A 57,671-nucleotide genomic window follows, 5' to 3' on the forward strand; every position below is an offset into this window, starting at 1 on the left:
CACAGCCGCTCTTCCTGGAACTGCTGCATCTGGTAGATAAAACCCTGCCTTCGGCGCCTATCAGATTGCGCTGGGGCGCGCGCACCTCGTCAAAGTAGATGAGGCCGGTGTCGCTGGAATGCATGCCGATCTTGCGGATCTTTTTGGCCTTCTCGATACCCTTGGTATCCATTGGCACCATCACCAGCGTCTTGTTCTTGTGCGGCGCGCCGTCGCCGGTGTTGACCAGCATACACATCCAGTCGGCCTGCAGGCTGTTGGTGATCCACATCTTCTGGCCGCTGATCACGTAGTCATCGCCGTCCTTGCGCGCATGGCTTTTGATCGACGCCACATCGCTGCCGGCGCCCGGCTCGCTGACACCGATGCAGCCCACCGTGTCGCCAGCAATTGCCGGCGCCAGGAACTCGCGCTTGAGCTCCTCGCTGCCAAAACGTGCCAGCGCCGGCGTGCACATGTCGGTCTGCACACCAATGGCCATCGGCACACCGCCGCAGTCAATGTGGCCCAGCGCCTCGGCCATTGCCACGCCGTAGGAATAGTCGAGGCCCGCGCCACCGTATTCCTCGGGCTTGGTCAGACCCAGCAGACCCAGATTGCCAAGCTTCTTGAAAACCTGGTGCGCGGGAAATATTTCAGCCGCTTCCCACTCGTCCACATGCGGGTTGATCTCGGCGTCGATGAAACGCTTGAGGGTTTTCTGGATTTCGAGGTGTTCGTGGGTGTATTGCATTTTGGGCTCCTTTGCTCTCTTTGTTTTGTCATTGCGGGCTTGATCCGCCATACAGGGTGGCGCGCGCATGGATGCCGGATCAAGTCCGGCATGACAGTCACTTCACATTCGCGCAACTCCAAACTGCATCGGCCGCAGTTGCCGCGTGTCGGCCTCGGCACACATGGCCAGACATTGCGCGAGTACCGCGCGTGTGTCGCGCGGGTCAATCACGCCGTCGTCGAGCAACAGGCCCGAGGTGTAAAACGCGTCGGCCTGGGCCTCGAACAGGGCCACAATCTTGTCGAACTGCGCCTGCGACTGCGCCGCATCCACGGCGATGCCCTTGCGCACCATCGCCGCCTCGGTGACGATCTGCATGGTGCGCGCCGCCTGCTCGCCGCCCATGACGGCGGTTCTGGCGTTGGGCCAGCTGAACAGAAAGCGCGGCGCATAACCGCGCCCGCACATGCCGTAGTTCCCCGCGCCAAACGAGGCGCCGCACTGGATGGTGATCTGCGGCACGGTGGCGCTGGTGACCGCCTGGATCATCTTGGAGCCGTGTTTGATCATGCCGGCCTGTTCACTGTCCTTGCCGACCATGTAACCGGTGGTGTTTTGCAGGTAAACGATGGGATGGCCCAACTGGCACAACATCTGGATGAAATGGGTCGCCTTGTTGGCACCTACGACATCAATCGGGCCGTTGTTGCTGATGATGCCGACCGCATGACCGTCGATGGACGCCTGCACGCAGACCGTGGCTGCGCCATACAGCGCCTTGAAGGGCAGGACGTCAGAGCCGTCCACCAGGCGCGCGATCACCTCGTGCATGTCCACCGGCTGGCGCAGGTCGGTACTCATCAGCCCAAGCAGGTCGGACGCCGGGTACAGCGGTTCGTTTGCTACTGAATTGATAGCTGCTTGCGCTTTCCCGATATGGGCTGAAGGTCTGTTTGACCATGAAGAGCGGGCCAGCACCTGGCGCGCAAGCCCGAGTGCCTGCCGGTCATCTTCAGCCAACTGCTCGCCCAGGCCGGAGACACTGGCGTGCATCTCGGCGCCACCCAGTTCCTCTTCGGTCGCCACTTCGCCGGTCGCGGCCATCAGCAGCGGGGGCCCGGCCAGAAAGGCACGCGAACGGTTTCGCACCAGAATCACCACATCCGACAGGCCCGGCATGTAGGCGCCGCCGGCCGTGCCCGAGCCGTGCTGCACCGTGATCACCGGTATACCCGCGCTTGAGAGCCGCGCCAAATTGCGAAACAGCGCGCCACCGTGGACAAAACCCTCAACGCGGTAACGCATCAGGTTGGCGCCGGCACTTTCGACCAAGTGAATGAAGGGCAGCTTGTTTTGCAGCGCGATCTCCTGCACCCGCAATATCTTGTCCAGCCCCATGGCCTGGATCGCGCCAGCCTCGATACCCGAATCACTGGCGACGACCATGCAGCGCACACCTTCGACGAAGCCGATGCCGGCGACAACGCCACCTCCCGGAACCGACAGCGCAGCCTCCCTGTTGTCCTGCATGAAACCTGCCAGCGAACACAAAGGCACGTAGGGTGCGCCGGGATCCAGCAGCAAGGCCACCCGTTCGCGTGGCAACAACTGGCCGCGCTTGTCGAACACCGGTTTTGAGTTGGCCGAGGCCTGCGCCGCTCGCTCTTCCAGCGCCCGCAGTGCCGCGATGCGCGCCAGCATGGCCTCGCGGCGCTGCACGGCCTCGCTGGCTTCTGCATTCCAGGCGGACTGGAAAACAGTCATTTCTGAAAAACCTTGGGCACCGTCGCCAGATGAAACCCGTCGAAGGGCTTGACCGCGTCGCGCTGTTGCGCCTCGGCATCCGGCAGGCGCATCGGCCAGCCCAAACGCACCTGCGGTCGCGCACCGTCCACACGCAGCACCGTGCCACTGATGAAACTGGCCGCCGGGCTGAGCAAAAACACGATTGCTGCCGAGGTTTCCGCCTCGGTACCGAAACGACCCGCCGGCACAGTGTTGCGCATCTCACGCAGCATGGCGCCGGCCTCAGGTGGGTAGTGGTCCATGCCGCTGGAAGCGATGTAACCCGGCGCCACCGCATTGACCCGCACACCGCTGTGCGCCCACTCGGCGGCTGCAGTTTCGGTGAAGCTGACCATGCCGGCCCGCGCCGCCCCGCTGTGACCCATGGATGGCATGGAGCCCCAGATGTCGGCCACGATGTTGACGATGGCGCCGCCCCGCGCAGCCATGGACTGCAGGTAACACTCGCGCGCCATCAAAAAACCACCGGTCAGGTTGGTGTTGATCACGGCCTCCCAGCCCTTGGCCGAGATGCTTTCGAGCGGGGTGATGTACTGACCGCCCGCGTTGTTGACCAGACCGTCGATTCGGCCGTGCGCGAGCACGATGGCCGCCACCGTTGCCTGCACCGCAGCTTCCTGCCGGATGTCGCAGGGGTGGAAACTCACGCGGCCGCCGGCAGCAACGATCTCCCCGGCCACGTCATGTAATTTTTCAATCTTGCGGCCGATCAGCACCACATGGGCGCCGAGTGCGGCCAGTTCATGCGCGGTGCAGCGGCCAATACCTGATCCGCCGCCGGTGACCACCACCACCTTGCCGGCAAACAGGCCGGCAATAAACACGGAGCGGTAACTCATGATCGGGTTCTCCTTGGAGGGGCGGCCTTTGCTTCGCCGATGAACAGCGCCATCGCCGCATCGGCCAGTTCATCGAGCGACGCGCCTTTTTTGGCGTCAAACCACTGCACCGACCAGTTCAGCGCACCGAACATCAGCAGGCGCGCGAGTTTGACCGGGCAGCGCAGCCGCCCTTGACGGTGCAGCGCCTCCAGCACCGGCGCCCAGACGGCCTCGTAGTCACCTTGCAGTTTGGCCAGCAGGCTGCGCTGTTTGGCCGTGACGGAACGCGATTCATACAGCATCACCGGAATGAAGTCGCTGCCAGGGCCCAGCAGCACATCGAAGTGGTTTCTCACCAGGATGCGCAGCAAGGCCGCGGCGTCGGGCGCCGCATGCTCTGCAGCCTGGAGCGCAGCGGTCTGCCGCGTGATGGCCGACTGCATGCCCTCGGCCATCACCGCATGCAGCAGCGCGCCCTTGCTCTTGAAGTGATAAAACGGCGATCCGCTGTGCATGCCGACCGCCGTCGCGATGTCGCGCGTGCTGGTGCCGTCAAAACCCTTGCGGCGAAACAGGCGCGCTGCCGCGTGAACCAGCTCGACGCGGCGGTTGCCGTCGTCGCGCTCAGCCACGGTTTTACGCGGTCGACCGCGCGGGCGCTTGTCGGTTAAACCTGCTGCCCCTTCCAGGCCAGCGGGCAGGCTTTCCGCGGAGCGTTTGCGTGCGTGGGGGGCGTCCATGGAAATCGACCATACCAAAAGTCGATATTTTTAGCAAGCAGGTGCTTTGTATAAATAAAAGCCCTGCGCCAGCCGCCGATCTGGCGGGCTGCTGGGCAGGGCAGTTCTGAGGTCCGGATTGGCAACTGCTACGAAATAGATAGCTGTCGAGACCCATTTTTTATGGGCTCCGAGCCAGTTTACTGCTCAAAGTTTGGAAAAATCGGGTTTGCGTTTTGCCATGAAGGCGCCAAAAGCTTCCTTCGCGGCGGGCTCGCCCAACATTCGGCTGAAACTTGCGCCCTCCTCATCCATCTGCTGTTGAACCAGTTGCTGCTGGCCCTTCTTCATCAGGCGTTTGGTTTCGACCAGCGACGTCAGTGGTTTGGCCGCAAGTTTGCGTGCGACAGCCTGTGCCAGGCCACTGGCTTCGGTAGGTGGCACGACGCGGTTGACCAGGCCCACCTCCAGCGCCGCCTCGGCCATGAAGGGCTCGCCCAGCAGCAAGGCCTCGGCCGCACGGTGGTAGCCCAGCATCTGCGGTACCAGCAGGCTCGAAGCCGCCTCAGGGCACAGACCCAGATTCACGAAGGGCATGGAGAAGGCGGCGTTGTCGCCGGCATACACCAGATCGCAGTGCAGCAGCAGGGTGGTGCCCACGCCAACGGCCGGACCGCAAACCGCCGCCAGCAGCGGCTTGGGAAAAGCGGCGATGCTGCGCAGGAAACGGAATACCGGCGAATCCATGCCGGCAGGCGGCTTGTTCAGAAAGTCACCGATGTCATTGCCCGCGCTGAAAATGGTTTCGTGGCCCTGCAGCACCACCACACGCACACCGGGATCTTCCACCGCCGTGGCCAGCGCGTCGGCCATGGCGCCGTACATGGCGGCGGTGATCGAGTTCTTGCGCTCCAGCCGGTTCAGGGTGATGGTCATCACCCCAGCTTCTGTATGGGTGAGGATGTCATTGCTCATGTTGCTGCTTTCAGTGCTTGTTGTACGAAGTCGAGCCGGTCCTGCCCCCAGAACATCTGACCATCGACGAAAAAGGTGGGCGCGCCGAACACGCCACGTTCGACCGCCTCCTGGGTGATGGCCTTCAGGCGGTCTTTCACCGCCTGCTCGCCCGTCAGACTCAGAAGGGCCATCGGATCAAAACCCGCTGCCTGCAAAACGGCGCCGACAACGACGGGATCGTTCATGTTCTTGGCTTCCGCCCAGATCGCGTTATACACAGCATCCAGGTAAGGTACAAAACGCGCGGGATCGTGTACCTGGAGTCCGACAGCGCCACGCATCAGCATCAGGGTGTTGATCGGGAAATGCGGGTTCTCCTGAAAGGCCACGCTGTAACGCGCTGCGAAGCGGCCCAGATCGTCCATCATGTAGCGGCCTTTTGCCGGCACGGTGGTGGGCGAATGATTGCCCGTGGCCTGGAACACACCGCCGAGCAACATCGGTTTGTAGTCGATGGCCGCGCCGGTTTCACAACACACCTGGGGCAACTGTTTCCAGGCGATGTAGGCGGCCGGGCTGCCCACATCAAAAAAGAACTCGACGGTTTTTGGCATCAGAACTTCTCCATGTAGGGTCGCAGATCCAGCTCGTGGGTCCAGGCATCGCGCGGCTGGCGGTGCAGCATCCAGTAGGTGTCGGCAATGTGGTCGGGATTCACAACCCCGCCCTGGTCTTTCATTGCGTATCGGTCGGGGAAGTTGTCGCGGATGAAAGCCGTATCGATGGCGCCATCCACCACGACGTGCGCCACATGGATGCCGCGCGGCCCGAGTTCACGTGCCATGCTTTGCGCCAGCGCGCGCAGGGCATGTTTGGCGCCGGCGAAGGCCGCGAAATTGGCGCCGCCGCGCAGCGAGGCGGTCGCGCCGGTGAAGATGATGGTGCCCTTGTGGCCATCGCCGTCGCGTTGCACCATGCGTTTGGCCACTTCACGGCCATTGAGGAAACCGCCGAAGCAGGCCATTTCCCAGATCTTGAAATACTTGCGCGCCGTCTCATCAAGAATACTGCTGGGGGCATTAGCGCCAATGTTGAAGACCAACACCTCGATGGGGCCAACGGTGGACTCGATCTGCTCGACCAGCGCAACCACTTCTTCTTCCTTGCGCGCGTCCGATGCAAAGCCGTGGGCCTGACCGCCGTCACTGCGAATCTGTGCGAGCAGCGGCTGCAGCTTGTCGAGGCTGCGGCGCGTCACGCAGGCGGTGTAGCCTTCGCGCGCAAAACGGCGCGCAATCGCGCCACCAGTGGCATCCCCGGCACCAATGATGAGGGCGACCGTGTTTTTCAAAGTCATTCCTTGTAATAAACCACTTGGTGGGTCGTCACGAGCAAGTCGCCGGACTCGTTCCACAACTGCGCCGTCTGGTCAAAATAACCGTTGCGAAAGGCTTGGGCCTGGGTCTGGCCCAGCAGGTAGCCACTACCGGTGGACTGCAGCAACGCGGCGTCGGCGTGGTAATACACCGTCATCGACACCGTGCCTATGGGCACCAGCAAAGGGCGGCGGCGCCAGACACGGGGAAAAAATACGTCTGACAGCGCGGTCAGCGAGGCGAAGTCCAGCAGTCGCGGCGGGTCGTCGCGCAACCACAGGCGGGTGCGGCTGATGCCTTGGTCGGTGCCATCCCAGTCGGCAGGAAGCGCGCCTTCGGCAAAACGCATCTCATACCGCTTGACCCATTCGACCCGCGCCGGGCCCGTGCCACGCACCACGTCGGCTGGTGGCGGAACTTCGGGCATCGTGTGTTCATCCGCGCCCCAGGTGTCGCGCCGCAGCCCGAAAAACGCCGTGGCCGTCAATACCGTCTCGCCGTATTGCTGCATCTCGATGACCCAGTGCTGGGTAGAACGGTTGGTCCGTGCCGGCCGTGCGCTCACGGTAAACGGCCCGTCAGCCAGTGCTGCGGCGAAGTTGACAGTCAGCGAAATCGGATCACCCAGGCGCTGCGGATGCTGCAGCACGGCGCTCAGAGCCTGCGCTGCGGTGACGCCGCCGAATGGCCCGACCATGTTGGCATAGGCTGCGCTGGTGCGACCGAGAAAGCTGCCATCGGCCTGTGCCTGCAGGGCCACGGCCAAATCAAAAGGATGAGAGCTCATGGTGCGAGTATGCCGCCCTTGACGGGCTCAGGCAGTCGTGCCGGCGACGCCAGCCTGCGCGGGCAGCGGCTGCATGCGTTCGAGCATCTGCACCGTGCGCGGCCACAGGGAATCGCTGAACTGCTGACGAAAAAACCCGAAGTGCCCGATGCGTTTGACGCCCAGATCCGCCGGTGTGATGCGTTCAAAACTGCGCGGTGCATCGGTGTACAGTTTGATCAGGTTTTGTGTGCCGCGCCATGTCATCAGTTCGTCGTCGGTGATGGACAGCGCCAGCACCGGGAAACGGGCCCGCGCATAACTCCGACGTGCGCCCTCCCCTTCGGCGCCCACGCTGTACTCCGGGTTCAGACACCATTTGCGCCACTGCAGCATCACGCCGGCGGGCAGGTCGCCCACTTTCTTGAGTTTGCGTCCTGGAAAATAGCCGTACAGGCGCGTGGCCAGCGGCACCAGCACGTACCAGAAATACAGCACCATGCGCTTGAGCTGCGGTGCGTTGTCGCGCCAGTAGCCGCTGCCGGCAGCAATACTGACCAAGCCGTCGATCTTGCTTTGGTTGTTCAGCAAACCTGGCAGTTGCGCGCCCAGGCTGTGGCCCAACAGGTACAGGGGTGCATCCGGCATGGCCGCTTTGGCGCCGTCCACCACGGCCTCATAGTCGCTGGCCCAGTCAAAAAGATCGGCCTTGAAGCCACGCAAGCCGCCATGGGCCGTGTCTGGCAAAGACTCGCCGGAGCCCCGGTAGTCAAAGGTCGTGACACGAAAGCCCTGGCCAGCGAGCCACTCGGCAAACGGCGCGTAGTAGTCCTGCCGCACACCCATCGCCCCGCCGATCACCACGCTGGCGCGTTCAGGACTGGCTGACTCGTAAACGCGAAGTGCGATCATCGCGCCTCCGCTGCTGGCAATCGTCACGCTCTTCATTGCACTCTCCCGATTCTCGGCTGCAAATTTCAAGGCCGTCGTGGAGCCGGCTTTGCCGGGCCACCAACGGCGTCCCCCCGCGCTCGAGGGGAAGACGCCGAAGGCGGCTCAGGGGGGGAGGGTCGTCAGACCCTTTCAAATATTCCGGCGGCGCCTTGCCCCATCCCCACACACATCGTCACCATCCCGTACTTCAGCTGGTGCCTGTGCAGCGCATGGATCACGGTGGCGGCACGGATGGCCCCGGTTGCGCCCAGCGGATGGCCCAGCGCAATCGCCCCGCCCATCGGGTTGACTTTCGCGGCATTCAGGCCCAGGGTGTTGATCACCGCCAGCGACTGTGCCGCAAAAGCTTCATTCAGTTCATACCAGTCAATGTCGTCCTGCTTGAGACCCGCGTAACGCAGCGCAGCCGGAATCGCCTCAATCGGTCCAATACCCATGATGTGCGGTGGCACACCCTTGGCCGCGTAACTGACAAAACGCGCGAGTGGTTTCAGGCCGTGTTCCTCCACCGCCTTTTCACTGGCCAGGATCAGCGCGCCGGCGCCGTCCGAGGTCTGCGAGCTGTTGCCGGCCGTGACCGAGCCGCGCGCGGCAAACACCGTCTTGAGTTTGGCCAGGCCTTCGAGCGAGGTGTCAGGGCGCGGACCTTCATCAAGGCTGACTGTGCGGGTTTTGGCCATCACTTCGCCGCTTTCGAGGTCTGGCGAACGGTCGGTCACTTCCACTGGCGTGATCTCGGCCGTGAACTCACCGTCCTTCTGCGCCTTCATCGCCTTCTGGTGTGACTCCAGGGCAAACTGGTCCTGCGCGTCACGCGAGACCTTCCACTGCTGCGCGACCTTTTCAGCGGTCAGGCCCATGCCGTAAGCGATGCCGATGTTTTCATCGTTGCCAAACATGGCGGGCGACAGCGAGGGCGAGTTGCCCGACATCGGCACCATGCTCATGCTTTCGGTGCCGGCGGCAATCATCACATCGGCTTCACCGACACGGATGCGGTCGGCCGCCATCTGAATGGCGGACAGGCCAGAGGCACAGAAACGGTTCACGGTGATGCCGCCCACACTGGTCGGCAGACCGGCCAGTACCGCACCTATACGTGCGATGTTCAGGCCCTGCGGTCCCTCGGGAATGGCGCAACCGCAAATGATGTCCTCGATCGCTTTCGGGTCCAGTGTCGGCACCTGCGCTAAAGCGGCCTGCAAGGCACGCACCAGCAGGTCGTCGGGTCGGGTGTTGCGAAAAAAGCCGCGGTGCGAGCGCCCGATGGGTGTGCGCGTGGCGGCAACGATGTAGGCTTCCTGGACTTGTTTGGCCATGATAGTTTCTTTCAATTCCTGTTAACTTTTTCGCGGACCGGAAGGTATCCAGGCCCACACGAATTCACATTCGACCGGGTTCACGCCGGTCTCGTCGGTCACGGTGACCGCCACGGTGACTTCACCCTTGTCACTGGCCTGCATCAAGGCGCGCTGCTCATCAGTCAACGTGGCGACGGCACGCAGCGACCCGGTCGCGCGTTTCCTGAAAGCCATCTTCAATTCCTTGGCGAGTGGGATGCAGTCGTCGCGCACATTCATGCCCACCACCATGCCGGTCGCGGTTTCGGCCAGCAGGTTCATTGCCGAGGCATGGATGCCGCCGATGTGGTTCTGCACCTTCTTCTCGTTTTTGACACCGACCTCGACCCGACGGGTCGTCATCTCCACAAAGTCCAGCCCCGCCGTCCCGGTGAAAGGCACGGCACGGTGCATCACGACACCCCGAAAAAACGTGCGCGCAAACACCGGCAGGTCCAACAGCCGGTTCAGCTGGCGTTCGAGGCGGTTGGGATTGTTGTGTGGCGTGTTCATACAGTGCGATTCGTGATTGAGAAAGCGTAGCGAGGAGGCATCAGGCTAGGCGCGGGTGCCCGGAAGCAACCGGAACGTACTCCAGTACGTGAGGATTGGTTCTGGGCTGCAACGACGCATGATGGCTCCGCAGTAGCTTTATCAATTACGAAGAGGTTTGCCCGTGCTCATCATTCCCATGATCCGCTCCTGGGTCTTGGGGTGTTCCAGCAAGGAGCAGAAGGCCTTGCGCTCCAGCGTCATCAAATACTCTTCCGTCACCAGCGAACCGGCATCAACATCGCCGCCGCAGACCACGTTGGCGATCAGACTGGCAATGTGGAAGTCGTGTGCGCTGATGAAACCGCCGTCGCGCATGTTGACGAGTTGTCCCTGGATGGTCGCCAGGCCGCTGCGGCCCACGACGGGAAAGGGCCGCTTGTGTGGCGCGCGGTAGCCCGAATTGAACAGCGCGCGCGCTTCGTTCAGCGCCACATACAACAACTCGTCCTTGTTCGGCACGATCACGTCGCTGTCGAGCAGATACCCAATCTTGCGGCTCTCGATCGCGCTGGTGCCGACCTTGGCCATGGCCGCAGCGGTGAAACCTTCGGTCAGGAAAGGCAGTACGTCCTTGTTGGTCGACGCGGCAGCATTCTCGGCAGCGCGGCGTGCGATGTAGGTCAGGCCACCGGCGCCGGGCACCAGGCCGACACCAACTTCCACCAGCCCGATATAACTTTCCATCGCCGCCACCCGTTTGGCGGAATACACCGCCAGCTCGCAGCCGCCGCCCAGGGCGAGCCCGCGAACGGCGGAGACCACCGGCACAGCCGCATACCGCAGCTTGAGCATGACGTTTTGCATCTCGGCCTCCGCGCCTTCCACGGCCGACACCCCGGCCATCATGAAGGCGGGCAGCATGGCTTGCAGATCGGCACCGGCCGAGAACATCTCGTCGTTGGACCAGATCACCAGGCCCTTGTAGCTCTTCTCGGCAATATCCACCGCCATCGCCAGGCCTTCGACCACGTCGGGCCCAATCGCATGCATCTTGGTCTTGATGCTGGCGATCACCACGTCGCCCTGTTCGCCGTCCAGCGTCCACAGGCGGATCGAATCATCCTCATGCAAGGTGGTGCCGGCGGTGGTGAAGGAAGGCGCCCTGGCGCCGAGCACATCTTCGGGAAAGAACTGGCGCTGATACACCGGCAACTGACGGCGCGGAATAAACTTCTTCGCCGAAGCGCTCCAGGACCCCTCCGGCGTATGCACCCCGCCGGTATCGGCCACCGGGCCTTTGAACACCCAGTCGGGCAGCGGCGCGCTGCTGATGGCCTTGCCCGCATCAATATCTTCCCTGATCCAGTGGGCTACCTGGAGCCAGCCGGCTTCCTGCCAGAGCTCGAATGGGCCCTGCTTGGCGCCAAACCCCCAGCGCATCGCAAAGTCGATGTCGCGCGCGGTTTCGGCAATGGTCGCCAGATGCACGGCAGCGTAATGAAACTGGTCGCGCAAAATGGCCCACAGGAAACGCGGCTCGGCGCCCTCGGCGTTGCGCAACAGCTTCAGGCGTTCACCTGCCGGCTTTTTGAGCATGCGTCCGACCACCTCATTGGCCTTGGCGCCGCCGGGCACGTACTCCATGCTTTCGGGGTCCAGTCGCAGAATGTCGCGACCGACTTTTTTGTAGAAACCGGCGCCGGTTTTCTGGCCCAGGCTTTTGCTCTCCAGCAATTTCGCCAGCACAGGCGGCGTGCCGTAGATATCGGAGAAAGGATCTGCCGCCTTGCCGGGGCCCAGGTTGTCCTGCAGCGTTTTGATCACATGGGCCATGGTGTCCAGGCCCACCACGTCGGCGGTGCGGAAGGTGCCGGAACTCGCGCGGCCCAATTTCTTGCCGGTCAGGTCATCGACCACGTCATAGCTCAATCCGAAGGTCTCGGCTTCCTTGATGGTGGCCAGCATGCCGGCGATGCCAACGCGATTCGCCACAAAGTTGGGGGTGTCATGCGCGCGGATCACACCCTTGCCCAGGCCGCTGGTCACAAAAGCTTCAAGGTCGTCCAGCACCTTAGGCTCGGTCGTCGGTGTGTTGATCAACTCGACCAACGCCATGTAACGCGGCGGGTTGAAGAAGTGGATGCCGCAGAAACGCGGTTTGATGGATGCGGGCAAGGCTTCGCTGAGCGTGGTGATCGACAGGCCGGAGGTGTTGCTGGCGACAATCGCGCCTTCACCAATGAACGGCGCGATCTTGTGGTACAGATCGGTCTTCCAGTCCATGCGCTCGGCAATCGCCTCGATGATCAGGTCGCATTCCTTCAGAACATCCATGTGTTCTTCGTAGTTGGCCTGCTGGATCAGCGCAGCGTCTTCAGGCACACCGAGCGGCGCGGGCTTGAGCTTCTTTAGGCCTTCGACCGCCTTGATGACGATGCCATTTTTCGGGCCTTCTTTGGCGGGAAGGTCGAACAGCACAACCGGCACCTTGAGGTTGACCAGATGCGCGGCAATCTGCGCACCCATCACACCGGCGCCGAGCACGGCGACTTTTTTGACTTGAAAACGTGACATGGTTTTTCCAGAAAATTATTGGATACGGACCCAGGTCTGGGTGCGGCCGATGAACGCCATGCCGACATAGGCATGCACGTCCAGTTTTTTGCCACTGTCGGCGGGAGTCAGCTTCAGGGAATAAATCGTTCCGCCCTCGGGGTCCACGATCTTTCCGCCCTCCCAGACGTTTTTGCCTTCGGCCTTCTTCGCGCCGCGCATCAGCTCCAGGCCAATCAGCGGCTTGTCCTTGCGGTCGTCAGGGCACTTGTCGCAAACGGCGTTCTGGTCAGCCCCCTTGCTCAGCAATTTCGAGATCCGGCCACGGAGCACGCCCGAGCTCTCCGTGATGACGACCTCGGACTTGGCTTCGCCCGTGGCATCGTCGATAGTTCGCCATGTGCCCACCGGCGTCATCTGGGCAAAGCCGGAGACACAACTTGCTCCCAAAATAATAGCTGTCAACGCACGGTACATATGGGCTCCAGGCCTAAAAAACTTAAGGTTTTGGGCCATCACGCCAGTGCGGCGTCGGTGTCCATCAGTACCTTGCTGCCGCTGCGCGCAGTGCGCATCAATGTCGCCGTCTCGGGGAACAACTTGGCGAAATAAAACCGTGCGGTCTGCAGCTTGGCGACATAGAAGGCATCGGTATTTCCAGCCGCAATTTCCCGCAGCGCCACTTGCGCCATGCGGGCCCAGAAGTAGCCAAACACCAAGTGACCCGCGACGCGCAGGTAGTCCACGGCGGCGGCACCTACCTCGTCAGGGTTCTGAAAACCCTTGAAGCCGAGTTCGGTCGTGAACTTGGTCATCTGGTCAGCCAGATAGGCCAGCGGGTTGATGAACTCGGCCATCTTCTCGTTGACGCCTTCTTCAGCCACCAGCGCGCCTATCAGCTTGCCGAATTTTTTCAGCGTGGCGCCGTTGTTGCCGAGGATCTTGCGGCCCAGCAGGTCCAGCGACTGGATGGTGTTGGTGCCCTCATAAATCATGTTGATGCGGTTGTCGCGCACAAACTGCTCCATGCCCCATTCCTTGATGAAGCCATGACCGCCGAAAACCTGCATGCAGGCATTGGTGGAGATATGGCCGTTGTCGGTCAGGAAGGCCTTGACGATGGGTGTCAGCAGCGAGAGGATTTCACCGCTGTCCTTGCGGACTTTTTCGTCGGGGTGGTAATGCTCCTTGTCGAGCAGCACCGTGCAGTAGATCGCCAGCGCGCGGCCGCCTTCGGCATAGGCCTTGGCGGTCAGCAGCATCTTGCGCACATCCGGGTGAACGATGATCGGGTCGGCTGGTTTGTCCTTGGCCTTGACACCCGACAGCGAACGCATCTGGAGGCGGTCCTTGGCATAAGCCAGCGCGTTCTGGTAGGCCACTTCCGTCAGGCCCAGCGACTGGTTGCCGACGCCGAGGCGGGCAGCATTCATCATCACAAACATGCCCTGCATGCCCTTGTTGGGCTGGCCGACCATGGTGCCGATCGCGCCGTCGATGACAATTTGCGCCGTGGCGTTGCCGTGGATACCCATTTTGTGTTCCAGGCCGCCGCAGTAGATGCCATTGCGCGCACCCAGCGAGCCATCGGCGTTGACCAGAAACTTGGGAACGATAAACAGGCTGACGCCCTTGATGCCGGGAGGCGCGTCGGTCACGCGGGCCAACACCAAATGGATGATGTTGCCAGCCATATCGTGTTCACCGGCGCTGATGAAAATCTTGTTGCCGGTGATTTTGTAGCTGCCGTCAGGCTGCGGCTCGGCCTTGGTGCGCATCAGACCCAGGTCGGTGCCGCAATGCGGCTCGGTCAGGCACATGGTGCCCGTCCATTCGCCGCTGGTCATTTTGTGCAGATAGGTTTTTTTCTGCTCGTCGGTCCCGTGGCTGTGCAGCGCGGCATGGGCGCCGTGCGTCAGGCCGGGGTACATGGTCCAGGCCTGGTTGGCGCTGTTGAGCATTTCATAAAAACACTGGTTGACCACCAGTGGCAGACCCTGGCCGCCGAACTCCGGGTCACCGCTCAGGGCGGGCCAGCCACCTTCAACGTACTTTTTATAGGCTTCCTTGAAACCCTTGGGCGTGGTCACCGCGTGGGTCACCGGGTCCAGCTTGCAGCCCTCCTCGTCACCGCTGACGTTGAGTGGAAGAAGCACTTCGCTGGCGAACTTGCCGCCTTCTTCCAGAATGGCGTTGATGGTGTCCACATCGGCATCGGCGTATTTGGCGATCGGCTTGAGTTCGTCGGTGACCTTGAGCACTTCGTGCATCACAAATTGCATGTCACGCAGCGGCGGGGAATATTGGGGCATGGCTATGTCCTTTGAAAGGGAAAATTAAATGGGAAAAGTAAAAGGCTAGGCGGGCCTGGCCAGCGGCGACGTCAGCGCATCGCCATTGCCGTAACGCGCCAGAATGCTCTGAAAAGCCTGCTGGGTCCGCTCGATGGAACCCGGCGTTTTGAGAAACCGTGCCTCGTAATGCAGCGCCAGAATCAGGCCGTGGATTTCGAAAGCGATCTGGCGTTCGTCGGCGTCGGGGCGCAAATGACCGGCCTCCTTGGCCAGCACAACAGCGCGGTACATGGCGGCCAGCCAGGTCTGCACCGAGGTCGCCAGTGCGTCGCGCACCGGGCCGGGGCGATCGTCAAATTCGACCGCGCCGCTGATGAAGATACAGCCCGATTGCAGCTCGACTGCCACACGTTTCATCCAGTTGCCAAACAGCGCCTGCACACGCGGCAGACCTTTCGCTTCCTTGAGGGCGGGGTAAAACACCTCTTCCTCAAAACGCGCGAAATATTCGCGAATCACGGAAATTTGCAGCTCTTCGCGCGAGCCGAAGTGGGCAAACACCCCGGATTTGCTCATGCGCATGACCTCTGCCAGCGCGCCTATGCTCAAGCCTTCGAGGCCAATTTGGGTGGCCAGGCCCAGGGCGGCATCCACAATCGCGGCTTTGGTTTGCTGGCCTTTTTGCATGCCAACCGGCGCCGCACGGGCGGCCTCTCGCGTTGCGGAACGGGCAGACCTGACAGGTAGTTCAGTAACAGACATGGCGGCCAGACAAAAAAGAACGACCGTTCTATTTTGCAGCAAAAGCACTGCTGAACAGGACTACCCATCAAAAAATCGGGGTTTATAGAGACCGACGTCTAGGCGAACCGAGGGTAAACCCGGAAACCCTAGCGACTTCCCTCGGAGATGACGGCCGACAGTTGCAGCGGGTCGAAAGGTTTGGTCAGGTGCAGATCAAAGCCCGCAGCCAGTGCTTTTTGCCGGTCATCCTCCTGGCCCCATCCGGTCGCCGCGATGAGCAGCGGACGGCTGCCCCAGGGCTGGGCGCGGACATGACGGGCCACCTCATACCCGTTCATACCCGGCATGCCGATGTCCAGCACCAGCACATCGGGCTGCAGTTGCGCGGCCAGCTTGACGGCTTGCAGCCCGTCGTTGGCGGTGTGAACAAGGTGGCCGTCCAGCCGCAGCAGTTCTGCCAGCACATCGACCGCATCGCGGTTATCGTCCGCCAGAAGTACCGTTCGGGTGCTGCCCGGCTGCGCGACCGGCATATCGATTGTCGGCGCCGCGGCCAGCGCCGCCGCCGCTCCGGGCAGCGTCACGACAAATCGGCTGCCGAGGTTGGCGCCCTCGCTGTGCGCCGAGACACTGCCACCATGCAGCTCCACCAAGCCCTTGACCAGGGCCAGGCCAATGCCCAAGCCGCCCTCCGAGCGATCCAGCGCCGACTGCTCCTGCGCAAACATGGCAAAAACATGGCCGATGGCCGCCTCGCTCATGCCGATACCGCTGTCCGTCACGCTGAAGCGCAAGCTCTGCCCCTCAAGCGCCACCTCCAGCGAGATACGCCCCCCCACGTCGGTGTATTTCGACGCGTTGTTCAGGAGGTTGGACAGAATCTGCGCCACCCGGACCGGGTCGGCGACCAGGTGCAGACCGGGGCTGGCAACGCTGGCACGCAAGGTCTGTTTTTTGTCGTGCGCCAGCGGCCGCGCGGTCTCCAGCGCGGTTTCAACCAGTTCATCGACCGACACCCACTCTTTCTTGAGGACAAGCCGCCGTCTGGTGATGCGCGCAATGTCAATCAGGTCGTCGAGAAGGTGCGCCATGTGCCCCACCTGGCGCCCGATAACAGCGGTGGCGCGTTCGCGCACCTGCGTCGTCGAAGCGGGGGTAGTCAATAGCTGCACCGCCGTTCGGATCGGCGCCAGCGGATTGCGCAACTCATGCGCCAGCGTGGCGAGAAACTCGTCTTTTTGCCGGTCGGCATGCTGCAGCATTTGCGCCGCGGCTCGTGCGTCTTCGATGTCGGTGGTGGTGCCGAACCAGCGCAACACGCGGCCAGCCGCATCAAGCTGAGGCACGGCATGGGCACGGAACCAGCGGTAAGCGCCATCCGCGCCGCGCAAGCGGTATTCGACCTGCCAGGCCTTATTGTCGGCGCGGACACTCTCCCAGGTCTGCCGGGCCACGGGATGGTCATCCGGGTGCAGCGCAGCCGTCCAGCCGTGGCCCAGGGCACTTTGCTCCGTCTGGCCGGTATAGGCTTGCCACTGCGAATTGAAGCGCTCCAGCCGGCCATCGGCTGCAGCCACCCACGCAATGGCAGGAATGCTGTTGGAAAAAGCCAGCAGCGCCTGCTGCGTGCGCTGCAACTCGGTGACCTCGTGGCCTTGCACAAACACGCCGTTGACTGCGCCGGTCGCGTCCCGCAGCGGCTGGTATACAAAGTCCACCCAGGCTTCGGTGGGCGGCGCATCGCGTTCACGGTTGAGCATCAGGCGCACGGACCGGCCCACATAGGGCTCCCCGGTGCTGTACACCTGGTCCAGCAGTTTGACAAAACCCTGCTCGACCACCTCGGGCAGCGCCAGGGCCAGGGGCTTGCCGATCACGTCACGAAAGCCGGTCAGTTGCACATAAGCCTGGTTGGCGATTTCAAACACGTGGGCTGGCCCGCGCATGATGGCGACAAAGCCGGGCGCCTGGCTGAACAGCGACTGCAGCCGCTCCTGCTCCGCACGCTGATGGCGTTCAGCCAGCACCATGCCGGTGGTTTCGGTACACGCGCAGAAGAACCCCGCAACGGCTCCGGTCTCGTCGCAGACCGGCGAATAGGAAAACGTGAACCAAGTGTCTTCGTCGAAACCCCGCCTATGCATGCGCAAATGCAGGTTCTCGACAAAAAGGGATTCACCACCCAGCGCGCGCGCAACCAGTGGCTCGATGTCGGCGCGAATGTCATACCAGACATCAAAAAAGGGTTGCCCCAGGGAGCGCGGATGTTTGGCCCCGAGGATGTCGGCGTAAGCCTCGTTGTACAACATGTGCAACGACGGCCCCCACGCCACAAACATCGGAAAAGCCGAACCCGCCATCAGGCTCACGACCGAGCGCAGGGACTGCGGCCATTGCTGTGGCGGGCCCAGACCCGAACCGGACCAGTCCTTCTCACGCATCAAACGGGATGTGGCGGTAGCGCCCGACAGAAAAGGCAGATCGGGTGCGGCGCTCATAAGCTGAAGTTTACCTGCCGAAGTGCCGCCAGGGCGGCGAGGCTCAGAGCTTGAACGGGACCACCAGCTGGCGCTGCTCGCCCAGGCCCTCGATACCGAGCGTCATCACGTCGCCCTTTTTCAGGTACATCGGCGGTTTCATGCCCAGGCCGACGCCGGGCGGCGTGCCGGTGGTGATCACGTCGCCGGGCAGCAAGGTCATGAACTGGCTGCAGTAGCTGACGATTTTCGCCACGCTGAAAATCATGGTTTTGGTGTTGCCGGTCTGCATGCGCTTGCCGTTGAGGTCCAGCCTCATGGCGAGTTTTTGCGGATTCGGCACATCGTCGCGCGTCACCAGCCAGGGACCGAGCGGGCCGAAAGTGTCGCAGCCTTTGCCCTTGTCCCAGGTGCCGCCGCGTTCGATCTGGAACTCGCGTTCGCTGACATCGTTGATGGTGCAGTAGCCGGCGACAAAATTGAGCGCGTCCTTTTGCGAGACATAACGGGCGCGCGTTCCAATCACCACACCGAGCTCGATTTCCCAGTCGGTCTTGACCGAACCCTTGGGCAGCATGACCGGGTCATTGGGACCCTGGATACAGCTGGTGGCCTTCATGAATACCACCGGCTCGGGCGGGATCGGCAGGCCCGACTCAGCGGCATGGTCGGCGTAGTTCAGGCCGATGGCGATGAACTTGCCGACACCCGCCACCGGACTGCCCAGGCGCGGCGAACCCTTGACCAGCGGAAGATTGGCGGTCTTGAGCTTGCGCAGTTTGGCCAGCGCAGCATCACCGAGTTGCTCGGGGCCGATGTCCTTGACCACCGCGCTGAGGTCGCGCAGCTTGCCGTCGGCATCGATGAGACCGGGCTTTTCCTTGCCGGGGTTGCCGTAACGAACGAGTTTCATGGTTTTCCTTCTGGTTAAACGAATCAGTATGTAGAACGGCCGCCGGACAAGTCAAACACGGCGCCGGTTGAGAACGAACACTCTTCGGTGCAGAGCCAGCCGACCATGGCAGCGACTTCTTCCGGCGTGCCGAAGCGGCCCATCGGGATTTTCGACAGCATGAAGGCGATGTGTTCAGGGCTCATCTGCTCGAAGATCGCGGTCTTGACGGCGGCGGGCGTCACGCAGTTGACCCGCACACCGGTGTCGGCGAGCTCCTTGCCCAGCGACTTGGTCAGCGCGATCACGGCGGCTTTGCTGGCGCTGTAAGCGCTGGCGTTCGGGTTGCCGTCCTTGCCGGCGACCGAGGCGATGTTGACGATGCGGCCGTAGTTGCGGGCCCGCATCAGCGGAACAATCTCGCGGCAGCAATAAAACAGGCCGTTGAGGTTGACCTGCATGACCTGCTGCCAGGCCTCGGGCGGGTAGTCCCAGACCTTGACGTTCGGGCCGGTCACGCCGGCGCTGTTGACCAGCACGTCGACGGCGGGCGTGTGCGCCACCGTCTGCAACACGGCGCGCACCACGCTGGCATGGTCGCCCACGTCCACCACAACAATACGCACACCGGCGCCGAGCTGAGCGGCCGCACGTGCCAACGCCTGGCTGTCCAGGTCCCACAGCGTGACACTGGCGCCCGAGGCCAGCAGGCGCTGCGCAATCGCCAAACCCAGTCCCGCCGCGCCGCCGGTGACCACCGCATGGCGATCCGCCAGGTCAAGCTGGTTCATATCGTCATGCCGCCGTCGATGTTGTAGGACTGCCCGGTCACAAAAGCAGACTCGTCGCTGGCCAGAAAGGTCACCAGCGGTGCGATCTCATGCGCTTGCGCCAGCCGCCCCATGGGCTGGCGCGCCACGAAATTCTTGCGCGCCTCCACCGGGTCCTCAAACACATTGATGCGGTCCTGCAGCGACGGCGTATCGACCGTGCCAGGGCAGATGGCATTGCAGCGAACGCCCTGCATCACGAAGTCAGCCGCCACGCTTTTGGTCAGACCGATCACCGCGGCCTTGGACGCGCCATAGATGAAGCGGTTCGGCAGCCCCTTGATGCTGCAGACACTGGCCATGTTGATGATGCTGCCGCCGCCCTTGCCGCCATGGTTGGCCAGCATTTTGGGCAGTGCGGCCTGAATGGTCCAGTACTGCGAACGCACGTTGAGGTTGAAGGCGAAGTCCCACTCTTCGTCGCTGGCCTGCAGGATGGAGCCGGCATGCACAAAGCCGGCGCAGTTGAACAGAACGTGTAGCGCCGGCATATCCGCAATCACTTTGGCGATCGCCGCCTTGTCGAGCACATTGAGCGCGACCGCATGGATGTTGGGCACACCGGCATAGGCGGTCAGCAGCTGCTCATTGACGTCGGTAGCCCAGACTTGCGCACCTTCTGCGGCCATGGCCAGCGCGCTGGCCTTGCCGATGCCCTGCCCGGCGGCCGTGACCAGCGCGGTTTTTCCTTGAAGTCTCATGGCTGCTTTTCCTTGTTGTTGCAGGTGCGGCATCGGCAGCTCACCCCGCACAGGGTTTTGCCGGATATGGGTACCGGGGAATTCGTGGGATTATGAATTGGCCTTACCACTTGTCCAATTCTGGCTAACCCTTAATTTTCGAACTCTTTCTGCCGTGCCGCTGCAAACCGTCGAACCCCAACGCCTGTATCGCCAGATCGCGGGGCAATTGCGTGCGCTGATCAGCGCCGGGGAATTTGCCGTCAACACCCGGCTGCCGGCTGAACGTGACCTTGCCAAGCAGCTCGGCGTGAGCCGGCCCTCGGTGCGTGAAGCGCTGATTGCCATGGAAGTCGAGGGCTGGGTCGAGGTGCGCACCGGCTCCGGCGTGTATGTGCTGGACCGCAGCAGCCACGCCGCTGCCGCCGCCGCCAGTCGTCCGCAGATCGCACCCGACGAATGGGGGCCGCTGGAGCTGATACGCGCACGCCGGGTGATTGAAGGCGAAATCGCCTCGATCGCAGCGCTGCAGGCCAAACGCAAACACGTCACAGCCATGTGCAAGGCGCTGGACGTCATGAAAAAAGACGCCAACCGTGGCGTGTTGCCGCTGGAAGGCGACCGGGCCTTCCACACAGCGATTGTCGAATCGTCGGACAACGTCGTGCTGATCGAAACCGTGCAGCGCTTCTGGGACTCGCGACGCGGTCCGCTGTTCGAGCGACTGGGCGGGTACTTTGAAAACATGGAATCCTGGACCGCCGCCATCAGTGAACACGAGGCGATCCTGCACGCGGTGCGCGACCACGATGCTGCGGCCGCCCGGCTGGCCATGCATGCCCACATGGACAACTCGCACACCCGCTTCAGTGTGAGCTGGCGCCAGGCGCGGCAACTCAAGGAGCCCTTCGCCAGCCTGGCGAACGCCAGATAAGCCCTGAAATGCGGTGCACGGCTGGCGTGTGCATCGTTTCCCTTTGAAGCCAGTAACCACCCCAAGAGGAGACACCATGAAAGCGCTGACAAGAAAACAATTTGCTCTCAAAACAATAGCTGCTTGCGCAGTGCTGGCAGGGGCTATCGCCCCTTTTGGCATCGCAAATGCGCAAACCAAGCTGAAATGGGCCCACGTGTATGAGACCTCCGAGCCATACCACAAATGGTCGGTCTGGGCCGGCGAAGAGTTCAAGAAACGCACCAACGGCAAGTACGAGATCCAGGTCTTTCCCGCTTCCAGCCTCGGCAAGGAAAGCGACATCAACCAGGGCCTGCAACTGGGCACGGTCGACATCATCCTGACCGGCGCCTCGTTTGCGTCCAACTCCTACCCACGGCTGGCGGTCAGCTACTACCCCTTCACCTTCCGCGACGCCGACCACGTGATCAAGTACGGCAAGAGTGATGTCTTCAAGGAACTGACCGAGGGTTACAAGAAGGCTACCGGCAACACCGTGACGGCACTGACCTACTACGGCGCGCGCCACGCCACCAGCAACAAGCTGTTCAAGAACTGCGACGAGATGAAGGGCATCAAGATGCGCGTGCCGGACTCCCCGGCTTACACCGCGCTGCCGCGTGCCTGCGGCGCCAACCCGACGCCGATTGCCTTTGCCGAGGTTTACCTGGCGCTGCAGAACGGCACCGTCGACGCGCAGGAAAATCCGCTGCCCACCATCGAAGCCAAGAAGTTCTTTGAGGTACAGAAGAACATCATCCTGACCGGCCACATTGCGGACGCCCTGCTCACCGTCGTTTCGCCCGGCCTCATGGGCAAGCTGACGCCAGCCGAGCAGAAGCTGCTGGCCGACATCACGCAGGAAGCCGCCGAGAAGGCCACCAACGACATCAGGAAGCGTGAAGGCGAGCTGGTCGAGGAGTTCAAGAAGAAAGGCAACAACGTCGTGACCGTGGACCGCGCCGACTTCCAGCAGCGTGTACTCAAGGCCATCACCTTCGAGTCCATGAAGCTGGACAAGAAGGACTGGGACCGCATCATCGCAATCAAATAACCCCCCGAAGCGGCTCACTGGCGTGCGCCGCCTCCCCCCAGGGGGCGACACAGCGGCCCGGCAAAGCCGGTTCCGCGGTGTCCCTGAAAAAAAACAAGGCACTATTTCCATGACCCCATCCATTGACGACATGCCCAAGGTGATGGGCGACGACGGCGAGTTCCACGCGCAGGACGAAGCCGTGGACCTCGCGGGCACCACGCTGGAAGGCTGGGTGGCGCTGGGCTTCTTCTGGATCCTGGGCGCCACCGTCTTCTACCAATTCTTCACCCGCTACGTGTTGAACGATTCGGCCGCCTGGACCGAGGAGATTGCGCGTTACCTGCTGATTGCCGTGGTGTTCACCGGTGCCACCATCGGCGTGATCAAGAACAACCATATCCAGGTGGATTTTTTCTACAAGTTCATGCCCAGGCTGATGGGTCGTGTGATGTCGACGGTGGTGGACCTGATGCGCATCGGCTTCTTCGCGGCCGCTACTGTTCTGACCGGGATGATGATGCTCAAGCTCGGCAGCAACTCGCGCATGACCATGGTTGACTTGCCGATGAACTGGGTCTACGGCGTCTGCCTGCTCGGCTTTGCTGCGATGACCTTCCGCTCGGTGCAGATTGCGCTGTTTCACCGCCGGCGCGGCTACAGCGTTCTGGAGCGCCCCGAATCCTCGATGGACGACAAGTAACACCCACCCACCATGCTCAAAATCATTTTTCTGTTGCTCATGAGCGGCGGCATCCCGGTCGCCATCGCGATGGCCGGCTCCTCGCTGATCTACATCTGGTCGACCGGCAACCTGCCAAGTTTTGTGGTGATCCACCGCATGGTCAGCGGCATTGACAGCTTTCCGCTGCTGGCCGTGCCCTTCTTTATCCTGGCCGGCAACCTGATGAACAACGCCGGCATCACCAACCGCATCTACAACTATGCACTGGCGCTGGTGGGCTGGATGAAGGGCGGGCTGGGCCATGTCAACGTGGTCGGTTCGGTGGTGTTTGCCGGCATGAGCGGCACCGCGATCGCCGACGCGGCGGGTCTGGGCACCATCGAGATCAAGGCCATGACGGAGCACGGCTACAGCAAGGAGTTCGCGGTCGGCGTGACGGCGGCTTCGGCCACGCTGGGGCCCATCATTCCGCCCAGCCTGCCCTTCGTGATCTACGGCATGATGGCCAACGTCAGCGTGGGCGCACTGTTTCTGGCCGGCATTTTGCCGGGCCTGCTGATGGCGCTGATGATGATGCTCACCGTGGCTTATTTCGCCCACAAAAACGGCTGGGGGGCTGACGTCAAGTTCGAATGGCCACGTGTGATCAAGGCGCTGTCGGAGACGCTGGTGGTTGCCGGCTGGCCGCTGATCCTGTGGTTGTTGATCGTCAAGGCCGGGTTTCCGGCGCAAATCACGGTATTCGCCGGACTGATCGTCCTGTTCGCGGCAGACAAATTCTTCAAGTTCCAGGCCGTGTTGCCCATCATGACGCCGGTGCTGCTGATAGGCGGCATGACCACCGGCATCTTCACGCCCACCGAGGGCGCCATCGCAGCCTGCCTGTGGGCCATGGTGCTGGGTTTTGCCTGGTACCGCACGCTGAACTGGAAGATGTTTGTCAAGGTCTCGCTCGACACGGTGGAAACCACCGCCACGGTGCTGTTCATTGTTGCGGCTGCGAGCATCTTCGGCTGGATGCTGACCGCCACCGGCGTGACGGCAGCGATCTCGGAGTGGGTGCTGGGTTTTACCAAGGAGCCCTGGGTCTTCCTGCTGCTGGCCAACCTCTTGATGCTGTTTGTCGGCTGCTTTCTGGAGCCCACAGCAGCCATCACGATCCTGGTCCCTATCCTGATGCCCATCGTGCTGCAGTTGGGCATTGACCCGGTTCACTTCGGGCTGGTGATGGTGCTGAACCTGATGATAGGGCTGCTGCACCCACCGATGGGCATGGTGCTGTTTGTGCTGGCGCGTGTCGCCAAGCTGTCGGTGGAGCGCACCACCATGGCCATCCTGCCCTGGCTGGTACCCCTGCTGGGCTCGCTGGCCCTGATCACCTACTTTCCGAAGATGGTGCTCTGGCTGCCGAAGATGTTTTATTGAAAGATTAATGGCTATGTCAGCCCCGCACAGCGATAAAGCCGGCGCGTGTCTCAGCTACGCGGCTGTCCCCCGGCCTGCGGCCTCCTCCTTGATGCCGCTGCGCCGAACGCCGCACCGGCATGACCGTTGTCCAACTGCGTACGCCAAACCTGCGGCCAGCCTGGGAAGCTGGGGTGGGTAGCGAAGCGAAATCAAGGAGGAGCAGCGGCCTTAGGCCGCGCGGGGGACATTCGCGGAGCTGCTCACCCCGGCCTCCCGGGCCAGCACTGCACACAATCACACCACGAATTAAACAACTCGCAACACAAGCAACACCGAAACCATGACCCCCTTCATCAGACTCCACTCCGCAGACGATGTACTCATCGCCAGATCGCAACTGGTGGGCGGCACGCAAGCCGAAAACGTCACCATCAAGGGCCTGATTCCACCAGGCCACAAAGTGGCCACACGCGCCATCGCGGCCGGCGAGCCGGTGCGGCGCTACAACCAGATCATCGGTTTTGCCAGCAAGGCCATCGCGCCGGGTGACCATGTGCACACGCACAACCTCGACATGGGCCCCGACAAGGGCGACTTTGCGCGCGACTATGCCTTTGGCGCCGACGTCAAACCCGCGCCGACCAAACGCGAAGCGACCTTCATGGGCATCAAACGCGCCGACGGCCGCGTCGCCACGCGCAACTACATCGGTGTGCTGACCAGCGTGAACTGCTCGGCCACCGCCGCGCGTGCGATCGCCGACCACTTCTCGCGCCAGACCAACCCGGCAGCGCTGGCAGCCTTTCCGAATGTCGACGGTGTGGTCGCACTGACCCACGGCACCGGCTGCGGCATGGACGACAAAGGCATGGGCATGCAGATCCTGGAGCGCACGCTGACCGGCTACGCCACCCATGCCAACTTTGCCGCTGTGCTGGTGGTTGGCCTGGGCTGCGAGGCGAACCAGATCAACGCCTGGCTGGCGCACAGCGCGCTGCGGGAGGGCGACAACTTCCGCGTCTTCAACATCCAGGACACCGGCGGGACGCGCAAGACGGTGGACAAGGGCATCAGCCTGATCAACGAGATGCTGCCGCGCGCCAATGCGGTAAAGCGCGAGCCCTGCAGCGCGGCCCACATCACCATCGGCCTGCAGTGCGGCGGCTCCGATGGCTACTCCGGCATCAGCGCGAACCCGGCACTGGGCGCGGCGGTGGACCTGCTGGTGGCCCATGGCGGCACCGCCATCCTGTCAGAGACCCCCGAGGTCTACGGCGCAGAACATTTGCTGACACGCCGCGCCGTCAAACGCGACGTTGGTGAAAAACTGGTCGAACGTATCAAGTGGTGGGAGCACTACACCGCCATCAACGGCGGCGAGATGAACAACAACCCCTCGCCGGGCAACAAGGCCGGCGGCCTGACCACGATTCTTGAAAAATCGCTGGGCGCGGTGGCCAAGGGCGGCACCAGCAACCTTGAAGCGGTTTACGAATACGCCGAACCGGTGGGCGCGCACGGTTTTGTCTACATGGACACGCCGGGTTACGACCCGGTCAGCGCCACCGGCCAGGTCGCTGGCGGCGCCAACCTGATCTGCTTTACCACCGGACGCGGCTCGGCTTATGGCTGCGCGCCTTCGCCTTCGCTGAAGCTGGCGACCAATTCGGCGCTGTGGCGCAAGCAGGAAGAAGACATGGACATCAACTGCGGCGAAATCATCGACGGCGCCAGCACGGTGGCCGAAATGGGCCAGCGCATCTTCGAACTGGTGCTGGCGACGGCCTCCGGCGACAAAAGCAAAAGCGAGGCACACGGCTACGGGCAAAACGAGTTTGTGCCCTGGCAGGTCGGCGCGGTGATGTAGCTTGGTTCCACGCTCCCGCTTGTCATTGCGGGCCTGACCCGCCATCCATGCAGCACACGCCCGCGCTGGTAGTTCCTGAGGCATGGATCCCGGATCAAGTCCGGGATGACAGATGAATGCAGCATCACGGTAAAAACACACTTTTTCTTATGCAAAAAACCCTTCAAGCCCATGATTTGCAAGCGCAAGTAGCTACTGTTTTGATAGCAGCAGGCAGTACCCAAGAAGAAGCTGACACCGTCGCCGCCAATCTGGTGTTTGCCAACCTGAGCGGCCACGACTCACACGGCGTTGGCATGTTGCCGCGGTATGTGGACGCGGTGCTCGAAGGTGGCCTGATTCCCAACAACAAGCTGCGCGTGCTGCTGGACACCGGTTCGCTCTTGAGCCTGGACGGTCAGCGCGGTTACGGCCAGGTGGTCGGCCAGCAGGCCATGGCGTTGGGCATGGAACGCGCCAAAACCCACGGCAGCTGCATCATGACGCTGGCCAATTCGCACCACTTGGGGCGCATCGGCCACTTTGCCGAGATGGCGGTGGCACAAGGCCTGGTCTCCCTGCATTTCGTCAACGTGTTGTCGCGGCCGGTGGTCGCGCCATTCGGCGGCGCCGATGGGCGTTACGGCACCAACCCCTGCTGCATTGGCATTCCGCTCAAAGGGCGGGAACCTTTCATATTGGACTTTGCGACCAGCCGCGTGGCGCAGGGCAAGATGCGTGTGGCCCACAACGAGGGCAAGCAGGTCGAGGCCGGCATGTTGATCGACGAGTTCGGCCGCGCCACCACCAACCCTGGCGTCGTCGTGGTGCCGCAAAGCAATGGCCTGTTCGGCGCGCTGATGGCGTTTGGGGAACACAAGGGTTACGGCATGGCGGTGGCCTGCGAACTGCTCGGTGGCGCGCTGACCGGCAGCGGCACGGCGCACAAACCCGCCGACCCGGCGGTCCGCGCCGTCATCAACGGCATGCTGACCATTCTGATCGACCCAGCCAAACTCGGCACCCAGGCCAGCTTCGAGCAGGAGGCGCTGGCTTTTGCCGACTGGCTGAAAGCCGCGCCGGCCGCACCCGGCACCGATGCGGTACTGATCGCCGGCGACCCGGAACGCGCCAAACGCCTGGCGCGCCAGCAAAGCGGCATAGAGGTCGACGGTCAGACCTGGCTGGAGATCGTGGCAGCCGGCCGCAAGGTCGGGGTGTCGCTGCCGGACTGATCCCGCCAAGCGCTGGACACTCTGAAATTGATAGCTGCTTGCGCTTTCCGGCTATGGGCTGGAGGCATCAAAGACCATCCATCCTGCTGACAGAACACCTGCGGCCAGACGGCACTGGGAATTTTTGCCGGATTTATGAATAAATCGGCCTCTAGCCCATATCAGGTGGGCGTCACCAGCTCCTGTTTGGATAGCGCAACAGCACTCCTCGATGCTTCGACAAACGCAGGACAGGCCAGGCTCAGGGGGAACGACTCAGTCAATCAGCCCAGCAGCATGCCCAGGCTGGCGTCCAGATGTTCGGACGGCAGGCGCTTGAAGCCGGAACGCGAAAAGCGCTGCAGGCGGCCCATCATGAAAGCCACGATGACCGAGGCCTGAACCTGGGCCTGCACCGTCGGCATGGCGGCGCCATCCGAGGCTGCACCCTCACGAAGGTTTTGCTTGAGGCTGGCTTCGAGCTTGTCGAAAAACTGGTTCATGCGTTCCTGCAGGCGTTCGTTTTCAAACACCAGCGCGTCGCCAGCCATGACGCGGGTCATGCCGGGGTTTTTCTCGGCGAACTGCAGCAGCATGACGACCAGCTTGCGGGTGCGCACGGCCGGATCGGTTTCGCGTTCAGCAATCTGGTTGACCAGCGTGAACACGGTCTGCTCGATGAACTCGATCAGGCCCTCGAACATCTGCGCCTTGCTGGCAAAGTGGCGATACAGCGCCGCTTCGCTGACATCCAGCCGCGAGGCCAGCGCCGAGGTGGTGATGCGCTCCGCGCCGGGCTGCTCCAGCATGGTCGCCAGCGCCTGCAGGATCTGCACACGACGCTCGCCCGGCTTGGGCCGCTTGCGCGGTGCGGCTGCTGCGGGGAGGTCAGGACTCACTTCGGACTCGAACTCAGACATAGGCAGCGTTGTAAGAGATGTTTCAAAAGCTAAAAGACTGACTGGATTCTCTCACAGCTTATAGGGTTTTCCGGACGCTGCCGAGAGGGGGTTGACCCCCGAGGTGGGCTGGAAAAACCGTCACTTTCAGGGCGTCAGCGGCATCCGCAGGCGCACGCGCAGGCCGCCACCCGCCGCGCTGGCAGGCTCAAGCATGAGCTGGGCCCCGTGCAGGCGCGCAATCTCGTCGGCGATCGCCAGGCCCAGGCCATTGCCCTCGCCAGCGGTGCCGGGCACACGGTAAAAGCGTTCGACCGCGCGCGTGTATTGAGCGGCAGGGATGCCGGGGCCGTCGTCTTCCACCTCCACAAACACCTGCGCCCGCCCCGTCGCCGGGTGATCCTGCTGCCCGCAGCGCAGGGTCACGGTGCCGCCGGCCGGGGTGTACTTCACGGCGTTGTCGACCAGGTTGCTCACCAGCTCGCGCAGCATCCATTCATGGCCGGCCACCTGGGCAAAACCGGCGTCGAGCCCGAGATCAATGTTTTTGGCACTGGCCGCGTCCAGGTGCAGGGCCAGCACCGATTCGCACAGGTCCTTGAGGTCCACCCGCTGCTGCGGCTGGCTCGCCATGCTGGAGGCATCGGCGCGCGACAGCGCCAGCAACTGGTTGGCCAGTTGCGAGGTGCGCCGGGTGGCGCTGCGCATGGCAGTGATTTTTTCCGCAGACAGCGTCAGTTGCCCGCCCGCCGCCGGCGCGCCCGCCGCCTGGGCCCAGGCTTCCACCTGGGCCTGCAGCCCGGCCAGCGTCGTGCGCAACTGGTGCGCGGCATCGGCCACAAAGCGGCGCTGGCCTTCAGCCTGGGCGTTGACCAGCGCAAACAGCCGGTTCAGCGAGGCCACCAGCGGCTGCACCTCCGCCGGCGTGCTGCCGGGATCAATGGCGCTGAGGTCGCGCGGCGAGCGGCGCTCGACCGCGTCCTTGAGCGCCAGCAAGGGCCGCAGCGCGCGGGTGACCGCCCAGTTGACCGCAATCCCGGCCGCCAGCACCAGCACGAGGTTAGGCAGCAGCACCTTGAACATCACCGAGCGCACCCACTGCTGGCGCGCATCCGAACCGTCGGCCAGTTGCAGAATCAGTTCGCCGGCGGCGGTCCGGGCGCGCTGCACCGCAATCCGGTAGGTCACGCCGTTTTCCTCCATGCTGTGCAGCTCGGGCTCGCGGGTGGCGGGCACCACCACGCTGATCCAGCTCTCGCCCGCCAGAAAATTTCCGGCTTCGTCGGAGATGCGAAAACCGGCAAAACCACTGTGCGCCTTGATGAATTCTTCCAGCGGCGGCGCCAGCAGCATCACCGGCGCGCCGCCCGGCGCGCCGGGGGCCAGCACCGAATCAGCGAGCAGCGGAATCAGCCGGGTCAGTTGCTGATCCTGTTGCAGGGCGGCATTGCCAGCGGTACGGTAATCGAAATAAACGCTGACCAGCGCAAACAGGCTCAGCGGCAGCAGCAGCAGCAGCAGCAGCCGGCGCTGCAGGCCGGACTTCATCGCTGCTGGCAGGCTCCCGGCGGCGGGCGGGGTGGCCGGGCTGTCGACAAAAGCGCCGGGGGGCGGGCTCATGCGTTTTTTCGCCAGGTCTCAGGCGCCAGAGGGCGGCGCATCGACCAACTCCAGCCGGTAGCCAAACCCACGGATGGAACGCAGGGCCACGCCATGCGGCTCCAGCTTGCCGCGCAGGCGCGAGATGTAGACCTCGATGGCATTGGGCGTGATTTCCTTGTCCCAGCCGGTCAGCGCGGCCAGCAGCTTTTCCTTGCTGGCCGGTTTGGGCGCATGCACCAGCAGGTATTCCATCACCGTCCACTCGCGCGGGCCCAGCTCGATCAACTGCCCATTGGCGCGCGCCTGGCGGTTCGCAGAATCGAGCTCCAGGCTGCCGAAACTCAGGACGGCGCTGGTGGCCGCCTGGGATCGGCGCAGCAAGGCGCGCAGGCGGGCCAGCAGCTCGGGCAACTCAAAGGGTTTGACCATGTAGTCGTCGGCACCGAGGTCCAGCCCCTGCACCCGGTCTTCCAGCGCATCACGCGCGGTCAGGATCAGTACCGGCATCGCCAGGCCGCGCCCGCGCAGGCGGCGCGTGAGCTCCAGGCCATCGGTACGCGGCAGGCCGATGTCAATGATGGCGGCATCAAAACTCTCAGCCAGCAGCACCTCCTCGGCACGCTCGGCGCTGCCGACCCAGTCCACCGCATAACCAGCGTCACTGAGCCCCAGCTTGATGCCACTGGCCAGCATCACGTCGTCTTCAACAAGGAGCAATCTCATAAAGCCTCAACAACGTAGGGAAACGCGTCCAGGAAGCCTAGCGAGCGGCTGTCAGGCTAGGCGCACGGAGCGCAGCAACCGGAATGTGCTTGACGCACATGAGGATTGCGAGCACCGCGCAACGACGCATGGCAGACGCGCAGTAGCTTCATGGGCGCGTTTTCAATGACTCCGGATCATGGTGCCGTACGCCTGATCGGTCAGAATTTCCAGCAGCATGGCGTGCGGGACCCGGCCGTCAATGATGTGCACGGAGTTGACGCCGCTTTTGGCGGCGTCCAACGCACCTTCGATCTTGGGCAACATGCCGCCAGAAATCGTGCCGTCGGCAAACAACTCATCAATCTCGCGCGCGCTCAAGTCGGTCAGCAACTCGCCGGCCTTGTTGAGCACGCCGGGGGTGTTGGTCAGCAACACCAGCTTTTCGGCCTTGAGCACAATCGCCAGCTTGCCGGCCACCACGTCGGCATTGATGTTGTAGCTCTCATTGTGTTCACCAAAACCAATCGGGCTGATCACAGGGATAAACGCATCGTCCTGCAGCGCCTTGACCACGCTGGGGTCTATGCTGACGATGTCGCCGACGTAGCCGATGTCGTGCTCCCTGGCCGGGTCGTCCTTGTCCAGCATCTTGAGCTTTTGCGCGCGGATCAGCCCGCCGTCGCGCCCGGTCAGGCCCACCGCCTTGCCACCGGCCTGGTTGATCAGGCCCACGATGTCCTGCTGCACCTGGCCGGCCAACACCCATTCGACGACCTCCATGGTTTCCTCGTCGGTGACACGCATGCCCTGGATGAACTGGCCCTTCTTGCCAAGCCGATTCAGAGCCGTCTCGATCTGCGGCCCGCCGCCATGCACCACCACCGGGTTCATGCCGACCAGCTTGAGCAACACCACGTCCTCGGCAAAGTCTGCCTGCAGCGCCGGGTCCGTCATGGCGTTGCCGCCGTACTTGATGACCAGCGTCTTGCCATGGAACTTGCGGATGTAAGGCAGCGCCTGCGCAAGGATCTCGGCCTTGTCGCGGGGACCGACGTGGGAGAGATCGGGGTCGGTGGGGGAGGTGATGGTCATGGCCAGGGTGTGAAAGTGGGGAATATGTGAATTGTGCCGCATGCATCCCGAAGCGCACCCAACCTCTAACTCGGCTGGTATCCCTGCACGTGGCGTTTAAGCATAGCCTTGATGGCATGAACGTCGTTGACTTGCGCAGCGATCCGGAATGCTTGCAATTCAGGGGCCAGCTCTGCCCAGGACAAGAAAGGCTCATGGGCTTTCATGATCCGAGGGTGAGCCGTGGTTTCAGGGCTGTCGCCGATCAGCAGCTCCTCAAAGAGTTTTTCTCCGGGTCGTAATCCTGTGACCTTGATCTCAATATCACCAGTATCCGCACCTTCTTCCCGCACAGTTAACCCTGACAGCTCAACCATGCGGCGCGCCAGATCCATTATTTTCACAGGTTCGCCCATGTCCAGCACAAAGACATCACCACCCACAGCCATGGCGCCGGCCTGAAGAACCAACTGCGCCGCTTCGGGAATGGTCATGAAATACCGGGTGACCTCGGCATGAGTCACCGTCAGCGGACCGCCATCGTTGAGCTGCCGGCGAAACAGCGGCACAACGCTGCCGCTTGAGCCAAGCACATTGCCAAATCGAACCATGGTGAAGCAGGTATTGTTCGCATGAGCGATGCCAAAGCCAGGACGGGAGTCGATGAAGATGGGGGTTCTTTCGTCCGCCAGCGCTTGCAGCACCAGCTCGGCCATTCGTTTGCTGGCCCCCATTACATTCGTGGGGCGCACCGCCTTGTCGGTCGAAATCAGTACGAAACGGTCGACCGAGTTCTCAAGTGCGGCGCGAGCCATGTTAAGCGTGCCGAACACGTTATTTGCAATACCTTCACCGGCATTGCCCTCCACCATGGGCACATGTTTGTAAGCGGCTGCATGGTAAACGATGGCTGGCTGGTACAGCTTGCACAAGGCCGACATCCGGTCGTAGCTGACCACGCTTCCGAGCAAAGGCACAAGCTCAACCCGCAGTTCAGCCCCGGACTCCCCGGCGGAGCACAGTGCCTGAAGCTCCTGGTGGATTGCGTACAGTCCGTACTCGCTGTGGTCCACCAGCAACAATTGGCGTGGTCCTTGCAGAAGAATCTGGCGACACAGCTCGCTGCCGATGCTGCCGCCCGCACCGGTCACTAGCACGACCTTGCCAGTGATATCCCGCGCGAGTAGTTGCCTGTCAGGCGGAATGGGGATGCGCCCCAACAGATCTTCCACATCCAACTCACGAAAATCCCTCACCGTCACCCGACCGCTGGCCAAGTCGGCCCAGGCTGGCAATGTACGGATATGAACAGGCAACCCACGCAAGCTTTCGATAATGCTATTTCGGCGTTCCCTCGATGCACGGGGCAATGCCAGCAAGATATCAGTCACCTGATGCCGGTCCACAACCTGCGGTACGTTGATGAGGCCAAAGACTGGAACACCATTGATGCTGCGCCGCATCTTCGAGGCATCATCATCAATAAAGCCCATCAGCTTGTACTGGCCCGTGATGCCAATCGCTGTGGCCGTCTGTACGCCGGCATTGCCTGCACCGTAAATCAGCAAACGCCCTTCCACATGACGAGCCATGCGGCCGGGGTCCGACAACCAGAACCGAGCCAGCGCGCGGCTGGTGCCCACCAGCACCAGAAAAATCACCGGCTGCAACAACCCAATGGTTCGCGGTATGCCGGGCCACTGCTGCCACAACAACAGGGTGAAAAGCAGCGCCCCATAAACAGCTACGGCCTGCGCGGTCGCCACCAAAGCGGCCAGTCCGGTGTACCTGAAAATAGCGCGATAAAGCCCGAATTTGACAAAAATTGGAATGGCCAGGACTGGCGCCATGGCATATGCCAGCCACTGCACACCAGCCGGCCAATGCAGCATGTCCAGCCGCAGAGAAAAAGCCAACCACATGGAAACAACGGCCATGACCGTATCCAGCGCCATGACCAGCAGCCATTTGGTCCAGCGCGACCAGCCGAGAACATGGCTACGCATGGGTTATGGCCAACGAAGGTAGACGGCAAGGGTTTTCCACACTGCTCCCAATCTGCGAATCAATGGCTCGCTTCCCTGTCTTCATATTTCTACCCACCCGTCTTCACATTTGTTGATGGTTCTAGACCGCCGCTATTTTGCCGCTCGTCCTCTTCCCGACTATAAAAACCATAAGCTAACAAGACCCCCAGCGAAACACAGAAAAAATCACCGATGTAGGCATCGTACAGGGAGGAATTAGACAGACACGAAACAACCAGCGCAAGCAACACCGACTGACACGCCCAGATCACAGAACGGTCCATCTTCCGCAAGTCAAGCAATACCGCACCCAAAAAGGCAAACAACAGCAATATTCCGCCCACTCCAAGCTGCACACCCCACAGCAGAAACTCCTGGTGCGGGTTGCCATGTGATTTGGGGCCAAAGTCCTGGTGCCCGGGATTTTTCAATCGCTCAATCCTGTTGTATTCCGTGAGCCAACTGCCGGCGCCGAACCCAATCAATGGTTTCTGGGCGATGGCTTCGACTGATGTTTTCCACAAGCTCAGCCGCACCCCGCTTGAAGTCCGGAACTCAGGCTTCACGGAGTATTCCGAGACCTCTATTTTGATAGCAGACAACCTCTGCGCGACCTTCTCGGAACTGGAAAAGACGATCAAAAACAGCAGTGGCGGCACCAGCAGCGACGCCAGGCGATAGCGGCGGGGCAAAGCCCAGAAAATGGCCAGCGATACCACAGCCACACCCACCAGATAGCCGGTACGTCCCATGAAGACAATAAACACGTTGCCCAATGCCAGGAGCGAGAGCGCGATGGCAGCGTAAAACCAGCGCCGATCGGGTACCAGCCGTCTCAAATGCCAGAAAACGGCAGCAAGCACCGCGCTCATGATGCCTTGATCCAGGTAACTGGAAAACACCGCAAAATAATCCCTCGCCATCTTTGACGTAGCCCACGGAATCGGTACCTGGAAATAGAGCAACCAAGAACTGATCACCAAAAAAGCCTGCGCGCCCAGAAAAAACACCAAGGCATGGAAGGCCTCCTGGCGCGTTCGAATTAACACCAGAAGCGCAGGAATGACCAAAAATTTCCCGTACTTGCCGAGCGCCCCCAGCGCCTGGTCCAAAGGAGCGGAAGTCCAGAGAAGACTGAGCGCGAAAACAAACACCGCAAGCGTGGCAAACAGCGGTGCCCACATCTTGCGCAGGGCCGCTCCGTCTGCGGGAAGCCTTCTGCAAAAAAGAAGGACTGGCAGCACCGCCAGAACAAGCAAAACCTTGCTGATGCTGATGATGGCCATCGAGAGGCCGACCGATGCCGCAGCCAGGCAAACCAGCCCCAAGCGCAGACCAGGAATTCGAAACGTCACCGGCCAGCCTTCAATGCGATACACCGTCCCGGCCCAGCACTTTCACAAAAGTGAGCCAGAGAATATGCATGTCGAGCCTCGGCGACTGGCGCTGCAGGTACTCGACATCCAGCTTGACCTTGTCAGGTATCGGCAACTCATCCCGCCCGTTGACCTGCGCCCACCCCGTCAATCCGGGCACCAACTCATGCACGCCAAATCGTGTGCGCAGGTCGATCAGGTCATGCTGGTTAAAGAGTGCAGGGCGGGGGCCAACAAAACTCATGTCGCCCGCCAGAATGCTCCACAACTGCGGCAGTTCGTCCAGGCTGCTCTTGCGCAAAAAACTTCCAATCGGCGTAAGGTGTGCTTTGGGGTCGGCCAGCAAGTGTGTCGCAACCGCAGGGGTACCCACCCGCATGCTGCGGAACTTGGGCATTTTGAAAATTTTGTTGCGGCAGCCGACCCGGTCCGACCAGTACAAGGCTGGCCCCGGAGAAGTCAGGCGCACCAGCGCAGCCACCAGCAGTATCGGCGCGGCCAAAATCACAGTCGCCACCGCGGCCAGCGATAAATCGATCATTCGCTTTAGATGCATGTCTTTTAGTTTACCTCCGCGATTCATCTGGCTGGACTTGCTTGGAATGCAAAACGAACCCGCCAAAAGGGCGTGCGCTTCCCTGTGCACCTTGGCATGGATTTGCTACCCCTGCCAAGGCCACACACTCTTCGCACGCCAGCTGTGCACACCACCTGGCTGGCATCACGTGTCTTCTGCATGCCAGCGGCTCTTCGAATTTGACCTGGATGGCGGCGGTCTACGCGTTCGACACCTGCATCACCAAATGGTGTCTGTCGGTGTTCGACTGGATACCATTTCGCGCCAAAACCCGCACCCATGGATCGGCAAAAGTGCTCGACGAACTTGAACGCAATATGATTTGCGCGGAATTCCATGACGTGCCGCTGCGCGCTGCACCGGCTGGTCTGCGGTACGGGCGGGTGCATGGTGCGCTCACAGTAACAGACGAAAAGTCTGCAAGTCGGATCCGTTTGCCACTTTGGATCGGCATCACTCAGGAACAGCAAAGCTTCATAGCGGCCACGCTCAGATCTGCGATTGATCTGACCCAGAACTCCTGACGGGTCCCAGTAAGCAATCCACGACGGCAGCGTTGCCCAAAAGCCCCTCGTTTGAAGTCTCTTCAGATGGATTCAGCGGCCCATGGAGACATAGGCTCGGGTGCAGGTGCAGGTTAAATTGACAAAAACTTTTTCAGTACTTCATTCCTGGACAACTTCGAAGTAAGCCAATTTATACCGTCCAAAGTAAGGTGCTCTCTGTCAAATATTATTGGTCGCGACATGGCGCCATCCAGAAATAAAGGGCACTTTGTGCTGTCGCAGCGAATTTTGTAAAAGTCGACGACAGGCACTGCATCCAAGCTTGCCCGCAAGCGCGACGCTATCTGATCTTGTCCAGATCTGTACATAGAAAAATCGTCGACCTCCACTTCAGCTGGAATGCGTTTATTAGCGTTATATTTTTTTACAATGAAGTTATCGATGCTGTCGAGGAAGGAAGGCATGCCTGCCATCACAATCAACGGAACGTCCAATGACTCAATTTTCTTTATTCCCGCAATATATTCTGGAATTTGCTCCGGGAACACCCGGGCTGCCAAAATAATCCCGCCCAGTTTTTTCTGCTTTGTCAACGGTTCAATTAAGGCAAGCAAATCCTTAAAGCATGATTTTCCCGCAATGTTTTTGAATTCAACAGCCATGCAGCTGGACTGATGCAGCATTGAAAACTGTATGGATGGAAATGCTTGCCTTAGCGCGAAAAGCGTGTCTCTGCCAATGCTGTCTCCAATGATTAAATATGAGGAGTCTGCGACAGAACTTTGAAGACAGGTATTTAATCTTGCAAGAGAATTATCGTCGTCATAACTGCAAGGAAGTTGCCTATGCAACACGCCCGAGTAAGCGCCGCTATCACCATTAAACGATCGATCCACCTGCTTCATATATCGCTGACGTTCGTGGTGAATTCCGCTCAACACCACGCCCGTTTCTCCGTATAAAAAACTTGCACGCGAATAATTGGCGCTTGGGATTTTCGCCGAAAGCACTACGAGTCCGACGAGCAAGCAAAAAATTGAATAGGCCTGAAGGAGTTGTAGGGTCTCCGAAAATATTCTTCGCTGTCGTATTGGCTGTTCAAAAAAATGAAAAGTTATGACCGAAAGAACGACCGTGATGGCCATAGCCCAATACACCCAATCATCCGATCTAGGCATAGCTGACTGTACCCCAATAAATATCGGCCAGTGCCACAAATAAAGGCCGTAGGATAATCTCCCAATATATCGGATGGGTTGCAATGAAAAAATTCTACCAATTACGGATGAGGGGCCGGAAATGAGGAGAAGTATCGTACCAACAACAGCTGGAACAGCATTCCAGCCAGGAAATACGGTTTGCTTGGTATAGGTAAAAGCTGGATACAGAACGAGGAGAATGCCGATCAAAGCAATCGAATTGGCTTTAACTTGAGTTTGATATGCAGATAATTTCCTGCCCTCAACATTCATTGACTGAGCGATACCCAAGCAGCAGCCTGCCAAAATCTCCCAAAATCTTGCCCACGAATTATAAAATAGCGATTGAGTGCTACCCTGTAATGCCAAGTAATATGAATAAAGAAAGGAAGCAGCAGCAAGTGCAGCTATGACAAATAATACTTGCTTATTGCTTAGTCTTCTCCATAAAACCACAAGCAATATTGGAAATAGTAAATAAAACTGTTCCTCAATACCAAGTGACCAGGTATGGAGCAGCGGCACATCAGAGGCAGGGCTGAAGTAGTTTACATCATACAGAAAAAACCAATTCGAACTGAGGGCCAGGAATGCGATGAGGCTCCGCCCGAAGTCTTCATACTCTTGAACATAAAATCGGGATGAAAACCAAAATGAGGTAGTCAGAGCAACAATGAATGCCGCAGGAGCCAGCCGCCGGATTCTGCGTAAATAAAATTCTGAATAACTGAATTTTTCTGCACGAATTTGAGTAATTATTAAATTACTTATCAAATAACCCGAGATGACGAAGAAGACGTCAACACCAATATATCCACCCGAAACAAATGCAAAGTTTGCGTGATATAAAATGACTAAGACAACGGCAATTGCCCGCAACCCATCTATATCGGACCGGTATCGCAAAGATGCAGATGGCGTTTTCTTGGCATTTGTAATCATGTCGCTGCGTGCATTCAGGTTGAGATCCGACAGAAGAGCTATTTATTACGCAGCAGGCTGCTGAAATATAAAGTCGATGAATTATGAGGTCACCAGACGGCTCTGGTGAGATATGTCGCCCAGCCGGAACGACGCCCGCAACGTATGGAGCGCTTCAGTTCAGTTGTCAATATAAAAACCTGACGAAGCTCGGAGCCGTGAAGGTCAGCAGCAAATCTGACGCCTTGCCCGCGTCAACCAGGTGCATGCTGCACTCCAAAGCGTGCTCTACTATTTCTTGCTGCATCCTGAAGAGTGAGGAGTTCGGACGCCCATCCCTCACAGGAGTAATAGCTTCTGAGCGCATCCGAGACGGCTACGTAAGGCTGTTCAAGAAACTCGGTCGGAATCTCTGGGCTAACTCTGCTGATCACATGGACCCGCGACGGGTGGTAAAGATTGCTGATCAAAATTTGCTTGTTGGTTGTTACAAGCTTCTTGCCCGCCAGTAGAGTTTCAATAGTGCGCATGGTGAAACCGCGCTGACGTGGATGCTCCACGTCCAATACAGCCCTGGAGCAGGCGACCTTCTGCGCAACTTCAGCAGCAGGCATGGGCTTTACTGAGAGAGAGCCTTTCGGCGCAAACCACAAGGTCCAGTCACCCAGCCGGCGCATGAAAAGTATCAGCGGACTCTGAAAATAGGCGAACACGAAGCTTCGTCCTTGCATGCCATCACGCTGGCGCAAACGATGAATCACACGGTGGCGATCAGAGTGAACAGTTCCGATAAAACACCAATCAAACAGTGGTGCACTCGGCATTTCGCTCCCAAGTGAGGCACTCCGCCAGAACAAGGGGCGGTAGGCCCAGCCGAAGCTCTTCGCATCCACGGGATCGAAAGTTGCCACTGAGTCAAAGGCCGACAGAATATTGGACACACCTTTGACGTTCTCGACGCCATCCCACAGATAAAGCCCCATGCTCGCCTGTGGCAAAGCGTCCCGAATCTCAAGTGCCATCCGCTTTGACAGCCCCTCTCCCTTGATCACCAAAACATGCGAGATTGACGCCAGATCCAGTTGACTCAATCGCTCCATAAACACGCGCTCTGACCAGCGAACTGTCAGCGCGGGAACCAACCGAAGTGCGAGCTTGTACCAGGTGGCACTACTGGCGCGCTCATCCCACCAGGATACGGTATATCCCATCGAGCGCAGGGTCTCCGAGATCGAGATGTGGTAGGAGAACGTCCGTGGTGAAACCAGGAGAACATGGCCACGACTAGCCGCTTGCGTACCTGTTTCCTTTTCACTGTGCGTCATGCTCGGTCTGTTTCCTATCTACAGTTTTGGCCGGGATGCCCACCGCAACCAACCCCGGTGCGACATCCGATAGCACCACAGCGTTCGCACCAATACGCGACCCAGAACCCAAAGTTAGCCCACCCAAAACCTTGGCACCAGAACCAATCGTCACCCCATCGCCCACTGTGGGGCGTGAGGCCTCCAGATAGGAAAAATCGAGTTCGCGTGCGCCCAGTGTGACGCCTTGAAAAATCGTGGCATTTTCACCAATGCTCCAGGCGCCAATAACCGTTCCCTGGGTATGCGGGAAAAACAAACCTTTGCCAATAGGGCACCTCACCGCTATTTCAATGCCAAACAAGAAGAAGTTAAGCAAGGAAACGAGCTTGGCAACTGGCCCAATCTTCATGCGATAAAACCAGTACGCCAACCTGCACAGCAGTACCGGAACAAATCTTGGCGACAGAACGCCCAACCAGAGCCTCAGGCCGGAAACCCGATCGGCCGTACCGTGCATCACGACCTGCGCCCTCCGCAAATCAGCCGCCAAATAGGGCAGCAGTCTGAAGTCTTCAGCCGGACTGATCTTGGCAGCATCACTCATGTGGCGGCCGCGCTTCCCATCAGGCCCCTTGCCGCCAGTTCGTTGACAGAGCGCAAATAGGCCGCCTTGTCCTCCGGCGCTTGCTCCGCAGCCCAACCCAAGAAGTTAGCAAGCCCCTGCGTGAAAGGCATCTTCGGCACAAAGCCCAATACCTGCTCAATCTGTGTCACATCTGCAATGTTGTGTCGAATGTCTCCCATGCGGAATGCGCCAGTCACGCCTATGACGCTCTCGCTATTGAAGAAGGCTTTGATCTCTTGGGCCACTGTCATCACGCTTACGGCCTCGCCGGAACCCACGTTCAAGGCGCCGACGAATTGCCCGGGGTAGTTGATGCTTCGTACCGTGGCTTCTACCACATCATCGATATAGACAAAATCCCGCGATTCCAAACCATCTTCATAAATCTCAATAGGCTGGTTTTGACGCGCAAGATTCGAAAAAACGGCCAAGATACCTGTGTAGGGATTCTTGAGAGACTGCCCTGGCCCGTATACATTCTGGTAGCGAAGGCCAAACCCGTTGATACCCCTGGTTTGGGCAAACAACAAAACAGCCTGCTCCTGCACCTGCTTGGTCAACCCATACATCGACATGGGTCTGAAAGGTGCTGATTCCGGTGTTGGCAACAACTTTACCGCCGATCCACAAACAGGGCACAAAGGCTCGAACTGCCCCTGCGACATGAGCGTCCGACCCCTCTGATCCGGAAACACCATGCCGTCTGTATCGCACAGGTAAGCTCCTTCGCCATAAACTGCACGACTGGAAGCAACCACAACTGAGCGGATCGACTTGGCGCAGTCTTCGTTATGCAGCAGGTCAAGCATAGTGGCGGTGCCTTGGACGTTGACGCTGAAATAACGATCAATCTCATACATTGACTGCCCGGTACCCGTCTCAGCGGCCAAATGCACCACGGTGTCTACTCCCGTCAATGCCCGCCGCATTGTGTCCCGATCACGAACATCCGCCTTGATCAAATTGACATGTCCATCGAGATCGACAGGAAGAGCTTCTGTGGAGTGAATCTGTGGACTGAAGTTATCCAGAAGTCGAACTGAGCAACCCTGCTTCAACAAAGATCTCGCCAAGCGCTGGCCAATGAAGCCTGCGCCGCCAGTGATAAGTATTAAATTGGGCATTAATATTTTTCTATCTAATCTGAATTGGTTGTATCACTACTGCTAAATCAATATCTACAAAATAACAAGATGATGGCAGTTGGTTTGAAGTGAAATACGCTTGGAGCCACGCCTGCATCGTCTCTAGCTATTCAATTTAAGAGAGCGAGTCGGGTATGCCTGCTGCACAGCGATGTCGTTCCAGCGCTGCCTGTACAGAGCACAAGCATAAATCAATGAAAATAACGGAGCGGATATATAAAATTGACTCAAAAATATCAACGGAACTGCAATCAAAATTATTTGCCCCAACAGATTTCGAGGTTGGTTAACAAATAACCGATGTATGAACATGAACAGAAATGGCAGGACCAGGATTCCCCCTTGAAATAGCAACAACCCAAAACCAGATGGTGGCCCCGTCAGACTGAGGTCGAGAAGCCAGTCATATGTTTTCAGTATCTCGGTTCTGGCTTGTAGCCACGTATCATGTGAAAGACCGTGGGGTTGCAAACCAGATCGAATAGAGTCGCTCAATACCGCCCATAACCCACCAAGCCGCATGTTTACGCTGTGATCTATCACCAGAAAAGTGGCTGGGTCTTCGATCGCTTCTTTCATCAGGCTGATCAAACGGCTATCCGTATCTCCCATAAGCTGTAACAGGGACGACAGCACTGCCAAGAAACTCAAACCAATAAGGACCAGCGCGATGCCCCATAAGGTTTTGTATCTCATTAACCAAATTAATGTGGACGCCAGCAATATCAATGCAGCACTACTGGACGCCGCTAAAACAACTGCCGAACCTATGCAGCCGAAGACCAAAAAGCGGCTGATTTTGCTGCTGTCCAGCAAAGCAAGTGCAGCACCCAATAACAAAGTGTGAAACGCATTGTGTGTGGGCTCAGGTGCAAGTCCCAACACGCCACGACCAGATAAAACTATATCCGTAGCGCTGTTGCCCCACTCACCCAGAAAGGATGTAGCGAACTCGGGATTTATCAGCAGTTGAATTATGGATACGAACAACCAAATTACGATAGAGCCTTGCAGAATCAATATAGTCTGTCTGGTCTTATGTTGAATAACCGCAACAAAACCAGGAACCATCAGCAAGGGGCTGAGGTATGTTAATAAATATTGATACTCGAGGGGGTTATCGTAAGGAAGACATGTGATGATGTATAGCATCACCCCAACAAAACCAAGGCCTGCAATGGCGATCTGATCGTATTTACGCCATTGAAAAACGACGCCAAAACAAAAAACAAACAGTATTAATCCCACAAATAATGCGTAAGGTTGCGTGTAACCGCTGCTAGGCACTATTTGCACGTATGGGAATGTGCTGGCCAGCAATAATAGTGGAGCCAATATTTTCACCACTACTGCACCAGCACCCAACTGTTTTTTCATGTCGAAAGTTTCACGCGAGTGAGCGCCCAGCTCAATATGGCTACCTGTAACCAGCGAGAGATGGCCGCAGCACCGACAAAATACTCCACCGACAAGGATTGATAAATAGCGGTAGCAAAAAGTATAAAGAAGAGAAACCCCGCGAACACACTTGCTACCAGAATAAAGCGCTCGCCATCATTGGCAATAAGATGAAATTCAATCAAACTGTATATTTGTCCCGCCGCTATCATTCCGGCTAACACCACGGAAATATCCGATATGGAAAATTTCGCCAGGAAAGCATCGATAAACGATAAATTTTTACCCAACAGCAATGCCACCACACCAATGAGGGCAAGTAATGCCAGAAGAACCGCCTGCATGCCCAGTGCACTGATGCGAGATTTATCCTGATGCCGCAAATGTACAAATTTGATGATCAGTGGACCAATATATTGTGTGACCACATTGACAAGCATCTGGAACACCTGTGGTAGCAGCATGATGACGCCATAAGCCCCCGCTGCCGAAGATCCCAGTGCGGATCCAATCAGTGCACGATCAGCCATGCTTGTTGAAGCTGTGAGCATGCCTGCCACATAGAGACTTCCATGACCTTTTTCACTTAGTCGCGCGCCATCCGCCTTCAAGCTATGAATGCCTTCCGGCGCTCGGGCATACAATTTTCGCAAGGCAGAAGTTGAATAGACGCTTGTGAGCACAGCAGCCAGAATTTCTCCGCTCATTGCGCCGAACCACCCCCAAAAAACTCCGCCAATCAAAGCAAGAAGGAACCCCAGCCCACTGCGCCATAAAAAGAAAGTTCGCAATACTTCACGCGAGTCTGCAGCACGATGTAAAGAGGCAAATATTGAGAGCCAGGCGCTGAGTAATCCCAGAAGGCAAATGCAGGCAACATGCCTCCAATCGAATGACACCTCCCCGACGGCCACGACGGCCATTCCAGCCGAGGTCAGGAGAGTAAAACGCAATAATAATGTCTTCAGAACAGCTTTAGCGTTGTCCACGATCTCTGAGCGTTGACCTTCTGCCCATTGCCGGGGGTACTGCTTGATGGTTCGCTCGATTAAACCGAAACTGGCAATGGCACCACCTAGAGTCGCCAATCCGAAAATGGCAACGTATTGGCCATAGTCGGGGGCATCCATAAAGGACGCCAAAACAATCAACTTTAAAAATCCGAAACTGGATGCCAGTAGCATCCAGAACATAAACCAGCCCATCTGAACACTAGCTCAACTGCAGCATCGCGCTGAGGAGCTCTACACCCAAATCGGGGCGTACTTGCTGGGCAGCCTGGAAAATTCTCTCTCGGTTTTCTCTTATGAGGGGCACCGGCTGAACATAAGGAAACCATGAGCTGAAAGTCACAAAGATGGCAAGACGGGATTCTTTGCAGCGACTGCCGTAGTGGTAGCAAACTGATGGATCAACGTAAACCATCGAACCTGATCGCCCCAGAAATTGATGGCGAGGATTATTGCCGAGCTCTCTAGCAAACTGGTCATCAGCAATTCGCCTGACGATCATCGATCTTCCGATTTGTTGAGTTGCCGCTTTGTCAACAAACACAAAAGGGCCATCGTCGTCGCCATTCACATCATTTAGATAAATAATTGCGTGAAACGATTTTCGGTCTGCATAATCCAAATGCCAGTGTTGGCTTTCTCGAACATCTCCCTTGGTCGAGTAGGAATACAGCACCTGTATGCTGTCCAGGATTAGCTTGTTCCCGAAATAATCTGCAGCGACATCCAATATTTCTGGCGAGAAGGCCAGACGAAATACCGGGTTGTCCGGATGAATATCCTCTTTGCTGAACAGGTTAACAAACGGGTGACCACTATCTTTAGGAACGACGGAAGTCGTGCGGGCTCGATACATCTCCTGCGCCTCTACGACGTTAGGTCCATCGAGCGCATCGGGCACCTGGTAGCCAGATCGCTCCACCTCCTGACAGATAGAAGTCCTTACTGGATAGGGCTTAAAAATATATCCCCACCTCATATCAAACAGCTTGGTCAGATAGCGAACTGGCACGAGTCTCCATCGGATAAAACTCGCAATTTTTCTGACACTTGACATTTTAAACCGCCTATCCAATCAATACTGGTGACACTATTCGCAAATACATCAAAGGGAATTGAGCGCGCCATTTTTTCTAAAAATCGCAATCATCGGATCCCCCATCACTTTGGTTTCCGATCCGTCACTCTTAAATATATAATCTTTCGGCTCGATTTTAAAAATCTCATCAATCTGATCAAGAGAATTTAGCACCTCGTTGCTGCCGATTTGATATGTAACACCCACATTAGCAGAAACAATCTTTGAGTCAAATTCCACATATGCATTACCAACTGCAACAATCCCCCCAGGCTTAGTTATGCGCAAAATTTCAGCTGCAGCCAGCTCCCGATTATCACTATAGCCCAGAACCCACCCACAAATTACTACATCAAAGCTATTGTTCTCGTATTGCATTGAATGCATATCTCCGACATCAATTAATGGAGAATATGAAAATAAATCTATCGCAAAAATATTCTTACGCTTAAAACCATAACCCATCAAATTATATATTTCACCCTCAACCCTTGGACCAATAGACAGCACTCGCAAGCTCTCTATATTTCGCTTTACCCAGCCGATACTCAACAGTGGTCGTATCAATATATGTGATCGAGGTGCCGAAAGTTCCCCCACGCCTCGCATATTATGTTCAATAGTATTTTTTGAATTTGCATCGCTTATTATTGCGGAGAACTTGCGCCTCCTCAGCAAAAGATAAAATAGAAAATAGCGAGGCAAGCAAACGACAAATCGCACGAAGTCGATTTGCAAAAGCTGTCTGGGCGCGGCAATTATTGATTCAACAAAAAACTTCAGGAATATGAGAAAGGGTAGAATAGCCGTATTTAATCTAGGCCTTGTCTTGATGTAATTATTATAAAAAGTTTTTGCGTTCATTTTAATGCGATTAGTTAAGGTTTTTTATCGTCAAAAGATCTAAAGGCAGGCAATCAAATCCAGGAAAATTACACATTGGCGAGCACTAATTTTAATCAATCAACTCGCTCCGGATTGCGTATATTATTTTTTCTATGTTTTGCGGATCGTAGAGGCCGTAGGCCGGTTGCGGATCGCCAAGATAAGTGTGCCGTCCGAACTCAATTAATTCACCAGTTAGGGCAATGATGTTGTCCCGAAGTCGGTAATTGCTTGGTTCATTTAATTCACGAGCTAACTTTTCATAGGAACAGGTTTGTATTGCCCCACTAAACCGGTCAAAAAAAACTCTTCCAGCCACCAGCAGGCAGCGGCCAAGCAGCAGCGCATCCATTCCCATTGTGCTGGAAATGGTAACAATCAACGAAGAACGTTTTATGAGTTCTCGACCGTTTTGCCTGCCATGAACGAATCGCAAATTGCCATACTTTATCTTGAGCTTGCGCCAAGCCGCATTAGAAAGTGCACCAAACTGATTGGGGTGCTCTTTTACCCAGAGAATACGATCATCTGGCAAAGCTTTCAGAATCGACTCAACAAACGAAATTTGATTGACGACGTGGGGTGCGAAGTAAAGCAATGAGGCCTCAGGCTCATATTGCAGCGGATAGACAACATTGTTCTCTATCGGCCCCTGTGGCATCAAGTCGTAGATACTATGTCTGGCGAACAAACAAGACAGATAAAATTGATGCTCAGATACGGAGCCTGCTGTCATGTAGTCACCGTTGAAACGGAAATTCATCCGATACCACCGTGCACGCGCTAACCGCGCTATCTGAATCAGTCGACTTGACCAACCTGGTCGCAACACCAGCGGCGACTCCCCTCTTCGCTGCTTAAAATACCCCAGTTTATTCTGTTTTGGTCCTGAAAAAGCGTGATGGTATAACGGGCCGGTTTTATCTGCAATTATGCCATCGACATATTTTTTTATTATTTTAGTAAGACCGGGAATTCCATCCTCGTCCAGAGGCTGGCGACGAACTGGAACCGAGATATTTGTTTGATCAGAAAAATAGAAATGGTCGGAAAAATAGGTATTGCACCAGAGTAACGGCTTAACACCATTTTTTCGGCAGTGATAGAAGATCAGGTGGGTAACAAATAGCGCCACAGGCTCACCAAGAAATCCTTCAAACCGATGTTCCTTGAACAGTTTTTCGACGGCTTGTTGCAATGCACCGGCAATAATTCGGCGGTGAGATTCGTCATAGTGAACCAGATAGCGGTCTGAATACGTGGCCGACCAATCAAAGCCCGTCACCTGACGCATATCTTCGGGTTCTTGCCACAATACCGAATTGGCATGTGAGAAGGCGTCTCTGACGGCTTTTTGCATGTTGAGCACAACCACTCCACCCAGAGATTTGACGATTTTCTCTTCTCTATCCGTCTGAACAATATGCAGGTAGGTGAAATCGTTGTCATATTGAGCAAGGGTCGGCATCAATTTTGACAAATATGAACGCGATAGACAGAGAATTTTTTGTTGCTTGTTCATCTACTGCGCTCTAGTTCTTAATCCGGGGTTACAAAAAACGTTTGAAATATTAATGCGCGGCATGATTAACTATCCCGGATACCCCTTGCCAATCGTGATGTAGGCAGCATCTTTATCAAGACTAAGATTGTGTGTAGCTTTAAACTTGCCGGCCGAGCCTAGCGAGGCAAGAGTCATATCGCCCCCCTCTACCCCTGATTCACTGCGTTTTTTCCAGGCTCCTGGTTGCACTGGCTCCCAAAATCTCGGATTGCGGTGCTGGTTGAGAATGAACTTTAGAGCATTCTCATTTACGCCCAACCATTTACAGAACAGATCAATATAAGGGGCCGGCGCGGACGCGTATTTCTCTACAAGCGCTTGACCCTCTTCACGGGTCAGGCGGCCGTGGCGTATTTCCCGACATGCGTGATCCGTCACTTTTCCGTAACCATGCTTGTATTGCTTTATCAGGTCGTGAAGCCCCATGAAGTTGTAGCAATCAACATGATCGTAGGCGTCGAAAGTTCGCGCGAAGAGACTGGTTTGATAGCCATGGCTGGCGATCATTTTTTCATGCTGCTCTTTGGGGTCCCAGCGGACGTAGTTACCTAAATAGATTCCCCGGACACCGACCGTGTTCAATATGGCATCGTCGGGATAGCGATATTGCCAGATGTCATCTTCTTTTAAAGTATCAAAAATAGACAATAGATCATCAGCTTCGTGTCCCATCAGATCGTGGTCTTTGCGATACCGTCTGGTCATCTCCACCTCATGCTCGTGAGAGAACATGCCTACCTGCTCAACGCCTTGATGAGCCCCCCAGATAATTAACGGTATTTTGTAGTTGACAGCTGTCTGCACCGGAAAGACTGTTTGTCCAGCCAAACAAGGCCAATACATACTGCCCAACTCCCGCAAAGTGGTTCGGGTGATATTTTTTACCGCAGTCGGATTGACGTTTTGAATCAAGATATCGCAATTGAAACGAATCCGGAGATTGGCAAGATTTCGTATGCCCAATGGCGTATTGAAATATTTGTTATACGTCACCAAAAGCGGATTAAGACCTAACCGCTCCTTCACCAAATGGACAATGTAGTAGCTATCATTCGCTCCACTGATGGGAACAATGCAGTCATACGTTTTGCCGCTTTCAACACGGTACGGTGCCACGAGCAACTCTAGCTTCTTCCATCGGGCCGCCCAATCTAGGAAGTCTTTTTCTTCGTGCACGCGACAACCGGAGCAAATGCCATCATCATCTACTGTCAGCCCAAGCGGATGTTGGGTTGTGTAGAGGCATCGCTTACAAGAATAGGTTTGGTAGTCTGTTTGGGTGTTCAGATGCTGACTCATAGGAACTACTCTTCTTTTTCGTAGTGCGCAGCCCGCATGGGAATGCCAACCACATTTTTTTTAAGCCTTTGGATTGCATGTTCCTTGTGGCTGAGAAAATTCCCTACGGCAGCAGCAACGACATTTGCGTTTGACAGCACCTGCTGTAACTGGACAGGATCAGACAAACCACCGAACACCAGCAAGGGCTTGCCTGCCAGTGGAAAGTTGGCCGGTATGGATTGATCAAATCCTCCTTGCTGTCCTTCATGTTGCCAGTCTGTCAGCATGACTTCGGATACCCAATCAAGATGCATTCGCGACGCACACGCCGAGTTGAGCGTGCATTCTTGACCATCTCGATAGTTAAGCAAGGTCAATTGGTGCCCTTGTGAGCGCACGGGCATATGCGCGATGAGTGCCTGGGTGCCGAGTTCGCGGGAGAGGGTTTCCAAACGCTCAGGCGCATCCCATAGCATGGCATCCAGCGTTAACCGATCCGCCCCTAGGCTCACAGCCCTCACGCCGTCATCTTTGTTCCGGATGCCGCCCCCATATATCAATGGTGTCGACAAGCACAAGGCCCCAACCCTCTTTAGGAGATCAAAGTCAGGTCCAAGCTGCGCATGGGTTCGGTCGATACATTGAACAAGAATCTCATCCGCACCCCATCGATCCAGATTTTCGATGAGCATCTCTGGCTTGCCTAACGGCATATAGCGACGGTAGCCTACGGACTGAACAGCCCATCCGTTGCGCACGGTAACCACGCCAATCAGTCGTTTCTTAAGCACGCGTCAACCTCTCGACCATGTTCCTGAGCATCGTACGACCAGCAGTCTGGCTTTTTTCTGGGTGGAACTGCAGCCCAACCACGTTGCCACGTCGCACACCTACGGTGAACGGCTGATCCAACCGAGATACCGCCACTTGATACTCTTCAGGGGCGGAAAACACATGCGAGTGATTGAAATAGAACGCTTCACCGTCATTCGGCTGGAACAACTCATCATTTTTGACCACCTCGATAGTGTTCCAACCTATGTGCCACCGTGCTGATTCCAGCGGAACCACAACCCCAGGGATCAGCCCCAGTCCCGCGGTTACTCCGTGCTCTAGCGACTCGTCAGCCAACAATTGCATACCCAGACACAGCCCAATTATCGGCTTGCCCTGGCGCGCCAGGTTTTGCAAGGGTTCGGTCAACTCACGTTCGTGCAACGCACTCATGGCGGCTGGATAAGCACCGACACCTGGCAGTACAAGCACGTCACTCGCCGCTAGTATTTCGAACTGACTTGAAACTCTGCAACGGTAACCCAGTTCGTGGAAGGTACGCAGAACCGAAGTGTGGTTCCCAACGCCGTAGTCGACTATGCCAACTGTTTTTGGAATCACAAGCCAACTCCCACCTTGAACTTGCGCGTGATCCGTCCATCAGACTGAATGTCAAACAACTGACGATTCACAGAGGCGTGAACCTGTTTCCAGAACTGCTCCACTGAAATGCCGATGTAGTCGGAAAATGTCGCAATGTAATTCGCGCCGCAAGCGTCATCGTACTGTTCTACCAACTCGACTGCCGCCGCTCGCGTCATACGATCAAGTCGAATTTCTTCGTTAACGTAGTCAGTGACACGACCAAATCCAAACTTGTAGTATTTGATCATCTGGTTCAAAGTGACCCAGTCTTCATCCAGCGAGGTGACTCCATGCAGGTCGCCGGTATTGGCCACAGTGTCTTCACGGATCTCGAGGCCGGATGCAGCTGCGTACATGCCGTTGTTGACTAAAGACCAGTCACCAAGGAACCATCCCAGGTAAACGATCTGCAGTTGGTGCCGCTCGAACTCGTCTGGCGTTGGATACTGATAGGGGATGAGGTCATTGAGCTCAAAGCCTGCTTCGCGGATCCAGTCCAGCGCCCCACCTGAGAGGGTGTTCATGTAGCGCAAGTTGTTCCCGTCGTATCCCGTCCGCCCAAGCGTCTTTAGGTCTCCCAACTGGAGCCCCGGGTTTTCACCCCATAGAATCAGTGGGATGCCGTAGTGAATGGCAAGCTGAGGCACAGAGCTGAACAATGCCAGTTCAGTCGAACGCGCCCAGTTGGTGAATTTGTCAAAAGAGGCCCTCATTAGACGCTTCCAGGTACCCGGAGCCGGTGCGGAGATCACCACGTCAAATCCCAGCTCAATGAGGTTAGAGATGTTGTCTGTGCCGCGCTCGGTCACCTGCTCGGGCGGATAGCTGAGGCAGACTAATAGTGGATTGAGTCCCAATTTGTCTCGCACCCATAGCGCTTGACGGGAACTGTCCTTGCCACCACTGACACCAATGATGCAATCGAAGCGACCTTTGCCTGTGCGTCTTTTCTTGTACTCCTCCAGCAAGTCTTGGAGAATGTCGTAGCGCTCTTGCCAATCTACGAACTGAAGGCGTTCAAAGTAATCGCACGCAGAACATATCTCTTCGGCCGTGAACTTTGCATTAGGTCGAGTGTCTGGCTGTAGGCAACGCTTGCAATATTTCATGATGCGATCCGATGTCGGATTTGCTGAATGCCTGCATGAGGCAGGCGCAGCGCGGGCGCCCAAGGGGGCAGACTGCTGTAAACAGGTCGACCGACAGCCAGCGCCAAAATAAGTGCGAAGGATTCGACGCCGACTACCAGATCTGCGCAACTGAGCGCGTCCGATATGTCCACAGAGCAATCCATGCGCACTCGCGCATCGCGCGCCAGGTAGTCTTGGTACTTCTCGGGGTCTTCCGAAGGATGTGGCCGCAGAAGGATTTGATGTACGCCGGAGGGAGAGAGTGAATCCAGGTGGGCCAACGCGAAGTCAAGCGCCTGGAATTCCCCTTCCACATCTTTCCCCCAAGTCTGGCGCACCGGCTCCAGGACGTAAAGCAGCGTACCTTTTCCGGGCGCAGGCCGCACACACTCCACTTGAGCCTTCAAATAGAGGTTTTCGAACTGCCGTACCGGAATGCCAGGCAAAACGGCGTCTGCCAATCGCAGCGCATATTCATCTGCCACCCACAACTCGTCCGGCCACTGCACCTGACCGCCCCGCTCGAAGCGCTGAGGATAATTCACCCAGTGATCCAGTACAGCCACTGTATGGATTCCCTGCGATTTTGCGCGCACACGAGCGACGTGCTCCAGTTCGGTAGCCCAGCCCGTGCCACTGACCAAACTGGCGGCCCCGTCCAACGCAGAGTCCAAAGATTCGCACAGCGGTATATCGGGAAATGTTCTTCGCCAAAGAACTGCGGCAGGCCCTTGCATGTATGCGCGCACCGCGCCCCCCTTCCAAGCCTTCAACCAAGCCAAGATCAGATTGGTTGCGCCGGCGTCATGGCAGACCACAGCAAGTGGTGTGGCGAGCTCATGCATGGCAAAACTTTGCGAAGTACAGCAAATCGACCGGTCGACCGTCGAGCAGCTCCTGTCCCTTACGGGTAGCTTCACATTCAAAACCGACCTTCTGCAAAATGCGGACCATCCCCACATTCAGGGCAAGGGTGCCGGCCGTGATCTTGCGCACCATGCCGCTTTCCAGCGCAAGCACAACAGTTCGGAAGGCATCCTGACCGACCCCTTTTCCCCAGGAGTCAACATGACCCACCATAATCCCGATATCAGCCGTACCGTGGTGAATATTATGGTAAACGGTAAGTGTGCCGACCATGGAGTGGCTATCGCGGTCACAAATTGCCAGGAAATGGTTGTCGCTGTCCTTAAAACTCGAGAGGTACTGAAGGCTGCTTTCCAGCGTGTGCCGACGAAGTCTCTGGTTGCTGAACCGAACCACGTCGGGATCATTCAACCAACCCAAATATGTTGGCCCGATATCAGTCTTCTGGAAAGGGCGAAGCATGACCTTGACCCCTTGCAGGGGTTCGCTCAGCAGCGGCAGTTTCGACGTGAAGGAATTCGTCATGCCTTAAGCTGATCGAGTTGACCCCACACCTTGTGGAAGGCATCGACGATCAGCGCCACGTCTTCAGGTGGCAGTTCGTTCATGCAAATGTTGATGCCCAAAAAGGTCTCGTTGTGTAGCTTCTCCGCGGTTGGGCACAAGCCCGGACCGTATGTAACGTCGCTGGTGCAGTATGGTGAGTTCCAAGGGAAGCCCTTCGTGCCGTAGGCAATCTTGTTGCGAAAGAGCGGCAGCAAGTGCAAGTTCTGATAGCCCACGACCAATGCGGGGACACCCTCCGCACGCAAGGCATCAACCAGCCGAGCCCGGCTCACACCAACCAGTTCTGTATCAAGGGTCATTCCATAGACATAGTAGACATGCGTTGCGCCATCGGCCACCTTCGGCGTCTTGAGGCCCGTGAGTCCAGCCAGACTTTGGTTCAGTTCGGCCGCGATTCGCTGGCGACTCAGGATGCGCCCCTCCAGCTTGCGCAACTGCACCGAAGCAATAGCGGCCTCAATCTCACCCATACGGAAGTTGAAGCCTAGCATGTTGCTTAACTCTCGCGGATCATCAGAGCGAACCACCGCCTCTGCATGGTTTCGAATCAGGCACAAACGCTTGGCCAACCAGTCGTCGTTCGTGACCAGCACACCACCTTCGCCGCAATGGATGTGCTTGTGATAATTCAGGCTGAATCCCCCAATATCCGCTAACGTTCCCGTATATACGCCACCCGTTTTCGCGCCTGGCGATTGGGCGGTGTCGCAAAGGAGTTTGAGTCCGTGACGTGTGGCGATCTCGCGAAGCGAAGCCATGTCTGCAGTCTGGCCAAAAATATCCACTGCGAAGATCGCCTTGGTTTTATTGGTAATCAGCTTCTTCACACTTTCGGGACAGATGTTGAAGGTCGTCAGATCGATGTCGGCGAAGATGGGGATCCCGTTCCAATGCAAGATGGCCGTCGCCGTAGCCGCCATCGTCCAAGGCGAGGTGATGACCTCATCGCCGGGTTCAAGTCCGATCGCACCCACGGCAGCGATAAGGCCGGACGTCCACGAGTTCACGGCGATCGCATGCTTGACGCCAAAGTATTGAGCCGCCTCGGTCTCGAACTGCTGGACCTTCGGCCCCCCCATGAAGCCGGGGCCAGGTGCACCGATATAGGCAGACAGCACACCTCCGCGGATCACCTCACTGGCAGCAGCCACTTCATCCTCGCCCATGCTTTGGAAGCCGCGGAGGGGACCTGGAATGGCGGGCGTGCCTCCCAGTAATGCAAGTTTAGAATTCGCCATATCAGTCTCTCAAATCGTTGAAGGGGTGGCATTCGTCGCGGCCACAAGCAGTTGGTCACAAATCATCTGGACGGCCAGCGCGCTCTCACCAGTGCCGCGGAGAGCTTGCCCATGATTCAAAAAATCATAGATCTCTGTTGCGGCCTGAGTCATCGCTTGCGTGTAACCACCTTCCGACAGTTCGGCGTCGGCAAGGGCGTGGTAACCCTTAAAGTGGGAGCTGTTCTTGGTACGTCGAACTTCCCAGTTTAGCCCTCCATCCCGCATCCGGATCACACCCAGCTCGCAGATCAACTCCAGTTCGAACAATGCGTAATCTTCTGCATGAGCGGGATTCAGACTCACCGGCACACGGCCCACCTCGCTCAATAGCAGCCCTGCGACAGTGGGGTCGTCATCCCAATGGTCGCACACTGGCGCTGCAGCCGCCACTACGTCAAGTGGCCCCAGGATGCGCAACAACAGGTCGATCAGGTGCCCGCCATTGTTTAGCACGCCCTTATTGTAGAAGCCCACGGCGGAGCGTATAGAACCCCAGACTCCTGCACGAAGCTCCTCAACCAACTTCGCTACGGACGGATCCCATTGGCGGGTGTAGTTCACCACCAGTCTCACGTCCTGGTCGGCACAGGCACGGATCCAATCACGCGACAGCGCCACCGACTGGGTCAGGGGCTTCTCGCAGAAAATCAGCCTGGGGGTGAGCTTAAGAGCGGCCTCAAGGTGCTCATGGTGGAGCGCTGTAGGAGAGCAGATGCCGATGACGTCAAAGTCGCCGCACTGGGCCCCGAGCGCATCAATGCTTGGGGCACTCAGTGGGATCTGCCAGTGCTTCGCGAACTCAGCTCTGGCTAGATCGAGGGGATCGACGCATGCGGCCAGCTCAAATCCGCCATGACGACGAAAAGCCCCCGCCTGCGTGACTGGCAAAGCCTCTGCTGGCCGAGCCATGTCAAAGCCGCCGGCGATGTTGCCGCATCCCACCAGTAGGACACGAGGACGTATGATGCTCATTCAGCTTTATCTCAGTAACTTCCAGCTCAGGGGCGTGCCCCGTTCCACGTCAACTTTGACAGTCGTGCCAAGAATTTCGTCCAGATGCTGGGGAGGCAAGCCGAACCCGGGACGGATGGCGCGGACGTTCTGCGTCGTAAGCTCATCACCAGCCTTGAGGTCCTGTGTGATGTATAAAGATCGGCGGAACTGCAGCGAATTCTTCTCTGCCTGCGTGGCCCCGTACTGCACTGTGCCAATCGACTGCCAAGCGCGCTCGGTCTCAATCACGAGTTGGCGGAGTTCTTCCGGTTCTAGCGAGAAGGCGCTGTCCACACCGCCATCGGCGCGTGCCAGGGTAAAGTGCTTCTCGATCACCGTGGCGCCGAACACTACGCTCGCCACGCTGACGCCGGTACCCATCGTGTGATCGGACAGTCCTACTTGGCAATCGAATAGCTCGCGCATGTGAGGGATTGTGGCAATATTGGTGTTCGCTGGCGTGGCCGGATAGGTACTGGTGCACTTGAGAAGCACAAGATGCTCGCAGCCAGCCTCACGCGCTGCCGTCACCGAACGGTACAACTCCGCCACCGTCGCCATCCCGGTAGAGATGATCATCGGCTTACCGGTACGCGCCACCCTCCGGATCAGCGGGATATCGGTGTTCTCGAACGAGGCGATCTTGTAGCAGTCAACATCCAGCGACTCAAGGAAATCCACCGCCGTGAAGTCGAAGGGCGTGCTGAAGGGGATCATGCCCAAGGTGCGGGCTCTTTCGAAAATGGGCTGATGCCATTCCCAAGGGGTGTGAGAATCCTTGTATAACTCGTACAGTTGAGCGCCAGCCCAGAGGCTTTTCGGATCCTCGATTATGAAGCCTGGTCTGCTGCAGTCCAGTGTCATCGTGTCCGCAGTGTAGGTCTGCAGCTTGAGGGCATGCGCGCCAGCCTTGGCGGCCGCCTCAACCAACTCCATAGCCCGGTCCAGAGACTGGTTATGGTTACCCGACATCTCCGCGATGATGAACGGAGCGGCATCGGGTCCGATCATCCGCTGACCGATTTTGAAACTCATGTTAGCTCGCATCTAGGCGACCTCCTTCTCAAGACGGCTAATCCGTGTGGAATAGCCTAGCCGATTGAACATCTTCAAAGACGACGGGTTGTCCTTACTCACCCACGCGTCCAGCCAGCGGACATCCGGGCGAGATGCCTTAAGCTGGCGCTCCGCCACCGTCAGCAGAGCACCGCCCAGCCCAGCTCCTGCCGTATCGGGCGCAAGAAAAATTGAAACCTCCGCGCGCCCAGCCTCAATATCGAAGCGAATCACACCGATATCCCGCCCCTCATGCACCCCTACCAAAAGGATGCGGTCGGGATCGGCCAGGGTTCCACGCATCCAAACCCTGTGATCATCATAAGAAAACTTCGTGGCGACGCGAGACACATCAAGCACGCTGGCGTGGGTGCGCCACTCGTAGATCATCCGTGCGTCCGCCTCAGTAGCGGTACGCACCTGCACCTGTCGCGGTAGCAAGACATCCGCAACTCGGCGAGCCCCCCGCGCGTCGGTGACGGCCAGCGCTTGTCGGGACAAGTGTGCCAACAAGCCCGGAGCCCGGTCGATGACGCGCAACACTTCAGCCAGTTCTCCCACCTCGGGTACGCTGTCAAAACCCAAAAGAAACCCAGCAGCAGCCCCTTCTCGGACTACCTCCCGCTGGTTGTCGGCCAAACAGATCGTCACTGTAGGCAAGCCACAAGCGCAGCGCTCCCATGTGCTAGAGCCTCCTGCTCCGATCGCCAAGTCCGCAGCCAGAAGATGGGGCGCGATTTCCTTTACCTGCACCTTTAACTCAGCTGTACCACGCTGGACACACCATGCCTCCAAGGACGCGAGCGCGGGATGGGAGGCCCCCGCAATTACGGTGACCTCCACGCTGTCAGGCATACCAGCCTCGACCGCCTGCAATGCTCGGATGGTCACGTTATCAGCATCCATACCTCCGAAGAAAACCAAGACGCGCCGGATGCCCTGGTCACGCACCTTGGCCTGCTTTCTTGCCGCCTCGAACTCGGGCCGGAGAAGCGCAAACATTGGACCCCACAGGGGTTGCACGCCTTTCGCTAGTCGCCCAGCATACCGTCGCACTGGTTCGGCATAAAAATTTTGGTCAAGGACCCAGCGGGCCACATGGTCCCGGCCGAGATCATCCAGCGCCAGCACCGGCGCATGCTCCTGCGCAAGACTCTCCCAGACCGGGCCAAGCTCATAGTGATCCAAGATGCAGGCCCACACCCCATACTCGCCATCAAGCGTCGCACGTACGTCTGCTGCGGCGTCGCAGCGCGCCGAAGTCGGCAAGCGCTTAAAGCGGTAACCTTCCTCCTCGATCATCACTACCAGATAGGCCGGCATCTCCAGCGCAGCGAAGCATATCTGCGCTCCGCGAAGACGCAACTCGCGAGCAAGGCTCAGGCAGCGCATCACATGGCCGGACCCAATGGTCTGGGTGGCATCGGCTCGAAAAATGAACCTCACACCAGCCCTTTGGCGAGCAGTGCCGAGTAAACCAGTTCCGCGCGCTCCCAGTCAGAGGGTGTATCGATGTCGACTACGCGCCACTCGGGAATGACGAGGGTTGTTGCGTTGAGATGGATATTCAGCCCTTCGAGCCATGCATCTCTTCGCCCCCAATAGAACTGCCCCACATCAAAAT

The 57,671-nt window shown here is 58.2% G+C and carries 52 protein-coding genes and 1 pseudogene (1 of these 53 running past the window's edge); 7 read left to right on the top strand and 46 right to left on the bottom strand.

The genetic code is table 11. The annotated features are described in order from the left end of the window. From ACH2CW_RS00520 to ACH2CW_RS00610, 19 genes and pseudogenes are all read right to left on the bottom strand, one after another. Window positions 1-733: pseudogene (locus ACH2CW_RS00520) on the bottom strand (acyl-CoA dehydrogenase family protein); the annotation flags it as partial. 102 nt (window positions 734-835) lie between these two features. After that, entirely contained in the window at window positions 836-2,479 is a 1,644-nt protein-coding gene (locus tag ACH2CW_RS00525; protein WP_395054749.1) for an acyl-CoA carboxylase subunit beta, read from the bottom strand. Beyond that, window positions 2,476-3,360 (bottom strand): SDR family oxidoreductase, encoded by an 885-nt coding sequence (locus ACH2CW_RS00530; RefSeq protein WP_395054751.1) that lies wholly within the window; start codon window positions 3,358-3,360, stop codon window positions 2,476-2,478. The genes ACH2CW_RS00525 and ACH2CW_RS00530 overlap by 4 nt, the downstream gene beginning before the upstream one ends. Beyond that, window positions 3,357-4,082 carry a TetR family transcriptional regulator gene (locus ACH2CW_RS00535; protein ID WP_395054753.1) on the bottom strand — a complete coding sequence of 242 codons (726 nt, stop codon included), beginning with the start codon at window positions 4,080-4,082 and terminating at the stop codon, window positions 3,357-3,359. The genes ACH2CW_RS00530 and ACH2CW_RS00535 overlap by 4 nt, the downstream gene beginning before the upstream one ends. A 186-nt stretch (window positions 4,083-4,268) precedes the next feature. Beyond that, window positions 4,269-5,036: an enoyl-CoA hydratase gene (locus ACH2CW_RS00540; RefSeq protein WP_395054755.1), complete on the bottom strand. Its 768-nt coding sequence runs from the start codon at window positions 5,034-5,036 to the stop codon at window positions 4,269-4,271. After that, window positions 5,033-5,632 (bottom strand): 2-hydroxychromene-2-carboxylate isomerase, encoded by a 600-nt coding sequence (locus ACH2CW_RS00545; protein ID WP_395054757.1) that lies wholly within the window; start codon window positions 5,630-5,632, stop codon window positions 5,033-5,035. The genes ACH2CW_RS00540 and ACH2CW_RS00545 overlap by 4 nt, the downstream gene beginning before the upstream one ends. Continuing rightward, window positions 5,632-6,375, bottom strand: a complete 744-nt coding sequence (locus ACH2CW_RS00550) for an SDR family oxidoreductase (protein ID WP_395054759.1) — start codon at window positions 6,373-6,375, stop codon at window positions 5,632-5,634. Before ACH2CW_RS00550 ends, ACH2CW_RS00545 begins: the two co-directional genes overlap by 1 nt. Then, a complete protein-coding gene (locus tag ACH2CW_RS00555; RefSeq protein WP_395054761.1) occupies window positions 6,372-7,181 on the bottom strand; it encodes an acyl-CoA thioesterase in 810 nt (269 codons plus the stop codon). The genes ACH2CW_RS00550 and ACH2CW_RS00555 overlap by 4 nt, the downstream gene beginning before the upstream one ends. Before the next feature lie 27 nt (window positions 7,182-7,208). After that, entirely contained in the window at window positions 7,209-8,108 is a 900-nt protein-coding gene (locus tag ACH2CW_RS00560; protein WP_395054763.1) for an alpha/beta fold hydrolase, read from the bottom strand. Window positions 8,109-8,233: 125 nt separating this feature from the next. Then, on the bottom strand, window positions 8,234-9,433 hold the full coding sequence (locus ACH2CW_RS00565; RefSeq protein ID WP_395054765.1) for an acetyl-CoA C-acyltransferase: 1,200 nt from the start codon (window positions 9,431-9,433) through the stop codon (window positions 8,234-8,236). Between the two features lie 21 nt (window positions 9,434-9,454). After that, window positions 9,455-9,967, bottom strand: coding sequence for a DUF4442 domain-containing protein (locus ACH2CW_RS00570; RefSeq protein ID WP_395054767.1), 513 nt, complete (start codon window positions 9,965-9,967; stop codon window positions 9,455-9,457). Between the two features lie 141 nt (window positions 9,968-10,108). Further along, a complete protein-coding gene (locus ACH2CW_RS00575; protein ID WP_395054769.1) occupies window positions 10,109-12,523 on the bottom strand; it encodes a 3-hydroxyacyl-CoA dehydrogenase/enoyl-CoA hydratase family protein in 2,415 nt (804 codons plus the stop codon). A 15-nt stretch (window positions 12,524-12,538) separates the two neighbouring features. Further along, window positions 12,539-12,979 carry a DUF2147 domain-containing protein gene (locus tag ACH2CW_RS00580; protein WP_395054771.1) on the bottom strand — a complete coding sequence of 147 codons (441 nt, stop codon included), beginning with the start codon at window positions 12,977-12,979 and terminating at the stop codon, window positions 12,539-12,541. A gap of 38 nt (window positions 12,980-13,017) precedes the next feature. Beyond that, window positions 13,018-14,814: an acyl-CoA dehydrogenase C-terminal domain-containing protein gene (locus ACH2CW_RS00585; protein ID WP_395054773.1), complete on the bottom strand. Its 1,797-nt coding sequence runs from the start codon at window positions 14,812-14,814 to the stop codon at window positions 13,018-13,020. Between the two features lie 45 nt (window positions 14,815-14,859). Further along, window positions 14,860-15,558: a TetR/AcrR family transcriptional regulator gene (locus tag ACH2CW_RS00590; protein WP_395054775.1), complete on the bottom strand. Its 699-nt coding sequence runs from the start codon at window positions 15,556-15,558 to the stop codon at window positions 14,860-14,862. Window positions 15,559-15,686: 128 nt separating this feature from the next. Continuing rightward, window positions 15,687-18,038: a PAS domain-containing protein gene (locus ACH2CW_RS00595; protein ID WP_395054777.1), complete on the bottom strand. Its 2,352-nt coding sequence runs from the start codon at window positions 18,036-18,038 to the stop codon at window positions 15,687-15,689. 43 nt (window positions 18,039-18,081) lie between these two features. After that, window positions 18,082-18,930, bottom strand: a complete 849-nt coding sequence (locus ACH2CW_RS00600) for a fumarylacetoacetate hydrolase family protein (RefSeq protein ID WP_395054779.1) — start codon at window positions 18,928-18,930, stop codon at window positions 18,082-18,084. A gap of 23 nt (window positions 18,931-18,953) precedes the next feature. Continuing rightward, window positions 18,954-19,700, bottom strand: coding sequence for an SDR family NAD(P)-dependent oxidoreductase (locus ACH2CW_RS00605; protein WP_395054781.1), 747 nt, complete (start codon window positions 19,698-19,700; stop codon window positions 18,954-18,956). Beyond that, window positions 19,697-20,440 carry an SDR family oxidoreductase gene (locus tag ACH2CW_RS00610; RefSeq protein WP_395054783.1) on the bottom strand — a complete coding sequence of 248 codons (744 nt, stop codon included), beginning with the start codon at window positions 20,438-20,440 and terminating at the stop codon, window positions 19,697-19,699. Before ACH2CW_RS00610 ends, ACH2CW_RS00605 begins: the two co-directional genes overlap by 4 nt. Before the next feature lie 154 nt (window positions 20,441-20,594). Here ACH2CW_RS00610 and ACH2CW_RS00615 point away from each other — a divergent pair, with 154 nt between their 5' ends. The 6 genes from ACH2CW_RS00615 to ACH2CW_RS00640 all read left to right on the top strand — a co-directional run bounded on the left by ACH2CW_RS00615 (window position 20,595) and on the right by ACH2CW_RS00640 (window position 27,580). Beyond that, window positions 20,595-21,353, top strand: coding sequence for a FadR/GntR family transcriptional regulator (locus ACH2CW_RS00615; RefSeq protein ID WP_395054785.1), 759 nt, complete (start codon window positions 20,595-20,597; stop codon window positions 21,351-21,353). Window positions 21,354-21,429: 76 nt separating this feature from the next. Next, window positions 21,430-22,428, top strand: coding sequence for a sialic acid TRAP transporter substrate-binding protein SiaP (locus ACH2CW_RS00620; protein WP_395054787.1), 999 nt, complete (start codon window positions 21,430-21,432; stop codon window positions 22,426-22,428). A 109-nt stretch (window positions 22,429-22,537) separates the two neighbouring features. After that, on the top strand, window positions 22,538-23,110 hold the full coding sequence (locus ACH2CW_RS00625; protein ID WP_395054789.1) for a TRAP transporter small permease: 573 nt from the start codon (window positions 22,538-22,540) through the stop codon (window positions 23,108-23,110). Window positions 23,111-23,122: 12 nt separating this feature from the next. Next, the gene (locus ACH2CW_RS00630) at window positions 23,123-24,517 is read left to right on the top strand and encodes a TRAP transporter large permease (protein ID WP_395054791.1); all 1,395 of its coding nucleotides are present in this window, start codon (window positions 23,123-23,125) and stop codon (window positions 24,515-24,517) included. Between the two features lie 322 nt (window positions 24,518-24,839). After that, window positions 24,840-26,366: a UxaA family hydrolase gene (locus ACH2CW_RS00635; RefSeq protein WP_395054793.1), complete on the top strand. Its 1,527-nt coding sequence runs from the start codon at window positions 24,840-24,842 to the stop codon at window positions 26,364-26,366. Between the two features lie 149 nt (window positions 26,367-26,515). Next, complete coding sequence (locus tag ACH2CW_RS00640) at window positions 26,516-27,580, top strand: malate/lactate/ureidoglycolate dehydrogenase (RefSeq protein WP_395054795.1); 1,065 nt, start codon at window positions 26,516-26,518, stop codon at window positions 27,578-27,580. 263 nt (window positions 27,581-27,843) lie between these two features. Here ACH2CW_RS00640 and slmA read toward each other — a convergent pair whose 3' ends face one another. From slmA to ACH2CW_RS00675, 7 genes are all read right to left on the bottom strand, one after another. Next, on the bottom strand, window positions 27,844-28,479 hold the full coding sequence (gene slmA / locus ACH2CW_RS00645; protein ID WP_395054797.1) for a nucleoid occlusion factor SlmA: 636 nt from the start codon (window positions 28,477-28,479) through the stop codon (window positions 27,844-27,846). A 126-nt stretch (window positions 28,480-28,605) separates the two neighbouring features. Next, on the bottom strand, window positions 28,606-30,006 hold the full coding sequence (locus tag ACH2CW_RS00650) for an ATP-binding protein (RefSeq protein ID WP_395054897.1): 1,401 nt from the start codon (window positions 30,004-30,006) through the stop codon (window positions 28,606-28,608). Between the two features lie 90 nt (window positions 30,007-30,096). Then, complete coding sequence (locus ACH2CW_RS00655) at window positions 30,097-30,783, bottom strand: response regulator (RefSeq protein ID WP_395054799.1); 687 nt, start codon at window positions 30,781-30,783, stop codon at window positions 30,097-30,099. 162 nt (window positions 30,784-30,945) lie between these two features. Beyond that, the gene (gene argB / locus ACH2CW_RS00660; RefSeq protein WP_395054801.1) at window positions 30,946-31,857 is read right to left on the bottom strand and encodes an acetylglutamate kinase; all 912 of its coding nucleotides are present in this window, start codon (window positions 31,855-31,857) and stop codon (window positions 30,946-30,948) included. 65 nt (window positions 31,858-31,922) lie between these two features. Continuing rightward, the gene (locus tag ACH2CW_RS00665; protein WP_395054803.1) at window positions 31,923-33,842 is read right to left on the bottom strand and encodes a polysaccharide biosynthesis protein; all 1,920 of its coding nucleotides are present in this window, start codon (window positions 33,840-33,842) and stop codon (window positions 31,923-31,925) included. 89 nt (window positions 33,843-33,931) lie between these two features. After that, window positions 33,932-35,242 (bottom strand): O-antigen ligase family protein, encoded by a 1,311-nt coding sequence (locus ACH2CW_RS00670; RefSeq protein WP_395054805.1) that lies wholly within the window; start codon window positions 35,240-35,242, stop codon window positions 33,932-33,934. After that, on the bottom strand, window positions 35,229-35,795 hold the full coding sequence (locus ACH2CW_RS00675) for a sugar transferase (protein WP_395054807.1): 567 nt from the start codon (window positions 35,793-35,795) through the stop codon (window positions 35,229-35,231). Before ACH2CW_RS00675 ends, ACH2CW_RS00670 begins: the two co-directional genes overlap by 14 nt. A 209-nt stretch (window positions 35,796-36,004) precedes the next feature. On the opposite strand from ACH2CW_RS00675, the gene ACH2CW_RS00680 reads away from it, so the two are divergent. Next, a complete protein-coding gene (locus tag ACH2CW_RS00680; protein WP_395054809.1) occupies window positions 36,005-36,340 on the top strand; it encodes a hypothetical protein in 336 nt (111 codons plus the stop codon). 113 nt (window positions 36,341-36,453) lie between these two features. Here ACH2CW_RS00680 and ACH2CW_RS00685 read toward each other — a convergent pair whose 3' ends face one another. From ACH2CW_RS00685 to pseF, 20 genes are all read right to left on the bottom strand, one after another. Next, window positions 36,454-38,463: an acyltransferase family protein gene (locus tag ACH2CW_RS00685; protein ID WP_395054811.1), complete on the bottom strand. Its 2,010-nt coding sequence runs from the start codon at window positions 38,461-38,463 to the stop codon at window positions 36,454-36,456. A gap of 233 nt (window positions 38,464-38,696) precedes the next feature. Then, a complete protein-coding gene (locus ACH2CW_RS00690; protein WP_395054813.1) occupies window positions 38,697-39,767 on the bottom strand; it encodes a hypothetical protein in 1,071 nt (356 codons plus the stop codon). Then, window positions 39,754-40,353 carry a serine O-acetyltransferase gene (locus tag ACH2CW_RS00695; protein ID WP_395054815.1) on the bottom strand — a complete coding sequence of 200 codons (600 nt, stop codon included), beginning with the start codon at window positions 40,351-40,353 and terminating at the stop codon, window positions 39,754-39,756. Before ACH2CW_RS00695 ends, ACH2CW_RS00690 begins: the two co-directional genes overlap by 14 nt. Continuing rightward, a complete protein-coding gene (locus tag ACH2CW_RS00700) occupies window positions 40,350-41,498 on the bottom strand; it encodes an NAD-dependent epimerase/dehydratase family protein (protein WP_395054817.1) in 1,149 nt (382 codons plus the stop codon). The genes ACH2CW_RS00695 and ACH2CW_RS00700 overlap by 4 nt, the downstream gene beginning before the upstream one ends. Window positions 41,499-41,621: 123 nt before the next feature. After that, the gene (locus tag ACH2CW_RS00705) at window positions 41,622-42,896 is read right to left on the bottom strand and encodes a hypothetical protein (RefSeq protein ID WP_395054819.1); all 1,275 of its coding nucleotides are present in this window, start codon (window positions 42,894-42,896) and stop codon (window positions 41,622-41,624) included. Continuing rightward, the gene (locus ACH2CW_RS00710) at window positions 42,893-44,110 is read right to left on the bottom strand and encodes a hypothetical protein (protein WP_395054821.1); all 1,218 of its coding nucleotides are present in this window, start codon (window positions 44,108-44,110) and stop codon (window positions 42,893-42,895) included. Before ACH2CW_RS00710 ends, ACH2CW_RS00705 begins: the two co-directional genes overlap by 4 nt. Window positions 44,111-44,129: 19 nt before the next feature. After that, window positions 44,130-44,939, bottom strand: coding sequence for a hypothetical protein (locus tag ACH2CW_RS00715; protein ID WP_395054823.1), 810 nt, complete (start codon window positions 44,937-44,939; stop codon window positions 44,130-44,132). Window positions 44,940-45,032: 93 nt separating this feature from the next. After that, window positions 45,033-45,869, bottom strand: coding sequence for a class I SAM-dependent methyltransferase (locus ACH2CW_RS00720; RefSeq protein ID WP_395054825.1), 837 nt, complete (start codon window positions 45,867-45,869; stop codon window positions 45,033-45,035). 91 nt (window positions 45,870-45,960) lie between these two features. Beyond that, window positions 45,961-47,412, bottom strand: a complete 1,452-nt coding sequence (locus ACH2CW_RS00725; protein ID WP_395054827.1) for a hypothetical protein — start codon at window positions 47,410-47,412, stop codon at window positions 45,961-45,963. A 69-nt stretch (window positions 47,413-47,481) separates the two neighbouring features. Further along, window positions 47,482-48,753, bottom strand: coding sequence for an N-acetyl sugar amidotransferase (locus ACH2CW_RS00730; protein WP_395054829.1), 1,272 nt, complete (start codon window positions 48,751-48,753; stop codon window positions 47,482-47,484). Window positions 48,754-48,758: 5 nt separating this feature from the next. Further along, window positions 48,759-49,526 (bottom strand): HisA/HisF-related TIM barrel protein, encoded by a 768-nt coding sequence (locus ACH2CW_RS00735; RefSeq protein WP_395054831.1) that lies wholly within the window; start codon window positions 49,524-49,526, stop codon window positions 48,759-48,761. Beyond that, window positions 49,519-50,130 (bottom strand): imidazole glycerol phosphate synthase subunit HisH, encoded by a 612-nt coding sequence (gene hisH, locus ACH2CW_RS00740; RefSeq protein ID WP_395054833.1) that lies wholly within the window; start codon window positions 50,128-50,130, stop codon window positions 49,519-49,521. The genes ACH2CW_RS00735 and hisH overlap by 8 nt, the downstream gene beginning before the upstream one ends. Further along, entirely contained in the window at window positions 50,127-51,263 is a 1,137-nt protein-coding gene (locus tag ACH2CW_RS00745; RefSeq protein WP_395054835.1) for an N-acetyl sugar amidotransferase, read from the bottom strand. The genes hisH and ACH2CW_RS00745 overlap by 4 nt, the downstream gene beginning before the upstream one ends. Then, a complete protein-coding gene (locus ACH2CW_RS00750) occupies window positions 51,260-52,129 on the bottom strand; it encodes a hypothetical protein (RefSeq protein WP_395054837.1) in 870 nt (289 codons plus the stop codon). The genes ACH2CW_RS00745 and ACH2CW_RS00750 overlap by 4 nt, the downstream gene beginning before the upstream one ends. Next, window positions 52,122-52,676, bottom strand: a complete 555-nt coding sequence (locus tag ACH2CW_RS00755; RefSeq protein ID WP_395054839.1) for a GNAT family N-acetyltransferase — start codon at window positions 52,674-52,676, stop codon at window positions 52,122-52,124. The genes ACH2CW_RS00750 and ACH2CW_RS00755 overlap by 8 nt, the downstream gene beginning before the upstream one ends. Beyond that, window positions 52,673-53,956 carry a DegT/DnrJ/EryC1/StrS family aminotransferase gene (locus tag ACH2CW_RS00760; RefSeq protein WP_395054841.1) on the bottom strand — a complete coding sequence of 428 codons (1,284 nt, stop codon included), beginning with the start codon at window positions 53,954-53,956 and terminating at the stop codon, window positions 52,673-52,675. Before ACH2CW_RS00760 ends, ACH2CW_RS00755 begins: the two co-directional genes overlap by 4 nt. A 9-nt stretch (window positions 53,957-53,965) precedes the next feature. Beyond that, entirely contained in the window at window positions 53,966-54,970 is a 1,005-nt protein-coding gene (locus ACH2CW_RS00765) for a Gfo/Idh/MocA family protein (protein ID WP_395054843.1), read from the bottom strand. A gap of 6 nt (window positions 54,971-54,976) precedes the next feature. Next, on the bottom strand, window positions 54,977-56,026 hold the full coding sequence (pseI, locus tag ACH2CW_RS00770; protein ID WP_395054845.1) for a pseudaminic acid synthase: 1,050 nt from the start codon (window positions 56,024-56,026) through the stop codon (window positions 54,977-54,979). 12 nt (window positions 56,027-56,038) lie between these two features. Beyond that, a complete protein-coding gene (gene pseG / locus ACH2CW_RS00775; protein ID WP_395054847.1) occupies window positions 56,039-57,493 on the bottom strand; it encodes a UDP-2,4-diacetamido-2,4,6-trideoxy-beta-L-altropyranose hydrolase in 1,455 nt (484 codons plus the stop codon). Next, a protein-coding gene (gene pseF / locus ACH2CW_RS00780) for a pseudaminic acid cytidylyltransferase (protein ID WP_395054849.1) crosses the window boundary here: on the bottom strand, window positions 57,490-57,671 show its end. It continues 514 nt past the right edge of the window; the window shows 182 of its 696 coding nt (coding positions 515-696); the start codon falls outside the window, past its right edge; it ends in the stop codon at window positions 57,490-57,492. The genes pseG and pseF overlap by 4 nt, the downstream gene beginning before the upstream one ends.

Source organism: Polaromonas sp., from assembly GCF_043778355.1.
Lineage (GTDB): Bacteria > Pseudomonadota > Gammaproteobacteria > Burkholderiales > Burkholderiaceae_C > Polaromonas.

Coding starts and splice junctions, on each gene's coding strand:
- ACH2CW_RS00545 (WP_395054757.1), bottom strand. CDS start 5,632: ATGCCAAAAACCGTCGAGTTCTTTTTTGATGTGGGCAGCCCGGCCGCC.
- ACH2CW_RS00550 (WP_395054759.1), bottom strand. CDS start 6,375: ATGACTTTGAAAAACACGGTCGCCCTCATCATTGGTGCCGGGGATGCC.
- ACH2CW_RS00530 (WP_395054751.1), bottom strand. CDS start 3,360: ATGAGTTACCGCTCCGTGTTTATTGCCGGCCTGTTTGCCGGCAAGGTG.
- ACH2CW_RS00745 (WP_395054835.1), bottom strand. CDS start 51,263: ATGAAATATTGCAAGCGTTGCCTACAGCCAGACACTCGACCTAATGCA.
- ACH2CW_RS00525 (WP_395054749.1), bottom strand. CDS start 2,479: ATGACTGTTTTCCAGTCCGCCTGGAATGCAGAAGCCAGCGAGGCCGTG.
- ACH2CW_RS00580 (WP_395054771.1), bottom strand. CDS start 12,979: ATGTACCGTGCGTTGACAGCTATTATTTTGGGAGCAAGTTGTGTCTCC.
- ACH2CW_RS00680 (WP_395054809.1), top strand. CDS start 36,005: ATGGCGGCGGTCTACGCGTTCGACACCTGCATCACCAAATGGTGTCTG.
- ACH2CW_RS00595 (WP_395054777.1), bottom strand. CDS start 18,038: ATGAGCGCCGCACCCGATCTGCCTTTTCTGTCGGGCGCTACCGCCACA.
- ACH2CW_RS00600 (WP_395054779.1), bottom strand. CDS start 18,930: ATGAAACTCGTTCGTTACGGCAACCCCGGCAAGGAAAAGCCCGGTCTC.
- ACH2CW_RS00730 (WP_395054829.1), bottom strand. CDS start 48,753: ATGAGTCAGCATCTGAACACCCAAACAGACTACCAAACCTATTCTTGT.
- ACH2CW_RS00625 (WP_395054789.1), top strand. CDS start 22,538: ATGACCCCATCCATTGACGACATGCCCAAGGTGATGGGCGACGACGGC.
- ACH2CW_RS00750 (WP_395054837.1), bottom strand. CDS start 52,129: ATGCATGAGCTCGCCACACCACTTGCTGTGGTCTGCCATGACGCCGGC.
- ACH2CW_RS00570 (WP_395054767.1), bottom strand. CDS start 9,967: ATGAACACGCCACACAACAATCCCAACCGCCTCGAACGCCAGCTGAAC.
- ACH2CW_RS00555 (WP_395054761.1), bottom strand. CDS start 7,181: ATGAGCTCTCATCCTTTTGATTTGGCCGTGGCCCTGCAGGCACAGGCC.
- ACH2CW_RS00610 (WP_395054783.1), bottom strand. CDS start 20,440: ATGAGACTTCAAGGAAAAACCGCGCTGGTCACGGCCGCCGGGCAGGGC.
- ACH2CW_RS00720 (WP_395054825.1), bottom strand. CDS start 45,869: ATGAACGCAAAAACTTTTTATAATAATTACATCAAGACAAGGCCTAGA.
- ACH2CW_RS00650 (WP_395054897.1), bottom strand. CDS start 30,006: ATGAAGTCCGGCCTGCAGCGCCGGCTGCTGCTGCTGCTGCTGCTGCCG.
- ACH2CW_RS00565 (WP_395054765.1), bottom strand. CDS start 9,433: ATGGCCAAACAAGTCCAGGAAGCCTACATCGTTGCCGCCACGCGCACA.
- ACH2CW_RS00725 (WP_395054827.1), bottom strand. CDS start 47,412: ATGAACAAGCAACAAAAAATTCTCTGTCTATCGCGTTCATATTTGTCA.
- ACH2CW_RS00685 (WP_395054811.1), bottom strand. CDS start 38,463: ATGATTACAAATGCCAAGAAAACGCCATCTGCATCTTTGCGATACCGG.
- ACH2CW_RS00665 (WP_395054803.1), bottom strand. CDS start 33,842: ATGCGTAGCCATGTTCTCGGCTGGTCGCGCTGGACCAAATGGCTGCTG.
- ACH2CW_RS00710 (WP_395054821.1), bottom strand. CDS start 44,110: ATGTTCTGGATGCTACTGGCATCCAGTTTCGGATTTTTAAAGTTGATT.
- ACH2CW_RS00535 (WP_395054753.1), bottom strand. CDS start 4,082: ATGGACGCCCCCCACGCACGCAAACGCTCCGCGGAAAGCCTGCCCGCT.
- ACH2CW_RS00695 (WP_395054815.1), bottom strand. CDS start 40,353: ATGAGTGATGCTGCCAAGATCAGTCCGGCTGAAGACTTCAGACTGCTG.
- ACH2CW_RS00705 (WP_395054819.1), bottom strand. CDS start 42,896: ATGAAAAAACAGTTGGGTGCTGGTGCAGTAGTGGTGAAAATATTGGCT.
- ACH2CW_RS00590 (WP_395054775.1), bottom strand. CDS start 15,558: ATGTCTGTTACTGAACTACCTGTCAGGTCTGCCCGTTCCGCAACGCGA.
- ACH2CW_RS00640 (WP_395054795.1), top strand. CDS start 26,516: ATGCAAAAAACCCTTCAAGCCCATGATTTGCAAGCGCAAGTAGCTACT.
- ACH2CW_RS00635 (WP_395054793.1), top strand. CDS start 24,840: ATGACCCCCTTCATCAGACTCCACTCCGCAGACGATGTACTCATCGCC.
- ACH2CW_RS00585 (WP_395054773.1), bottom strand. CDS start 14,814: ATGCCCCAATATTCCCCGCCGCTGCGTGACATGCAATTTGTGATGCAC.
- ACH2CW_RS00605 (WP_395054781.1), bottom strand. CDS start 19,700: ATGAACCAGCTTGACCTGGCGGATCGCCATGCGGTGGTCACCGGCGGC.
- ACH2CW_RS00630 (WP_395054791.1), top strand. CDS start 23,123: ATGCTCAAAATCATTTTTCTGTTGCTCATGAGCGGCGGCATCCCGGTC.
- ACH2CW_RS00560 (WP_395054763.1), bottom strand. CDS start 8,108: ATGAAGAGCGTGACGATTGCCAGCAGCGGAGGCGCGATGATCGCACTT.
- ACH2CW_RS00700 (WP_395054817.1), bottom strand. CDS start 41,498: ATGCCCAATTTAATACTTATCACTGGCGGCGCAGGCTTCATTGGCCAG.
- ACH2CW_RS00575 (WP_395054769.1), bottom strand. CDS start 12,523: ATGTCACGTTTTCAAGTCAAAAAAGTCGCCGTGCTCGGCGCCGGTGTG.
- ACH2CW_RS00760 (WP_395054841.1), bottom strand. CDS start 53,956: ATGGCGAATTCTAAACTTGCATTACTGGGAGGCACGCCCGCCATTCCA.
- ACH2CW_RS00765 (WP_395054843.1), bottom strand. CDS start 54,970: ATGAGCATCATACGTCCTCGTGTCCTACTGGTGGGATGCGGCAACATC.
- ACH2CW_RS00540 (WP_395054755.1), bottom strand. CDS start 5,036: ATGAGCAATGACATCCTCACCCATACAGAAGCTGGGGTGATGACCATC.
- pseI (WP_395054845.1), bottom strand. CDS start 56,026: ATGAGTTTCAAAATCGGTCAGCGGATGATCGGACCCGATGCCGCTCCG.
- ACH2CW_RS00755 (WP_395054839.1), bottom strand. CDS start 52,676: ATGACGAATTCCTTCACGTCGAAACTGCCGCTGCTGAGCGAACCCCTG.
- ACH2CW_RS00620 (WP_395054787.1), top strand. CDS start 21,430: ATGAAAGCGCTGACAAGAAAACAATTTGCTCTCAAAACAATAGCTGCT.
- ACH2CW_RS00690 (WP_395054813.1), bottom strand. CDS start 39,767: ATGACGCACAGTGAAAAGGAAACAGGTACGCAAGCGGCTAGTCGTGGC.
- ACH2CW_RS00675 (WP_395054807.1), bottom strand. CDS start 35,795: ATGCATCTAAAGCGAATGATCGATTTATCGCTGGCCGCGGTGGCGACT.
- argB (WP_395054801.1), bottom strand. CDS start 31,857: ATGACCATCACCTCCCCCACCGACCCCGATCTCTCCCACGTCGGTCCC.
- ACH2CW_RS00655 (WP_395054799.1), bottom strand. CDS start 30,783: ATGAGATTGCTCCTTGTTGAAGACGACGTGATGCTGGCCAGTGGCATC.
- slmA (WP_395054797.1), bottom strand. CDS start 28,479: ATGTCTGAGTTCGAGTCCGAAGTGAGTCCTGACCTCCCCGCAGCAGCC.